Origin of the sequence: Paraburkholderia sp. UCT70, from assembly GCF_050434085.1 — a bacterium.
In the GTDB taxonomy this organism is placed as follows: Bacteria; Pseudomonadota; Gammaproteobacteria; order Burkholderiales; family Burkholderiaceae; genus Paraburkholderia; species Paraburkholderia tuberum.
In genome coordinates this window covers 1,090,364-1,148,034 of the sequence record NZ_JBNPVZ010000003.1, presented here as the reverse complement: position 1 = coordinate 1,148,034, position 57,671 = coordinate 1,090,364, and the positions used below count along the sequence as shown (strand labels likewise).

General features: G+C 62.2%; 44 protein-coding genes, 12 pseudogenes and 1 other annotated feature (2 of these 57 running past the window's edge). Of the genes and pseudogenes, 42 read left to right on the top strand and 14 right to left on the bottom strand.

Annotated features, from left to right (window positions below; genetic code table 11):
• Positions 1-582: pseudogene (locus OKW41_RS23255) on the top strand (c-type cytochrome); it begins 1,012 nt to the left of the window's first position.
• 45 nt (positions 583-627) lie between these two features.
• Here the strand turns inward: OKW41_RS23255 and OKW41_RS23250 are convergent.
• The gene (locus tag OKW41_RS23250; protein ID WP_429574085.1) at positions 628-1,263 is read right to left on the bottom strand and encodes a lytic transglycosylase domain-containing protein; all 636 of its coding nucleotides are present in this window, start codon (positions 1,261-1,263) and stop codon (positions 628-630) included.
• Between the two features lie 566 nt (positions 1,264-1,829).
• On the opposite strand from OKW41_RS23250, the gene OKW41_RS23245 reads away from it, so the two are divergent.
• Positions 1,830-2,621: a response regulator gene (locus OKW41_RS23245; RefSeq protein ID WP_429574084.1), complete on the top strand. Its 792-nt coding sequence runs from the start codon at positions 1,830-1,832 to the stop codon at positions 2,619-2,621.
• A 33-nt stretch (positions 2,622-2,654) separates the two neighbouring features.
• Here OKW41_RS23245 and OKW41_RS23240 read toward each other — a convergent pair whose 3' ends face one another.
• Positions 2,655-3,806 carry a histidine kinase gene (locus OKW41_RS23240; RefSeq protein ID WP_429574083.1) on the bottom strand — a complete coding sequence of 384 codons (1,152 nt, stop codon included), beginning with the start codon at positions 3,804-3,806 and terminating at the stop codon, positions 2,655-2,657.
• A 424-nt stretch (positions 3,807-4,230) separates the two neighbouring features.
• Between OKW41_RS23240 and OKW41_RS23235 the strand changes: the two genes are divergently transcribed.
• From OKW41_RS23235 to OKW41_RS23210, 6 genes and pseudogenes are all read left to right on the top strand, one after another.
• Complete coding sequence (locus OKW41_RS23235; protein WP_429574367.1) at positions 4,231-4,809, top strand: SCO family protein; 579 nt, start codon at positions 4,231-4,233, stop codon at positions 4,807-4,809.
• Between the two features lie 29 nt (positions 4,810-4,838).
• Positions 4,839-5,528 (top strand): response regulator, encoded by a 690-nt coding sequence (locus OKW41_RS23230; protein WP_429574082.1) that lies wholly within the window; start codon positions 4,839-4,841, stop codon positions 5,526-5,528.
• A 169-nt stretch (positions 5,529-5,697) separates the two neighbouring features.
• Complete coding sequence (gene gspG, locus OKW41_RS23225; RefSeq protein WP_429574366.1) at positions 5,698-6,147, top strand: type II secretion system major pseudopilin GspG; 450 nt, start codon at positions 5,698-5,700, stop codon at positions 6,145-6,147.
• Between the two features lie 26 nt (positions 6,148-6,173).
• Positions 6,174-7,034: pseudogene (locus OKW41_RS23220) on the top strand (type II secretion system F family protein); the annotation flags it as partial.
• A gap of 91 nt (positions 7,035-7,125) precedes the next feature.
• Positions 7,126-7,711 (top strand): annotated as a pseudogene (locus OKW41_RS23215) (GspE/PulE family protein); the annotation flags it as partial.
• Positions 7,712-8,354: 643 nt separating this feature from the next.
• On the top strand, positions 8,355-8,684 hold the full coding sequence (locus OKW41_RS23210; RefSeq protein WP_429574081.1) for a hypothetical protein: 330 nt from the start codon (positions 8,355-8,357) through the stop codon (positions 8,682-8,684).
• 838 nt (positions 8,685-9,522) lie between these two features.
• On the opposite strand, the gene OKW41_RS23205 is transcribed toward OKW41_RS23210, so the two are convergent.
• On the bottom strand, positions 9,523-9,792 hold the full coding sequence (locus OKW41_RS23205; protein ID WP_429574080.1) for a DUF1488 family protein: 270 nt from the start codon (positions 9,790-9,792) through the stop codon (positions 9,523-9,525).
• Between the two features lie 71 nt (positions 9,793-9,863).
• On the opposite strand from OKW41_RS23205, the pseudogene OKW41_RS23200 reads away from it, so the two are divergent.
• The 5 genes and pseudogenes from OKW41_RS23200 to OKW41_RS23180 all read left to right on the top strand — a co-directional run bounded on the left by OKW41_RS23200 (position 9,864) and on the right by OKW41_RS23180 (position 12,982).
• Positions 9,864-10,920: pseudogene (locus OKW41_RS23200) on the top strand (DNA-binding protein).
• Positions 10,910-11,122, top strand: coding sequence for a hypothetical protein (locus OKW41_RS23195; RefSeq protein WP_429573883.1), 213 nt, complete (start codon positions 10,910-10,912; stop codon positions 11,120-11,122). The pseudogene OKW41_RS23200 and the gene OKW41_RS23195 overlap by 11 nt, the downstream one beginning before the upstream one ends.
• A gap of 5 nt (positions 11,123-11,127) precedes the next feature.
• Positions 11,128-12,078: a hypothetical protein gene (locus OKW41_RS23190; protein ID WP_429574079.1), complete on the top strand. Its 951-nt coding sequence runs from the start codon at positions 11,128-11,130 to the stop codon at positions 12,076-12,078.
• 36 nt (positions 12,079-12,114) lie between these two features.
• Positions 12,115-12,504 carry a hypothetical protein gene (locus tag OKW41_RS23185; RefSeq protein WP_429574078.1) on the top strand — a complete coding sequence of 130 codons (390 nt, stop codon included), beginning with the start codon at positions 12,115-12,117 and terminating at the stop codon, positions 12,502-12,504.
• A 283-nt stretch (positions 12,505-12,787) separates the two neighbouring features.
• Positions 12,788-12,982 (top strand): hypothetical protein, encoded by a 195-nt coding sequence (locus OKW41_RS23180; RefSeq protein WP_429574077.1) that lies wholly within the window; start codon positions 12,788-12,790, stop codon positions 12,980-12,982.
• A 367-nt stretch (positions 12,983-13,349) separates the two neighbouring features.
• On the opposite strand, the pseudogene OKW41_RS23175 reads toward OKW41_RS23180, so the two are convergent.
• Positions 13,350-13,955, bottom strand: a pseudogene (locus OKW41_RS23175) (DUF2242 domain-containing protein); the annotation flags it as partial.
• A 906-nt stretch (positions 13,956-14,861) separates the two neighbouring features.
• Here OKW41_RS23175 and OKW41_RS23170 point away from each other — a divergent pair.
• The 3 genes and pseudogenes from OKW41_RS23170 (at position 14,862) to OKW41_RS23160 (ending at position 18,119) form a co-directional block, all read left to right on the top strand.
• Positions 14,862-15,305 carry an SET domain-containing protein-lysine N-methyltransferase gene (locus tag OKW41_RS23170; protein ID WP_429574365.1) on the top strand — a complete coding sequence of 148 codons (444 nt, stop codon included), beginning with the start codon at positions 14,862-14,864 and terminating at the stop codon, positions 15,303-15,305.
• Between the two features lie 47 nt (positions 15,306-15,352).
• Positions 15,353-16,600, top strand: a pseudogene (locus OKW41_RS23165) (IS3 family transposase).
• Positions 15,643-15,759: a sequence feature (AL1L pseudoknot), on the top strand. (Overlaps the previous pseudogene by 117 nt.)
• Positions 16,601-16,739: 139 nt before the next feature.
• Positions 16,740-18,119, top strand: coding sequence for an IS4 family transposase (locus OKW41_RS23160; RefSeq protein WP_429443705.1), 1,380 nt, complete (start codon positions 16,740-16,742; stop codon positions 18,117-18,119).
• 122 nt (positions 18,120-18,241) lie between these two features.
• Here OKW41_RS23160 and OKW41_RS23155 read toward each other — a convergent pair whose 3' ends face one another.
• Positions 18,242-18,400 (bottom strand): hypothetical protein, encoded by a 159-nt coding sequence (locus tag OKW41_RS23155; RefSeq protein WP_167368858.1) that lies wholly within the window; start codon positions 18,398-18,400, stop codon positions 18,242-18,244.
• Between the two features lie 861 nt (positions 18,401-19,261).
• Between OKW41_RS23155 and OKW41_RS23150 the strand changes: the two genes are divergently transcribed.
• Both OKW41_RS23150 and OKW41_RS23145 read left to right on the top strand, forming a co-directional pair.
• Entirely contained in the window at positions 19,262-19,540 is a 279-nt protein-coding gene (locus OKW41_RS23150) for an HU family DNA-binding protein (RefSeq protein WP_090812434.1), read from the top strand.
• Positions 19,537-19,713 (top strand): DUF1016 N-terminal domain-containing protein, encoded by a 177-nt coding sequence (locus tag OKW41_RS23145; protein ID WP_429574396.1) that lies wholly within the window; start codon positions 19,537-19,539, stop codon positions 19,711-19,713. Before OKW41_RS23150 ends, OKW41_RS23145 begins: the two co-directional genes overlap by 4 nt.
• 476 nt (positions 19,714-20,189) lie before the next feature.
• Here OKW41_RS23145 and OKW41_RS23140 read toward each other — a convergent pair whose 3' ends face one another.
• A complete protein-coding gene (locus tag OKW41_RS23140) occupies positions 20,190-20,906 on the bottom strand; it encodes a hypothetical protein (RefSeq protein WP_429574076.1) in 717 nt (238 codons plus the stop codon).
• A 1,039-nt stretch (positions 20,907-21,945) separates the two neighbouring features.
• On the opposite strand from OKW41_RS23140, the gene OKW41_RS23135 reads away from it, so the two are divergent.
• From OKW41_RS23135 to OKW41_RS23050, 18 genes are all read left to right on the top strand, one after another.
• Positions 21,946-22,422 carry a lecithin retinol acyltransferase family protein gene (locus OKW41_RS23135; RefSeq protein WP_429574364.1) on the top strand — a complete coding sequence of 159 codons (477 nt, stop codon included), beginning with the start codon at positions 21,946-21,948 and terminating at the stop codon, positions 22,420-22,422.
• A 346-nt stretch (positions 22,423-22,768) separates the two neighbouring features.
• Positions 22,769-24,484: a sigma-54-dependent Fis family transcriptional regulator gene (locus OKW41_RS23130; RefSeq protein ID WP_018424326.1), complete on the top strand. Its 1,716-nt coding sequence runs from the start codon at positions 22,769-22,771 to the stop codon at positions 24,482-24,484.
• A gap of 416 nt (positions 24,485-24,900) precedes the next feature.
• Positions 24,901-25,137: a phenol hydroxylase subunit gene (locus OKW41_RS23125; RefSeq protein WP_429574075.1), complete on the top strand. Its 237-nt coding sequence runs from the start codon at positions 24,901-24,903 to the stop codon at positions 25,135-25,137.
• A 55-nt stretch (positions 25,138-25,192) separates the two neighbouring features.
• Positions 25,193-26,206 carry an aromatic/alkene monooxygenase hydroxylase subunit beta gene (locus tag OKW41_RS23120; RefSeq protein WP_429574074.1) on the top strand — a complete coding sequence of 338 codons (1,014 nt, stop codon included), beginning with the start codon at positions 25,193-25,195 and terminating at the stop codon, positions 26,204-26,206.
• Between the two features lie 7 nt (positions 26,207-26,213).
• The gene (locus OKW41_RS23115; RefSeq protein ID WP_018424330.1) at positions 26,214-26,483 is read left to right on the top strand and encodes an MmoB/DmpM family protein; all 270 of its coding nucleotides are present in this window, start codon (positions 26,214-26,216) and stop codon (positions 26,481-26,483) included.
• 18 nt (positions 26,484-26,501) lie between these two features.
• Entirely contained in the window at positions 26,502-28,025 is a 1,524-nt protein-coding gene (locus OKW41_RS23110) for an aromatic/alkene/methane monooxygenase hydroxylase/oxygenase subunit alpha (RefSeq protein ID WP_429574363.1), read from the top strand.
• Positions 28,026-28,066: 41 nt separating this feature from the next.
• On the top strand, positions 28,067-28,426 hold the full coding sequence (locus OKW41_RS23105; RefSeq protein ID WP_429574073.1) for a phenol hydroxylase subunit P4: 360 nt from the start codon (positions 28,067-28,069) through the stop codon (positions 28,424-28,426).
• Positions 28,427-28,440: 14 nt separating this feature from the next.
• Entirely contained in the window at positions 28,441-29,514 is a 1,074-nt protein-coding gene (locus tag OKW41_RS23100) for an NADH:ubiquinone reductase (Na(+)-transporting) subunit F (RefSeq protein WP_429574072.1), read from the top strand.
• A gap of 33 nt (positions 29,515-29,547) precedes the next feature.
• A complete protein-coding gene (locus OKW41_RS23095) occupies positions 29,548-29,919 on the top strand; it encodes a 2Fe-2S iron-sulfur cluster-binding protein (RefSeq protein ID WP_184062076.1) in 372 nt (123 codons plus the stop codon).
• Between the two features lie 25 nt (positions 29,920-29,944).
• The gene (locus OKW41_RS23090) at positions 29,945-30,874 is read left to right on the top strand and encodes a catechol 2,3-dioxygenase (RefSeq protein ID WP_429574071.1); all 930 of its coding nucleotides are present in this window, start codon (positions 29,945-29,947) and stop codon (positions 30,872-30,874) included.
• 38 nt (positions 30,875-30,912) lie between these two features.
• The gene (locus OKW41_RS23085) at positions 30,913-32,367 is read left to right on the top strand and encodes a 2-hydroxymuconic semialdehyde dehydrogenase (RefSeq protein ID WP_429574070.1); all 1,455 of its coding nucleotides are present in this window, start codon (positions 30,913-30,915) and stop codon (positions 32,365-32,367) included.
• 8 nt (positions 32,368-32,375) lie between these two features.
• The gene (gene dmpE, locus OKW41_RS23080) at positions 32,376-33,200 is read left to right on the top strand and encodes a 2-oxopent-4-enoate hydratase (RefSeq protein WP_429574069.1); all 825 of its coding nucleotides are present in this window, start codon (positions 32,376-32,378) and stop codon (positions 33,198-33,200) included.
• Positions 33,197-33,985, top strand: coding sequence for a 2-oxo-3-hexenedioate decarboxylase (dmpH, locus tag OKW41_RS23075; RefSeq protein ID WP_429574068.1), 789 nt, complete (start codon positions 33,197-33,199; stop codon positions 33,983-33,985). The genes dmpE and dmpH overlap by 4 nt, the downstream gene beginning before the upstream one ends.
• Positions 33,986-34,016: 31 nt before the next feature.
• Positions 34,017-34,208 carry a 2-hydroxymuconate tautomerase gene (locus OKW41_RS23070; RefSeq protein WP_018424339.1) on the top strand — a complete coding sequence of 64 codons (192 nt, stop codon included), beginning with the start codon at positions 34,017-34,019 and terminating at the stop codon, positions 34,206-34,208.
• Positions 34,209-34,236: 28 nt separating this feature from the next.
• The gene (locus OKW41_RS23065; RefSeq protein WP_429406647.1) at positions 34,237-35,196 is read left to right on the top strand and encodes an acetaldehyde dehydrogenase (acetylating); all 960 of its coding nucleotides are present in this window, start codon (positions 34,237-34,239) and stop codon (positions 35,194-35,196) included.
• Between the two features lie 20 nt (positions 35,197-35,216).
• Positions 35,217-36,224, top strand: a complete 1,008-nt coding sequence (gene dmpG / locus OKW41_RS23060) for a 4-hydroxy-2-oxovalerate aldolase (RefSeq protein WP_184062070.1) — start codon at positions 35,217-35,219, stop codon at positions 36,222-36,224.
• A gap of 71 nt (positions 36,225-36,295) precedes the next feature.
• Positions 36,296-37,198 carry a SphA family protein gene (locus OKW41_RS23055; protein WP_184062069.1) on the top strand — a complete coding sequence of 301 codons (903 nt, stop codon included), beginning with the start codon at positions 36,296-36,298 and terminating at the stop codon, positions 37,196-37,198.
• A 48-nt stretch (positions 37,199-37,246) separates the two neighbouring features.
• A complete protein-coding gene (locus OKW41_RS23050) occupies positions 37,247-38,074 on the top strand; it encodes an alpha/beta fold hydrolase (RefSeq protein WP_429574067.1) in 828 nt (275 codons plus the stop codon).
• Between the two features lie 329 nt (positions 38,075-38,403).
• Here the strand turns inward: OKW41_RS23050 and OKW41_RS23045 are convergent, their stop codons facing one another.
• Together OKW41_RS23045 and OKW41_RS23040 are read right to left on the bottom strand one after the other, a co-directional pair.
• Positions 38,404-39,537 carry an ISAs1 family transposase gene (locus OKW41_RS23045; RefSeq protein ID WP_429574066.1) on the bottom strand — a complete coding sequence of 378 codons (1,134 nt, stop codon included), beginning with the start codon at positions 39,535-39,537 and terminating at the stop codon, positions 38,404-38,406.
• Between the two features lie 755 nt (positions 39,538-40,292).
• Entirely contained in the window at positions 40,293-41,750 is a 1,458-nt protein-coding gene (locus OKW41_RS23040) for an NCS1 family nucleobase:cation symporter-1 (protein WP_429574065.1), read from the bottom strand.
• 1,188 nt (positions 41,751-42,938) lie between these two features.
• Here OKW41_RS23040 and OKW41_RS23035 point away from each other — a divergent pair.
• Both OKW41_RS23035 and OKW41_RS23030 read left to right on the top strand, forming a co-directional pair.
• Positions 42,939-44,216, top strand: coding sequence for an IS256 family transposase (locus tag OKW41_RS23035; RefSeq protein ID WP_429574064.1), 1,278 nt, complete (start codon positions 42,939-42,941; stop codon positions 44,214-44,216).
• 200 nt (positions 44,217-44,416) lie between these two features.
• Positions 44,417-45,127 (top strand): DUF3047 domain-containing protein, encoded by a 711-nt coding sequence (locus OKW41_RS23030; protein WP_429574063.1) that lies wholly within the window; start codon positions 44,417-44,419, stop codon positions 45,125-45,127.
• A gap of 240 nt (positions 45,128-45,367) precedes the next feature.
• On the opposite strand, the gene OKW41_RS23025 is transcribed toward OKW41_RS23030, so the two are convergent.
• Positions 45,368-50,899, bottom strand: a complete 5,532-nt coding sequence (locus tag OKW41_RS23025; protein ID WP_429574062.1) for a trifunctional serine/threonine-protein kinase/ATP-binding protein/sensor histidine kinase — start codon at positions 50,897-50,899, stop codon at positions 45,368-45,370.
• Between the two features lie 632 nt (positions 50,900-51,531).
• On the bottom strand, positions 51,532-51,726 hold the full coding sequence (locus tag OKW41_RS23020) for a hypothetical protein (RefSeq protein WP_429574395.1): 195 nt from the start codon (positions 51,724-51,726) through the stop codon (positions 51,532-51,534).
• A gap of 737 nt (positions 51,727-52,463) precedes the next feature.
• Between OKW41_RS23020 and katG the strand changes: the two genes are divergently transcribed.
• The gene (katG, locus tag OKW41_RS23015) at positions 52,464-54,638 is read left to right on the top strand and encodes a catalase/peroxidase HPI (protein WP_429574061.1); all 2,175 of its coding nucleotides are present in this window, start codon (positions 52,464-52,466) and stop codon (positions 54,636-54,638) included.
• 234 nt (positions 54,639-54,872) lie between these two features.
• On the opposite strand, the pseudogene OKW41_RS23010 reads toward katG, so the two are convergent.
• A pseudogene (locus OKW41_RS23010) lies at positions 54,873-55,010 on the bottom strand (tyrosine-type recombinase/integrase); the annotation flags it as partial.
• Positions 55,011-55,041: 31 nt separating this feature from the next.
• On the opposite strand from OKW41_RS23010, the pseudogene OKW41_RS23005 reads away from it, so the two are divergent.
• Positions 55,042-55,296: pseudogene (locus OKW41_RS23005) on the top strand (IS3 family transposase); the annotation flags it as partial.
• 81 nt (positions 55,297-55,377) lie between these two features.
• On the opposite strand, the pseudogene OKW41_RS23000 reads toward OKW41_RS23005, so the two are convergent.
• Positions 55,378-56,066 (bottom strand): annotated as a pseudogene (locus OKW41_RS23000) (IS6 family transposase); the annotation flags it as partial.
• A 386-nt stretch (positions 56,067-56,452) separates the two neighbouring features.
• On the opposite strand from OKW41_RS23000, the gene OKW41_RS22995 reads away from it, so the two are divergent.
• A complete protein-coding gene (locus tag OKW41_RS22995; protein ID WP_429574060.1) occupies positions 56,453-56,776 on the top strand; it encodes a hypothetical protein in 324 nt (107 codons plus the stop codon).
• A gap of 86 nt (positions 56,777-56,862) precedes the next feature.
• Here OKW41_RS22995 and OKW41_RS22990 read toward each other — a convergent pair.
• Positions 56,863-57,153 (bottom strand): annotated as a pseudogene (locus OKW41_RS22990) (IS3 family transposase); the annotation flags it as partial.
• Positions 57,154-57,219: 66 nt separating this feature from the next.
• On the opposite strand from OKW41_RS22990, the pseudogene OKW41_RS22985 reads away from it, so the two are divergent.
• A pseudogene (locus tag OKW41_RS22985) lies at positions 57,220-57,456 on the top strand (IS30 family transposase); the annotation flags it as partial.
• A 55-nt stretch (positions 57,457-57,511) separates the two neighbouring features.
• On the opposite strand, the pseudogene OKW41_RS22980 reads toward OKW41_RS22985, so the two are convergent.
• Positions 57,512-57,671 (bottom strand): annotated as a pseudogene (locus OKW41_RS22980) (IS6 family transposase) (its annotated part continues 69 nt past the right edge of the window); the annotation flags it as partial.

The window sequence follows — 57,671 nt, the reverse complement described above, 5'->3', positions numbered from 1 at the left end:
CTGAAAGGCTATGGCGTGAGCGTGTCGAGCCGCGTGCTCGCGCCGGGCGATAGCGTCGCCGAAGCGCTTCGCAGCGCGCGTGGAACGGATGCGCTGGTGCTGTGGCTGCGGCCACCCGATATCGCGGCGGTCGCCGGCAAGCCGCCCGCCTCGACCCAGGTCTTCGTGTCGGGACTGATGGACGGTCTGGACCGCATACCGTTGCCGCCGAGGTGGCGCGACGCCGCGCGTATTGCTTATCCGGTCGATCTGCCCGAGGGACGGCGCGTGCGTGTCGACTACGCGTTCGGCTGGTTCGCCATCAGGCATATTCCGGTCGTCGACGAGCGCGTTCAGGCGGATACCTATCTCGCGTGTGGGCTGCTCGCGGAGACGCTCAGTCATATGGTCAATGCGTTCGTCAGAGACTACCTGGTAGAACGAATCGACGAGATGCTCGACCATCGGATTCTGACAGGCTACTATCCGCGCCTGACGCTCGCGCCGGGTCAGCGCTTTGCTTCGAAAGGTGGCTATCTCGTTCGCTTTGCGCAACCCGAGGACGCGCGTGTCGTTGCCGATGGCGCATGGATAGTGCCATAGCGGTTGGGCGCGGCGGCATAGCGGCGCCGCCGGAACGGGCGCCCGCTAACCAGTGGCCGTCAGCAGGCGCCGGTAGCGGGCCAGCACGCGCGGCACGTACTGACGTGTTTCGGATATCGAAGGAATTCGATATCCGGCCCGAATCACCGCGTTCTCGCCCGCGTTGTACGCGGCCAGCGCAAGTTCCATGTCGTCCTTGAAGAGATCGAGCAGGAAGCGAAGATAGCGTGCGCCTGCCAGCACGTTATCGCGCGGATTGAACATGTTGCCATCGGAAAAGCGCCGCGCGGTGTCGGGCATCAACTGCATGAGACCCTGGGCGCCTTTATCCGATACGGCGTTCGGATTATAGCGCGACTCGACGTCGATCACCGCGCGCAGCAGTTCGGGCGCCACGCGAAAAGTGCGGCTTGCTTCTTCGATTACGTCTGCGAAGCGGGCGATCTCGATCGTGGCGCTGAATGCGTTGTTCGCACGTTTCGCATTTCGCTCAGGCGGCGGGTCTCCCGCAACGATCACGGTGAGTCCCGCCTTGCCGGGTGTATTGGTCAGGACGATCGCCCCATGGCTGTCGACCGCGCCAAAGATCTCCGCATGCGCGAGCCCAGTCGATGTCATTCCGAGCGTCATCATGACCGCCCGAAACGTATTCGCCGACAGGAAAGAAGGGCGCCTGCGCATGTTCGAAATCCCTCCGCGTCGTCATTGTGAGTGGCGCAAAAGGACCTGAGCAATGGGGCACTCTCCTACTTTTGGAGGTGCGCTGTGGAGGGCTTTCACTGTGTGTGCAAAAACGTTACATCTGTAATGCATTGTCACAGTCGTCGGGTTGGTCTGCTGCTCGCAAGCTGCTTCAAAGGAAGAAAATAATTTCGGTTGGCACTGCAAGGTAGGAGTTACTGCCTCGCATTTCGCGTGCGCGGGGAGAAGCGTACCGCCTTCTATTATTACCGATGTCCGAGTCAGCACTGAAACTTATCATTTTTGGAACGTTTTTCGCCAAATTAAGTAATTCAATTTAACGTTTCGACGTGCATACCGAATCTGGATGCGGTGCTCCAATTGCCGGCGCGAATCTTGCGAAATAAGGTCGCGCGGGCGACCGGTTGGCTGGTCGAAAGACTATGTTATGTTCAAGAAAGAAATATATAAAGAATTAGAAAGACATATTTGAAAGATAAAATGGCCTGCCAAAGGCCCTTCCGGTTGATTAATCAACCGGCCATGCTCGAACGAGGAGTGGCATCGTGAATATCAAATATCGCGTGCTGGTTGTCGAAGACCATGATCTGCTGCGCAACGGATTGTGTTCGATGCTCTCGGCACAAGGCGAATACCACGTTGTCGGGGCGGCGACGGACGGCAAGGAGGCCTGCCAGCTCGCCATGACGCTCAACCCTGATCTCATCCTGATGGACTTGTCGATGCGCGGCATGAACGGCATCGACGCGAGCGCGGCGATCAAGCGCCGTTCGCCGCTCGTGCGTATCGTGGCGCTCACCGTGCATCAAAACGAAGAGTACGTGCGCGAAGCGCTTCGCGCAGGCGTCGACGGCTATGTGCTGAAAGATGTTTCGTTCGACGAACTGATGGTCGCGATGCGCACGGTGATGCAGGGAAAAAAGCATCTGAGCGCCGACGTGTACGGCTACATGGTTGACTCGTTCATTACCGGCCGCGAAGCAATGGCGCCGAAGAGGGCATGGGACATTCTCACGGCACGCGAGCGCAGTGTGCTGAAGCTGATTGCTGAAGGGCGCACCAACCGGCAGGTAGGACAGTATCTGAACCTCAGCCCGAAGACGATCGAGAAGTATCGCGCCAGCGTGATGCACAAGCTCGCCATCGAGAATCTGACGGAACTCGTGCTGGTCGCCATCAGCATGGGGCTGTTGACGTCGCTTGCGACCAAATGCGCGGAGCGCGGTCCCGACGACACGCGAGCCCGTCTGCCGGTGGCGAATCCGGAGCCGCCAGCGGAACCCGGCGATATCGTTGAGCTGTCGGTGTCGAGGCTCAGTGGTTCGGCTGCCGAATGAGGGCAGCGCTCGCAGGTGAGCCGGCGGTGTCCTTCAAAGCGTCCAACTCGCCGATACGAGTGTGCCGCTGGTGTCGGAAGAGTGAACCGCGAGAAAACCGCCTTGCGATTCGACACGGTGTTGCATGCCGGCGAGGCCGAGGCCCGTCGAACCGATGTCTTCCGACGAGAGGGGCCGCGTGTCGTAGCCGGTGCCGTTGTCCTGAATCGTGAGCAACACGCCGGTGTCGATCCGTCGCAGGGCGAGCCTGATCTCGGTTGCCGCCGCGTGCTTGACGATGTTGTTGAGCGCTTCCTGGGCGACGCGGAAAATGTCCGCCTTCAGATAATCGGGCACATCGCGGTCGTCGACTTCGCAGCGGAAGTTCACCGCGAGGCCTTCGGCACTGCGCTCGACGCGCCGGCACAGCGTGCTCAATGCGGCGGCGAGACCCAGCCGCTCGAGTGCTAGCGGACGCAGTTCGCCGCATATCTGCCGCATCTCGCCGATCGTCTCGCGGATTTGCAGGACAGTGGCGTCGAGCTTTTGCGCGCCGTCTTCGGCTTGTCCGCGGCGCAGGCGCATGCGGGCGTCCTCGACCATCAGCTTAATCAGCGTGAGCGCCTGGCCGAGACCGTCGTGCAGATCAGCGGCGAGGCGCTGACGCTCGCGTTGCTGACCGATCATCAGATACTTCAGCCGATCGCGGGCCACCGCTTCGGATAGATGGGCGCCATCCGCAGGCGGGGCATCGGCTGCAAGAGGTTCCTCGAAGAGGGCCAGTTGCGCGGCTTGCCCATCGTGCTGTTCCTGCTGCGCCTGGTTGGCCGCGATTGGTTGGCGGTGCAGTACAAGCAAGGTTGGACGGCCGTTGTGCGCGGTCAGCATCGTGGTGATCGGAGCAAACTCGCGAGCGGGATCGGCCGATAGTTGAGCCGCGAGCGACGCGCGTTCGCGCTCGGCCGCCATGTCCAGCAGCCGAAGGCCGACGAGTTCGGCGCTCGTGTAACCGAGCAACTCCGCGGCGCTGCGGTTCGACGACAGGAACACTCCATCCGGCGACAGGATCGCGAGCGCGGCGCCGCGCGCGTCACTGACGTTGCCCGGGTGCGCTTCGCCGAGTCGGGCCGCGATCCCAAGCTTGCGCATCGCATCAACAAGGTCGCGCAACTTCAGTTGTCGTGCCGAGGGCTGACGTGCTTGCATGGGATTCCCCAGCGAGTTGGCTTAAGGAAACCTTAAGCATTGTTTCGATTGTACGCCTGCGCACGTCACTCTGCCAACGGGGCAACTACGAACGTCACGCGGGGGACACCCCGCTGCGGACGGGGTGAATGTTTACTCTGGTAGACATACCCTACCGCGCTTTGGGGGGCTTTATCCAATGACGTGCGCGGGCGGATTCATGAGACTGAAGTGATGGGCTGGGCGCGCGCGGCTGCGCTTCTTGCAGCGCGCCTCTGCCATTCTCATGTCTCTGGAGATCGCGATGAAGATGAACCGCACATGGATGATCGGCGCGCTCGTGCTGAGCGGCGCGGGGGTGACGGGCCTCGGCGCCGTGGCCGCGACTGCCGAAGACGTCGCCAATGGCGCCGCCAACGAGGCGCACCATCACGAGATGATGGACATGCAGCCGGCGCCTGCGGGGAAGATGGCCGATGAGATGGCTCACGGCGCCGCGATGCACATGCATCACCATGAAATGACCACGGGCACGATGCGCTCGACCGTGGAATACACGCTGCCCGCGGTGACGCTGGTTCGCGACGACGGCAAGGCTGTTTCGCTCTCCGACGAGCTGAACGACGGCCGCCCGGTCATCCTCACGTTCATCTACACGACCTGCACGACGATATGCCCGATGGTCAGTCAGACCTTCGAGGAATTGCAAGCCAGGCTCGGCGCTGACCGTGACAAGGTTCATCTCGTGTCGATTTCGATCGATCCCGAAGAGGACACGGCAGCCCGCCTGAAGGCCTACGCCGCCCGCTTCGACGCCGGCCCCGAGTGGCAGCACTACACCGGCACCGTCGAGGCGAGCGTCGCGGCTCAACGCGCCTTCAACGTCTATCGCGGCGACAAGATGAATCACACCGCGGTAGTCTTTTTCCGCGCGGCGCCCGGCAACTCGTGGCTGCGTCTCGACGGTCTCGCGACGCCGGCTGAACTGTTGAGCGCCTACCACGAAGTCGTCGCCTCGAACTAGTAGCGGGGATTCCGCCGGGAGCGAGCAAAGTGGCGACGACTTATCGCGTACTGATCGCAGAGGACCAGCATCTTCTGCGCGGCGGGCTCTGCACGATGGTATCTTCCCTGCCTGATTACATCATCGCCGGCGAGGCGACCGACGGACTCGAGGTGTGCAGTCTCGCCTGTGTCATCAGGCCCGATCTGATCCTGATGGATCTCTCGATGCCGTGCATGAGCGGCATCGAGGCCATCGCCGTGATCAAGTACCGGACACCGCAGGTGCGGATCATCGCACTGACGATCCACAGCAGCGAAGAGCACGTGCACGAGGCCATCGCGGCGGGTGCCGACGGCTACGTGATCAAGGACGCTTCGTTCGAAGAACTCGTCTGTGAAATGCGCCTTGTGATGCAAGGCAAACGCAACCCCGCGTTCGAACAGCACGCCGATCACGGCGTGTCGTCCGATCCGCTGCCCGGCGTTTCGCGCCACGCGCAGTTATGGCACGCCTTGACCGCTCGCGAACGCGCGGTGCTGAGGCTTGTCGCGGAAGGCCGCACTAATCGCCAGGTCGGCGAATATCTGCAACTCAGCCCGAAAACCATCGAAAAGCACCGCGCGAGCCTGATGCGCAAGCTCGACGTGAAGAACGTCACCGGCCTCGTGCTGATCGCGCTCGACATGGGCGTGCTGCCACTGTCGAGCCCGGCGCGCGCGCTCGATCGCTTTCTGTGAACGACCCGGGAACTGGAGGGTCTTTACCCATCCCTTTGGTCGGGTCTCCCTACTTCTTGCCGATGCCCACCTGAACAAGAATGCATAAAACGGCTTCGGTGGTATCGGGCCGGTGGGTCGACAGAAGGGGAGCGACGTGCGCAACGAATTGTTCTCGATCGGGGCCGCCATGCGCAGCAGCGCGACGTGCCGTATACGCGTTGACCACGCGCGTCGGCGCAACGGCGGTTTCACGCTGCTCGAACTGCTCGTGGTCATGGTCATCATCGGCTTGCTCGCGGGGCTGGTGGCACCACGCTATTTCGAGCAGGTCGGCAAGTCGAACACCAAGATCGCGCGGGCCCAGATCGACTCGTTGAGCAAGGCGCTCGATCAATACCGGCTCGACATGGGCGCCTATCCGACGACCGAGGAAGGCCTTCAGGCGCTGATGACCAAACCTCAGGACGCGACGCACTGGAGCGGCCCGTATCTGCAGAAAGCGGTGCCGCCGGATCCGTGGGATCGCCAGTACCAGTACCGCTCGCCTGGCGAGCACGGCGACTACGACCTGTTCTCGCTCGGTAAGGACAACCAGGTTGGCGGCACGGGTGAGAACTCGGACATCACGTCCTGGTAGTGCGGCTGTCAGCGAGGAGAATCGACGTGAAGTTCCTGCTGCGCGTCTTCGATACCAGCGGTTCAGTGCAGACGCTTCGCCTCGACTGCGATTCGTCCGCGGCTGGTACGGCGCTCGCGCGCGCAAGGGGTTTGCGCGTGGTGTCGGTACGTGCGGATGCGCGAGGTCAGCACCGGCTTCGCTGGTCGGCGATGCCGGGCGCGAGATTCAACGTCGAGCTGTTCGCGCGCGAACTCGCGGCATTGCTCGATGCCGGCGTCGGCGTGGTCGACGCATTGCGCACGCTCAGTGGCAATGAGCGCCGCGAGGCGTCGGCCGAGGTATATCGCGATCTGCTGCGGCAGCTCGAAGAAGGACAGTCGCTGTCCGCCGCGCTCGAGCACGCAAGCCGCGTGTTTCCCCCGGTCCTCGTGGCGTGCGTGAAAGCGAGTGAACAGACAGGCGGTCTTGCCGACAGCCTGACACGTTACTCACGCAACAGTGCGCTGCTTCACGAACTGCGCGGCCGCGTGGTGTCGGTCGCGATCTATCCATCCGTGCTGCTGCTAGTGGGTGCGGCCGTCGTGCTGTTTCTGCTGGGTTTCGTCGTGCCACGCTTTGCCACCCTGCTCGAGCATAGCGGACGCGAGCTGCCGCTGCTCTCGCAATTGTTGATGGCCTGGGGCGGCATGGTGCATGCCCACGGAATGGCGCTCACCGTTGGCCTCGCCGTGCTGACGGTGACGGTCGGCGTCGTGCTGCGCCGGGCGGCGGTGCGCAACTGGATCGCGGACCGCCTGCTCGCGTTGCCGGGTATTGGTCTGCACTTCCGCGTGTTTCGCCAGTCGCAGTTCTTTCGCACTACTGCGATGCTGGTCGACGGCGGCATTCCCGCGGTGCGTGCCTTTACGTGGTGATCGGCGGGATCGTCGTGTTGATGTACATGCCGATCTTCGAAATTGCGTCGAGCATCCAGTAGGGCGGCCTTGGAGAAAACCCATGGATACGATCAGCGCGGCACCGCAGACTCCGGGCTTTGAATCGCGCGACTCGCTGCGCGCGCTTGGCGAGTGGCATGGCTCGGGCATTCGCGCGCTGGAAGAGTTGATGACGCAGGCGTCGCTAAGCGCCGACGAGATGGTGGTGCGGCTCGCCGGGCAGTTCCGCATGAAATCGATCGGCATACAGGAGTTGAACCGGGCTCGAAGCGGATTTCGACGTGCTGCCGTTCGTCGAAGCCACCACCCGCTTGTACGTGTGCTTTCGCCAGCCGGATCAAAACGGCGCGCTGCTCTTCGTGATCGCCGATCCGCTCGACGCCCGCACGCGCGGCATAGTGGAGCACCGGATGCGTTCGCGGCCCACTTTGCCGTATAGCTGGGCGCTCGCGAGCGTTGGCGACCTCACCGCGTGGCTCGCCGTGCGCGAAAAAGACGTGCGCGCGATGGATTCGCTCGCCTTCGACGATCAGGTGCAGCGCACCGCCGATAGCTCTTCTCTCGCGCTGACATTGCAGGGCATCAGCAGCGACGACAGCACCGTGGTGCGCCTGCTCAACTCCACCATCTACGACGCGCTGAAGATCAACTGGTTGCGCGTTTTCGAGGGCCGTGGAGTTTGTCTGCAAGCCACGCCAGGACTGGAACTTCCATAACGGATGCGGGAACCGGGTAAAGTCCGGATTTCGGAATGGTCCGGATGGCTGGAAGTCAATGCTGGCAAGCGATACCTGCGAGATTGAGCGAGCAGCAGTTTGAGGAATTCGTCTTGCCGCACCTGACGGTGGGTAAGTGGGGACCGGCGCCGAAACTGGGGCTGTACAAGCTGTTTGGCTATGTACTGCAACTGCTGTATAGGGGCTGCCAATGGAAGATACTGTTCATCGAGCGGGACGCCAGTGGACGCCCTGAAATTCATCACACGCGCATCTATCGCACGCTGCGGCGCTGGCAGGCCGATGGTTGCATCGATGCGATCTTTGCCGGCTCGGTGAGCCGGCTTCATGAGGATGAACTTCTTGAGCTCGATGTGATTCATGGTGACGGCACAACGACGGCCGCGAAAAAAGGCGGGGACAACCTCGGCTACAGCGGGCACAAGCATATGAAGGGCGACAAGGTGGTGGCCTTTTGCGATCGGCGCTGTAACGTGATCGCGCCAATTATATCCGTGCCGGGTAACCGAAACGAATCACCGCTGTTGGCAACGCTTTGTCCGGACTTACCCAGATGGCCCATGCCATCGGGATGGACCTGCAAGGCGCAACCGTCAGCCTGGACGGCGTCTACGACTGCCGGGCCAGCCGCAAGGCGATCTTCAACTGGGGCATGAACCCCAATATCCCCGAGAATGTTCGCGGCCGAAAGACGTCGAAGCGCGGTCGCAAGCGCCGCTTCGATCCGGCGATCTTTGAAGAGCGCTTTCGCACCATTGAGCGCATGTTCGCCTGGGAGGATAAATTTTGCCGTCTGCTGCTGCGCTTCGACCGCATCAGTGATGTGCACTACGCCTTCAAGACGCTCGCCTATACGATGATCAACCTGCGCCACTACTGCTGAGCGTCAGGCCAGGGCATGCAGTTCATTGATGGCGCGCCGCGCCACGAACAGGCACGTCATCTCAATTTGTATTCCTGAAGATATTACTCTGCTCACCAACCCGATAGTCGCCATTTCCCGCAACTATCCATCCTGCTTCGCAGGCCCCTGAATGTTATCGCCATTCGGGAAGCCGAACAGTCACGAAACTAGCAACCAGTTGTACCTGTATGGGGCGGCCACCGATCCGTTCAATTTGACATAAAAGAGATGACCAATCTCCGGTTTTATATGTAGATATCCTAAGTTAATCCGTGTGCAAACTGGAGCGTCGTATCCAATAGAAGGCCTGGATGTCCGCGGATCTTTGTCGCGCAACCCGAAAATGTATAGGCGCTGCCCGCGATTAGCCTCATGCCCACGTATGCCTGGCCGTAGAGCGTTAACTGGCGGTAGCGCGTCGCCCCATGCAACGCTCAGCGGCACGCGTGATGCGTCGAAGACTCCTTATCTGATTTCCTCCCGAGGCGCCTTGGCGTTTGTTATTTCCGCCCGTACCCAACCAGGCCGTCTGGTTTGTGCGCAAACTAACAGTCCGGCGCGGAAACGTTCCTGCCCAGCTTCGCCATGACGCCGCCAACAGGAAGATGGGTCACGGGCGCCGTGCACCATGAGAGCGGAAGCATGCAGCGACGCTTTCCATAGGTCACTCGCGCGACTTCACTGTGCGGCCGGCAACATGGGGGCGTCCTTATCGCAGTGAGGGTCCGCCGTGCGTCCTTCTACCGCCCGCACACGGAGCGCGAATCTGGGCGTCACCTGAGCACCGCGTCGCGTGCATTCGCCTGCCGTCCGTTGATCAGCGACGCTCAAAGTCGGTCGGTGTCAGTTCAAGCGTTGCCATCGGATGGGCGAGCAGCTTCCGTTCGGCGATGGCCCGGATGCGGCTGTAACCGTCACGAAACGCCTTCAGGATCCGCGCGTCGCTGGCCTGGGATTCAAGCCAGAAATACATTTCCAGCGCCCGGATCGTGATCACGCATTCAACCTTGCTGTTGCGATGGGCGAGGCTGAACGCCACGCCGCTGCGATTTGCAAGCACCTGCGGATCAAGGTCGAGGATTTCCATGGGCTGTGACGCTTTATATTGCTTTGGATGGATTTTTGCACAGGCGAAGCAGTTTGAATATGGGGCGTTCCATGGCCGACGCCCTCCCTGACGAAACCCGTCTCGCCGCTGAAATCGACCGCCTGAAGGCCGAAATCCCGAAGACCCGCGAGCTGTACCGCGAGGTCTGCGCGCTACTGTTCTTCCGCTTCGGGATCACGCCGACCGCGAACCGGCTTTACCAGCTGGTGAGGCTGGGCAGCATGAGCACGCCGACCCAGGTGCTCGGTGAATTCTGGGCCGAACTGCGAAAAGAGCCGGGTGCGCATCGACCACCCCGACCTGCCCGCCGACCTGGGGCCGGCTGCCGGCGAACTGGTCGCGGCGCTCTGGACCCGCGCAACCGCCGCTGCCGAAGCCGCGCTCGACGCGCTGCGCGACGAAGTCGAGGCGCAACGCGTTGAGGCGCAACGGTCGGTCGTTGCTGCCCGCGACGAACTGGGTCGCACCGAGACCGCGCTCGAACAGCGCACGGCGGCGCTCCTTGCCGCGCAGGTCGAGGGGCGCGAACTGGAAAAGGCGCAGGCCGAGGGCCACGCGGCGCGGCAGGCGTGCGAGGCCGAGGTCGTCCGGCTCAAGGCCGAGGCGCGCGTGCGCGACCGTGAACTGGACAAGGTGCGCGAAGGTTTCTCGCGGGATCTCGAGAAGCTGCGCGAGAGCGCGGAACGCGCCGAAGAGCGCCTGCGAGCGTCGGAAAAGCGCGCGCTGCTGGAGATCGACCGCGAGCGGGGTGCGGCCGCGAAGCTGCAGAAGGAGCTCGATGCCGCCGTCAAGCGGGCCGACAGTCGCGGGGCGGACCATTACCGGGCGGTCGAGGCGCTGCAGGCGCAGCTCGGGGACGTGCGTCACCAGGCGGGCGTGCTGCAGGGACGGCTCGATGCCGTGCTGGCCACGAATGTCACGCTGCAGCAACAGCTGGCGGCACTGCGGCAGGCGGATACACGCGACGCCCGCCCAGCCCGCGCGAAGTCCGCCTCCACTGCGGCGCGGCCGGTGGCGACACGCCCTTCACGCGCGCCGCGTGTCGCGCCCGCGCCAGCCAGCCAGACCGTAGTGCACCGCAAGCGGGGAAAGAGGGATGGAAAATAGAACCCGCCCGCGCAGGAGACGGAAGGCCCCGGTCTGTCCGCCGATCGGCGCGCTGATGCGCTATGGCGAGCGGACCGTGCGCGTGATCGCCGAAGCGAGCGGCCAGCGCGTGATCATCGAGTCGGTGCACGAAGACGGCAGCACCTTCCGCAGCACCGTGAAGTGGGCTAATCTGGCCGCTCTTCACGATCAGCTCTTCTGAGCGGGATGAACATGCAGCAGCCCACCATTCAGCAGCTCGACATCTTCGCCGACAGCCGTGACGTGATGTTGCGCAACGACGTGCTGGAGCCGTTGCAGCGGCGGGATGTGGCGGCCGCGCGAACGGCACTGGCGCAGCTCGCCGGCGAATACCCGGACGATGGCGCGCTGCCCGCGATGACCGTGCTGGTTCGTGAGCTGGAACGCGGATCCCCCACGCCCTTTTCTGATCACGAGTCGCTGGCCAGCGCACGCCGGCATCTCGAGGACGAGGTCGTACTTGCCGCCCGGCGGGTGCTGCCCGCGCAGAATGTCCAGTCGTGGCTCACGCCGTGCTGGCGAGCGCTCGCCCAGCGGGCTGAATCGCTACCGTTTCGTACCGCCGACGCAGACAGTCACGCCGTGCCGCTGTGGCTTCTGGCGGGCGACGGGGCGGCTGCGATTGAAGCAGTCGAAGCCATGGAGTCCTGGTCGCGCATCCCGGCACCCTTCGCGTGGATGACGGAGGCGCGCTACCGGGCTGATGGTCTGGATGCCGCGTGGCCACTGCTCGCTGGACTGGCGTGGCTCGCGCCCGCACGGTGCGCGGCGTTGCTGCCCGGACTGGGCGACGCGTCGCTCGACGCGCTACGCCGGCGCTTCGATGCGGAGTTCCCCGGCACCGGCGAGTTCGACGACTATTCCTGGTTCCCGGCCTGGCTGCTGGTGGTCAAGCCGGCGCTCGCAGGCCGGCTGGGTGACGCCCGGACGCACGTGAGGTTGCGGCATCGCGGGCCACGGTCCTGCTGGGCGAGATCCTGCGCCGGGAGCATGACGGCGACCAGCACGAACTCGTCAGTCTGCGTCAGGCGCTCAGTCGCCTGCATGCCGGCCTGTTCGACCTGTACATGGCCACACGGAAAGTGCAGCACCGGTGAGTATGACGATCGGCGGCCGCGATTACCGCTGATGCCGTAGTCGCATCGGCCAGTCGCGCGGAGGCACGGAGGCGACATGACATTGAAAGCGCAGTGGTACCGGGACAGGCTCACGAAAAAAAGCCGCAAGGGCTTCTGCGGCTATCCGGTCGCAACGGTGGCCTTTTATGGGCCCGATGACAGGCGGGCGACGAAGGTTGCCGTCGGCATCGTCGCGTACGAAGGCGCGGATGCTGATCCTGTTGAGCGGTGGTTCTGTGAAACGTCCGATGCGAGAACCGATCCGGAAATCACCGAAGCAGTCGTCCGGTTCATTGAACAGCATGGTGCGCGTTCGGTCGCAGCGGTCGATCGCATCATCGGGTGCCCGCATGAGGAAGGCATCGACTATCCGGACGGCGAAACCTGTCCGCGGTGTCCGTTCTGGAGCGACCGTGACCGGTGGAGCGGCGGGTTGATCAGGTGAGGCCGGTTGGGTGCTCTCGCGACTGTGCACGGGGCAGTCGGCGTTGAAGCTGGGTGACGCTATTTCATGTGCGGAAGACCTTCAATATGTCCAATATGCGGGACGACCCGGATTGCTCCGCTCCCGAGCCTGCTTCTATCATCAACTCCCCGCTGCCAATCGCAGCCAAACGCGCCATCGGTAATGCGTCGCCGACAGCGACCTTAGCCGGGCAGGCACGGCCCGCAGGCCAGTAGCCGGCGCAATCCCCTACGGCACCTACTCGAACGACCAGGAGACAGGAATGCTCAGCGCCCATGAATTTGCGACATTGATGCTCGTCAGGGACTCGGCCGACCATATTGCCGAGCGGCAGGAACTTGACACGTTGCTCGAACGCCAGCTCGTCGCCATGGGGCAGCTTGCCGGCGGTACGGTGCGGCCTCGAATTACACAGGACGGAGATTCCCTTCTTCGGGCCTTCGCACGCCGTCACTGAGATGTCGCACCCTATGAGCCCGCAAGCCAATATGATGCAGGCTTGAGCGTTGTTCCGGATACTTGCCGCGGCCCAACTTCGAGGGCCGCCCGATCTGCACTGAGACAGCGCGAGCATGACGCCGTTTATGCGCCGAAGTTTACGACCGGGCTGACGACCGCGGCGGCTCGCGTCTGCTGCCAGGCGGGTCCGTACACGGCAACATGGCACGTCAGGCTGTTCGCCTCTTCGTCGCTGCATGCTAGCCGGGAAAGTGGGCGGACCAAACGCGGCTCGAGCACACGTCCGGGCGCGCCATACCGTCGACGCCTTACCTGGCGCTCGTCGCTTTCTCCGAACCATTACCTGTCTGGGCTGTCCCGATCGGCGGCACGGCGTCGTTCATTGACGGCAGCGTCTCCTTCGGCGCTGCCGCGGCGGCGACGGCGTCCGGCTGGGCGGAGTCGGCCTTCAGGTAGTGGTCGACTAGCGCAAAGAAACGCTGATAGAAAACGCCGGCAGGAATCGTCTCGCTCGCAACTTTCACCATCGAGTCATCGCTTGAGCCGATCGGCAGCGACAGCGATCCGAACACGCTCAGTCCGACGCTCGCCGACGTGTTGCTCTTCTTCAGCGCATAGCGATCCTGCACTGCGTTCACGTACGCGATACTGCTGTTGCTTTTGGGGTCGTCGGTTGTACAGACCACATGGATTTCAATCACCGCGTGCGTATCGCCGGTAGGCTGGAAATTTTTCGAGCCGTCGACCGAATCGGGCCTCGTCGAACTGGCGATATATCCCTGGCTGAGCAACGCACGGCGGGCGGCTTCGCAGGCGAGCTCTGCCTTCCCGGCGAAATTGTGCATATAAGGGCTATCGCCTGCGTCGAACTGTTCTTGCTGGTAAAGCGGCTTCGGTGTCGAGCACGCAGACAGTGCGCTCGCAAGCGCAAGCACAAAAGCCGCGGAGGAAAAGCGGAACGGGGTATGCATGGCTGAATAGGTTGGACCGGCTCGAGCGGAGAAGGGGGCCGGCGCCAGATGGTCACGACACCCAATGCTCTTGCGCTGCATGAGAGGGACACATCATGCGGCCGATCCGGAAGTGAATGGGCCGGGCCATTATAGTTTTCTTTCCCTACAACAACCTTCGACGTTCTCGTGAGCGCAGATCCGTTACGTCGTACGGCGGATGTGGCAAGCTGATATGAGAGGACGGCCTTCTCAAGTTGGTCGAGGAAAGGTGAAATTTTTGACAAAGAGTAGGATTGCAAATCAAAAAATGCGGACGCTAGATTTTGCCATTGTCCATTGACGCCGGGCCGCCAGGCGATCCTTCAATTCTGCCCGGTGTCGACCTGCATTCATCAGACGTCGAGGCAGCGCGAAGTGCTGCCGGATCAGGCCGAAGCATGAGAGGAACCCCCGTGTGCGATGTTGCGCAGCGTAGTCAACTCGGGCAGCCTTTCGGAACTTGCGGACGGGATGTTTCAGGAGGCTGGGTGAACGTGGGGGCCTGCTGCTATTTCAACGCACGGCATGGCAGATGACATCCGCCGTCACGCACCAAGCCTACATTGCGTTCGCCCGAGAGCTGTGCGATGCGGTAGGGGCGGGATAAATAGTCAAGCTGGCTCTGCGACCGCGGCTGACCTCAGTGGCTAATCCGCTGAGAATGCGGCAACCACACGGGAAGCAGGAGAATGGAGCGAGGAAAAATAAAGAAGAATGAGGCTCTAGATAAACCGGGCCCCGAAGAAAATGAACCAAGAAAAGTTGGTTCCACGCAGTGAGTTTCACACTGTCAGTTTTTGACGACTTTCAGATCGCCGATGACAGCGATCGCCGGTGCATGGGAAAGGAGTGTTCGCGCTGCGGACGCTGAAAGCGGGGGAGCGCGTGTTGGAATACAGGGGTGAGGTGATTTCCTGGCGACGGGCCGCCCGCGCAGCACCGGCGAGACGGCATCGAGGGACACACGTTCTTTTTCGGGCTGGAGGACGGCCGGGTGATCGACGGCAGCCGCGGGGGCAACAGCGCGCGCTGGCTGATCACTGCTGCTCGGCGAACTGCGAGGCAGTTGAGGAGGCGGGGCGCGTGTTCAACCACGCGATCCGGGACATTACGGCTGGCGGCGAACTCTTTATCGATTACCGACTGGAGACGGACGAGCCACTTGATGGTGACCTGTGTCGGTACTACGCGTGCCTGTGCGGTGGTGCCGCCGCACCATGCTCGGGCCCGGGAAGCGAGCGTTACCCGGGACGGGCCGGGTCATGCCGACGCTGGCAAAGTCCCGGAGCACAGCTCGTCCGGAGTGGAGCGCAAACGGCTGGCCCCTGAACCGGCCCGGGATTTCCGGAGGCTCCACTTCTTGAGAAAATGGAGCTATGGAAAACACCAAGAAGAAGTCCCCAAGGTACTCGCCGGAAGTTCGTGAGCGGGCTGTGCGAATGGTGCTGGAACACCAGGGCGACCGCGAATCGCAATGGAAAGTGATCGCGTCGATCGCAGCGAAATTTGGCTGCTCGGGTGAAACGCTGCGTAGCTGGGTGCGCAAGGAAGAGCGGGATCGGGGTTTGCGCCCGGGCACAAGCACGCAGGAGCAGGATCGGCTCAAGGAACTGGAGCGGGAGAACCGTGAGCTGCGCCAGGTTAATGAAATCCTGCGCAAGGCGTCAGCATATTTCGCACAGGCGGAGCTCGACCGCCGACCGAAGTGATGATCACGTTCATCGATGATCACCGGCACGTCTACGGGGTCGAGCCGATCTGCAGGGTGCTGCCAATTGCCCCGTCGACACGTACTACACGCATGTGGCCCGCCGCGTCAATCCAGGCCTGGTGCCGCCGCGGGCCCAGCGCGACAGGATGCTCAAGGATGAGATCCGGCGCGTGTGGGAAGAAAATTTCCAGGTGTATGGCGCAGACAAGGTCTGGACGCAATTGAAGCGGGAAGGCATTGTCGCGGCGCGCTGCACGGTCGAGCGGCTGATGAAGCAGATGGGCCTGCGCGGTGTGGTGCGGGGCAAGACGGTACGCACGACAGTGAGCGATGGTTCGACGCCGTGCCCGAAGGATCTCGTGAACCGGCAATTCACCGCCGAACGGCCCAATGCGCTGTGGGTGTCAGATTTTACCTATGTATCGAGCTGGCAGGGCTTCGTCTATGTCGCGTTCATCATTGACGTGTTCGCCCGACGCATTGTCGGCTGGCGTGTGTCGAGCTCGGCGCGCACGGACTTCGTTCTGGACGCACTGGAGCAGGCCTTGTACGAGCGACAGCCGGCGCAGCAGGACGGGTTGATACATCACAGCGACCGCGGCGTGCAATACGTATCGATCCGCTATACGGATCGGCTGGTCGAGGCTGGCATTGAGCCGTCAGTGGGCAGCGTGGGCGACTCCTACGATAACGCACTGGCGGAAACGATCAACGGCTTGTACAAGGCAGAGGTGATCCATCGCCTCGGACCATGGCGCAATCCGCAGGCCGTTGAAATTGCGACGCTCGAATGGGTCGACTGGTTCAACAATCGTCGGCTCTTCGGCTCTTCGGCCCCATCGGCAACATTCCACCTGCTGAGGCAGAAGCCGCTTATTATTCAAAACTCGCTGGGTCCGCCATCGCGGCGTGACTCAAGCAAAACAGCCTCCGGGAAACCCCTCAGGATTACCCATAAGTCGCTCGCGACTGTGCGATTGAAGGGCGATGGCTTGTAAACGGTGACGACCGATGTTAACTTTGATCCGGTTCGTGATCTGTGATGTCGGGCATTGTCGGACACATCTGACCTTGATGATTGGGCAAATGAAGAGTTTGGCGCCGCCGAGCTCGGCGACGCTCGCCTGACCAGACGGCTCGTGACGCTGGCACGCAAGCTTTCGTTGGGCCCACATTGCTCTTTTCCGCAGTCGTTCAATGGTTCGGAGCTGAAGGCGGCATATCGTTTTTTCGACAACCCGCACGTGGATGTCGATGGCGTGCTGGGTGGGCACATCGGTCAAACGCTGTGTCGGATGCAACAGGTGCCAGTCGTCCTTGCTGTTCAGGACACCACCGAGTTCAATTTGTCTCATCTGCGGGCAACCGAAGGTCTGGGATATGGCTCCGATCCACATGTGCGTGGTTTCCTGATACACAGTCTGCTTGCGCTCACGCCAGAGGGGCTGCCACTCGGGGTGATCGGGATGAAGACCTGGATACGCAGGCACGAGGAGTTGGGCAAGAAACATCTGCGTGGGCAACGAACCGTACAACAGAAAGAGAGCGCGAAATGGCTCGAAGGCATCGAGCAACTGGGCGTACTCAAGACGCACTGTCCGTGCACGCATGTCATCGGCGTGAGCGACCGTGAAGGCGATGTCTATGACGTGTTCCTGGCGCAGCGGCCTGCCGGTGTCGACTGGTTGGTGCGCGCGTCGTGGAACCGACGCGTTGCTCACCCCGATCGATATTTGTGGGAAACCGTGCTGGCCTCGCCAGTGCTTGGAGAGGCGCAACTGCAGGTGCCTGCACGCGAAAACCGCCAGGCACGCACCGCACGGCTGGTTGTGCGCTGCATGCCCGTACGCCTTCGTCCGCCGCAAAATCGTCGTCGCGAGAAGCTTCCCGAAATTGAAGTGTTTGCAATTCATGCACAGGAAACGAACTTGGACGAAGGAGCAGAGCCATTGGAATGGCTTCTACTGACTTCGGTGCCTACGCAAACACACGCAGAGGCCCTCGAGCGTCTTGCATGGTATGCGCGCCGATGGACGATTGAATCGTGGCATCGTGTGCTTAAAAGTGGCTGTCGCATTGAAGCCCGCCAATTTGGCAATCTCGATCGATTCGTCCGCGCCACCGCATTGTTCGCCGTCGTAAGCTGGAGGATCCTGTACTCCATGTTGCTTGCCAGGCTTGATGGCAACCTGCCATGCGAAGTATTGCTGCAGCCAATCGAGTGGCGAGCCCTCTACTGTCGTACGCATGGCAGTACCGAAATACCTGATAAACCGCCGTCACTCGCGCAGGTCATCTTGTGGATCGCCAGACTCGGCGGATATCTCGCTCGAAAGCATGATCGTCCACCTGGTCCTACCGTCATCTGGCGTGGATTTCTTGTCCTGCACGAAATCACGATGATGTACCGAATATTCAGGCAAAACGAATAGCACCATCACATTACTTGTGGGTAATCCTGAGGGGAAACCCGGGGCGGTTCACCCTGTCGCTTGCGCTGCCGGAATTGCCCGCAATGGGTGGACAGTCAACAAGGCAGGTGTCTGGCTGTGCTTCAAGGCCTGCGGTGCAACCAGTCCCGCATCGGATGGGTGTCCAGCCAGCGGAGTTGCCGGCTCCTGTGATGTTCACGTCGGTAGTGCTCCGTCACGAGGATGGCAGCCATGATCAGAACGATCACTCCCAGCATGATTCCCGAAATTGATTCGGCCATGGCGGCCTCCTGTCGAGTCGCAAACATGCTTCCAGTTTAGGTGATGCGCCGGCGCGTCGGGTACTCAACCTGTTCCTTCTTGCTGCCGCCTCCTGCCGCCTTGCGCAGCCCAAACCGGGAAGGATGCGAAGAGGCTGCCACGAGCATGGGCGCGTTGATGACCCGGGTTTAGCGCTGCTTGTCCTACTCGGCAAACGGGGGCGCTACCAGGGGCAGCCTGGTCTGCCGAACGGTGATCTTGTCATCATCGCCGATCGGTTCCACATGGCATCCTCCTCGACCGACCACATTCGGCTTCGCTCGTTACGCAGACTGAAATCTGGATGTTCGAGTATCGATTCGACCCTGACATGTGCGTTCGACGCTCTCATAAGGGCGAATTCCTGCCGTCCCGATGGCAGATCCACGTGTGACCTCATAGGACCTCCGGCGCAAAGCCGCAAACGATTTGCCCGGCGCCATTACGTGCCGCCGCATCGCCAAGACGCCCGATGCGGTTAGCGATGTCACGACGGACTGCAGGAGGAAAGCCTCAACGTTCCAGGTCCGCGCTCCTGCAAAAGCTCGCCTTACCGGTTCATTTAATACCGGATGACGCAACTAACCGTCATGTTCGCCTGGTCCGCCCCTCCAACGTCGAGACCGTTTCGCAATGACGGAGCCGCACACACCGACTTTTACCGCAGTGCCGCGACAGCGCTGCTGGCCGCCGGACGATTTTCCGTCTGTCACGCTCCGGCAGCCCGCGCTGGCCGGGAAAACGGAGGGGGCGGGCGCTACCTTGGGCACGTGCGTGCGCGTTTGCGTTCGGACCGCCCGTTGCCGTACGTTGCGGGTCTGGCCAACAACAACCGATCGAACATGAATAAACAGGAACTGATTGACGCGGTCGCAGCCCGCACCGGCGACACCAGGGCCGCCACCGGCGAAGTCATCGATGCAGTGCCAGGCGCCATCACGCGCGCGGTGACCGCTGGCGACACCGTGCAACTGGTCGGTTTCGGCTCGTTCCCGACGGGACAGCGTGCGGCACGCACCGGCCGCAATCTGTCGACGGGCGCTGAAATCCAGGTTGCCGCGGCAAAGACGGTGAAGTTCACTGCCGGCAAGGCGTTCAAAGACGCGGTGAACGCACGGTGACGAAGACCGGCATCGCACCGGCCATCTACGCGGGCCTGCAGCGTGAAATCGCCGACGTAGTGGAGTCCCCGCGCGCGGCCGCCGCCCGCAGCGTCAACGCGTTGATGACGGCGACCTACCGGGAGATAGGCCGGCGCATCGTGGAGTTCGAGCAAGGCGGCGAACTCGGCTAGGCCAGCGGGTCGGTGGCACCCGGTCAACTGTCTCAGCTCGACCCGTTGCCGTCATTCGGGTAGTCGCGCCGGCAACGGCCGTTCTCAAAGTCCAACGGCCATTCGTTCTCTCGCGGTCGCCTGCCGCTTGTCGGCCGATGCCGCCGGTTATGCGCAACCCGATACCTCGAAGCGGTCGTTGAGTCTTCCGCGCACGACCGCTCGTGTCCAACAGATGCATCGGCGCGCCAGCCTCCTTTATGACCAGAAGGCCGATCATGCTGCCCCGGCCGTCGAAGCCCGTTATCAATCCGTTGGTTGGCCATGGATTATAGAGTGTGAGGCGCCGCGCGAGCATCCACGACGTCGCCGATCGACGAGACGCCTTGGAGCGTTGCAAGTACCACATGCCCGGCGACGAACGCCGCAACCAGCGCTGGCACGCGCGGACTTCGGTCACGCCGGCACGGCCATCGACACATCGAACAATTTCCTGATTACTTGCCCTTGGCTGCTGCGGCACCTTTCTTGGCGCCCGCAGCCCCCGCTCTGACCGTGGAGGTCGCCGTGGTGGCTGCGGCTCCTTGCGCCTTCGCTATCATGTGCTCAGCAATCAGTTCTGTCTGAAACCGATTGATAGTGTCGGGATCCGTAAATATGGTCTGCGTGTTGTTTTGGGCCTTGTAACCTGGGCCGCCCGGCTTGCCCTTGACAACGAACGTCCCCTCGCCGGACGCCGACCAATTCGTTGATCCCTCCCCGCCGACCTTGCCATCGGCCACGAATCCCTTCGTGTGACTGATCTGATGGGTAGCCGATTGTCCGATCACAAAGTACGTGTTGAACTTGGCAGGGTTCTGTGCGATATCGGAATCGAGAAGCTTCTTTTCATGAACACCGCCAGCTTGGCTCTTGTCAAGGGTGATCATCATGGTGATGCTCGGGTCACGGGCTTGCTGCATGAGAATATCGTTGAGTTCGTCGTCGTCAAATCCAAACATGTTCATGTACAGGGAGCCACTTGCACGGGAAAGGACGTACTTCAGGATGTCGTGAACGTCGTCACGTCCTACGTAGAATAGGTGAAAGTCCTTGCTTGCCGTGTTCGAGTAGCTCTGCTCGCGCGTGTATTGCTGCAGTTCAAGCAGATCGAACTTCTGCAGGGTCTGCGTGACATCGGATATGACGTTGCTCTTGCTGATTTTTCCTGCCATTTCGGAGCCTCCTCGCGTAGCACTGAGAAATCTCAGCAGTCGCGGCGGGCTGACAGACAGAAAACCGAGCGACCGATGAGCGATAGAAAAACTTCGATGGGACTGCAGGACTTCGATAAAGCCGCCGTTCGAAACGTCGGCACTACCGCCGAACGATGAAAGGCGCACCGTCAGTGTGCCTGGGGAACGGCCGATAGGCTTTCCTGGATGCCCATGGGGCAACGTACCGGGCACGTGTCACGCAGCGAGGATCGTGCCATGGTTCATTCTTGTCAAGATGAAGCGTGGCCGAGCTCGCGCCGCCGACGTGATCCGGCGATTGGGTGTGCCCTCGATATCGCGTGGTAACCATACTCGAAGCCACATCGTCCGGCGACGAGGACTCGGCGGTCCTCGACAAGCCTGATAGCGGTCGCTACCGTTCGGCCGCTTGTGGCCGGCTGTACGCGTTTAGCCGCTTCAGAGTAAGCCGCCGGTCGAAAACATTCGTCCTGCGCCAGCGGCAGCTTTGTGGCGGCATAGCTCAGCGGGTGCAATCGGCCAATTTCTGCCGCTCGCCCCCGACACAAGTGCGGTCACTCGAACGGCTGGTTCGCCTCCGCAACCTGCCGGATGCTCAAGGCTAACATCTCTTGAGGTTTGTTCGATGCCTGCCCACGTCTGCGGGCGTGGAAACGCGGGATAGCGCGTGCGGGCAGGCGTTGAATAAACCTGAAGATGACTCGACGTCTGGCAGCACATCGACAGAGGCCGGATTTACCCTGATGCAGGATTGATCAAATGGTCAAGCGGGCGGTTTGCGGTATCGGATTTGGTGAAGTGCTGTTTGCGTCACCAGCGGCGGTTTGCGACATTTCATTTAAAGGCTGCGCGTGCGCCGTTATCAATTGGTGAAGCGCGGCCGCAGCATTCGCAGGCTGACCCAGTTTGCATTTATCGTCGGCACGTCCGCCGGGCGCGGTGCGGCACCGCTCGCCTGGAGTATCGGCACGTCCTATGCCTAGGTCACCGCAGGACCCAGCAGAACGCGGTGATCGACATGTCGGAATCAGCAAACGAAATAGGCCAGCATGGAAATGCCTCCTTGGTCATAGGGGGGCATCTTGTCACGCACCGCGTCTGCTACACGCATCACGGCATCTACGTCGGCGATGGCAAGGTGTTGCATTACGCCGGATGGTCCTGTTCGCTGCGTCGCGCCCCGGTGCAGGAGACTTCCTTGAGTGAGTTTGCCGACGGCCACGAGATCCGCGTCGAGCGGACGCCCGGCAGAAGGTACTCGCGTGAGGAAGTGGTCCGGCGTGCGTACTCGCGTCTCGGCGAAGACTGCTACCGGGTGACCACGAACAACTGCGAGCATTTCTGCGCGTGGTGTCTGTGCGGCGAAAGCCGAAGCGATCAGATCGATGCCCTGGTCGCCTTGCCGCAGCGCTGCCTGCACGCGCTGGTCAACATGCTCACGCAATTCGTGCGCGCAAAACCAATTCATGTCTCCACAGATAGGCTCGCGTGCTGACGAAGCCATCCGCTGTGCGTTTACACCAAATGAACAAGCACGCGCATGCGTGGCGATTTCGCTGGCGCAGTTGCGAGCGCTGGCAGGCATAAGACGCTTCACCAAATGGACAGTCCATTCCGAATCGTTTTGATGATTTGATCAATCGGTCGCTGGGGTAAGTACTGACCTCGTCATGACGATTCGCCCGCGCAAGCGGTGGCGCCCAAACAGCCAACCCCCAAAGCCGACGGCAGATCAGCCCCTCATAATCGCGGCCCTGGGCCGTGACGATGAGCCGACCTCCCGGCATGGACTTTGCCTAGAATAGAGACGGAGACACCTCATACACATAAAAGGAGGCGCTGTGACAGACAGCACCGCGCGGTTTTCGGCGAGCATGCGGGAGGGGATCGAGAACCTTTCGCGCCGCCTGAAATTTGTCAGACAGGAGGGACACATCTGGCTCGGCGAGAATCGCATGATTCTCCTTCACACAGCCACGCTGGGCGCGCTGCGCAAGGAACTCGTCGACACGCTCGGCCTGGAGCGCACGCGGGGCCTGTTCACGCGAATGGGCTTTCAATCCGGCACGCGCGACGCAGAACTCGCCCGCACTTTACGCCCCACCGCGAGCGATTTCGGCCTTCTCGAACTCGGGCCGTGCCTGCACGTGCTCGAAGGCAACGTGCGAGTGACGCCGATCGAAGTGGACATCGATATCGCCAACGGCAAGTACTACGGCGACCACCTGTGGGAAGACTCGTTCGAAGCCGAAGTGCATCAGAAAATTTTCGGGCTGAGCAATGACCCGGTCTGCTGGATGCAGGTCGGTTACGCGAGTGGTTATACGTCGGCGTTGATGGGCCGCACCATCCTCTACAAGGAGACGCTGTGTTCGGGCTGTGGCGATCCGCATTGCCGCATCGTCGGCAAGCCGGTCGAAGAGTGGCTCGACGGCGACGAGATGCTGAAGCTGTACACGCCCGATCCGGTCATCGAAACGCTGTTGCAATTGCAGAGCGAAGTGGAAAACCTGCGCTCGCTGCAGCAGGAAGTGGCGCAGCCGGAAGAACTGGTCGGCGCGTCCACGGGTTTTCTCGCGGCGTGGGGGCTCGCGCAGCGCGCGGCGTCGAGCGACGTGACCGTGCTGTTGCTCGGCGAAACGGGTGTCGGCAAGGAGCGCTTCGCGCGCGCGTTGCACGGCGTGAGCCGGAGGCGCGACAAGCCCTTTGTCGCCATCAACTGTGCCGCCATGCCGGAGGAGTTGCTCGAGGCCGAGCTTTTCGGCGTTGAGCGAGGCGCGTTTACCGGCGCGCATCAGACGCGGATCGGCCGTTTCGAGCGGGCGGATACCGGCACACTCTTCCTCGACGAAGTGGGCGAGCTCTCGGCGTCGGCGCAGGCCAAGCTGCTGCGCGTGCTCCAGGAAGGCGAGTTCGAGCGCGTCGGCGACGACCGCGTGCGCAAGGTCGACGTGCGGGTTGTCGCCGCGACCAACGTCGAGTTGACGGAAGCGGTGCGGCGCGGCGCGTTTCGCAAGGATCTGCTGTACCGTCTCAATGTCTATCCGGTCACGATCCCGCCGCTGCGCGAGCGGGCCGACGATATCCCGCGTCTTGTCGAGCGATTCATCGCGAAGTACAGCGTGCGGCACAGCAAGCGCGTGCTGGGGCTCACCGATCGCGCGATAGCGACACTGCGCGCCCACGCGTGGCCCGGCAACGTGCGTGAACTCGAAAACGCGGTGGAGCGCGGCGTGATCCTCGCGCGACCAGGCGGTCAGATCACGGAGCGCGATCTGTTCACGGCCCTGCCGGAGTCCGGGGACGACAGCGCCGCATCGCTCGACGAGCGTGGCCATCCGCTGCGCGAAAACGCGGACGTCGCCGACGCGTTGTTCGATCACATGATGCGCGAAGGCGTGCCGCTCGACCGCGTCGAGAACATGCTCATCGAAGCCGCGGTCGAACGTGCGGGCGGCAATCTGAGCCAGGCGGCGAGAATGCTCGGCATCACGCGGCCGCAGCTTGCTTATCGCTGGCGCAATCGCGAGAAGACCGCTCCGCCCGCGGACAAATAATCACGCTGCTCCGCTTGACGATTCGGGCCGCCCTTTGGGCGGTTTTTTTTTCTGCTGTGCGATGCGTGGCTCGCGAGACGTTTGATCAATTGATCAAACGTCTTGGCAGAGCATCGGCGCGGCTGCTGCCACGCGTGACCCATGTACCGCATTGCCACGCCTGTTTCGCCACTCCAGACGACGCACAGGCGCGCTGCCGCAGTCTCATCGCATGCAGGAAATCGCCGTCGACACGGCGTGTCGGCGTGCTCTTCATCAAATGATCAAACGGGCCGCCATCGCTTGATGATTTGATCATCGCCTCGCACCGCCATTTCGCGAGATTTGCGGTCTTTCTTCGGGCAAACCCTCGTTTTTTTGTACAAACGGCACATGGCACAGGTCGTGCAATAGACAAGAAAAACGAGGAGGCAACGATGCAAGATCCGAGACCGCTGTTCGACAGGACTCGACGATTCATTCGGATAACTGCGCAACGCGAAGATGGTTATGTCGAATTCAATTTCTCGGTCGGTGACCCCGATCTAGCTGTCGAACTGATCATGAACCAGACGATGTTCGATCGCTTCTGCCAGGTGAACTCGGTTCGCACGATTACGCAAACCGACGAACAGATCGGCCTTACGCGCGAACGCTGGCGATACGAGGGCTAGCGCCAGGCGAAACAGCTCATTCAGAAGAGTAGTGGACAAACACGGAGACAGTCTCATGCAAGTAGAAATCAAGACGCTCAAGGCCCAGCCGCTGCGTCAAACCTATGGGCACGTCGAGCGCCGTTTCGGCGACAAGCCGGCCTCGCGATATCAGGAGGCGACCTACGACATTCAGCCCACCACCAACTTTCACTATCGGCCGACATGGGCGCCGGAGTTTGAGTTGTTCGACGCGAGCCGCACGCAAATCCGCATGAAGGACTGGTACGCGCTGAAGGATCCGCGCCAGTACTACTACGGCGCTTATGTGACGACACGCGCGCGGCAACAGGAGGCGGCCGAAGGCGCGTTCGATCTGGTGGAGCGTCGCGGACTGCTGGCGAGGCTGTCGTACGAATGGCAGGAGCGCTTGATCGCCGGGCTGTTGCCGCTGCGTCACATCGAATGGGGCGCCAATATGAACAACACGCTGTGCGCCGATTACGGCTACGGCACCGCGATTACGCAGGCCTGCACGTTCTGCGCGATGGACCGGCTCGGCATTGCCCAGTATCTGTCGCGTATCGGTCTCGCGCTCGACGGCAACACGGGCGTCGCGCTGGAACGCGCGAAGACCGCGTGGCTGGAAGCCGAGGCCTGGCAGCCGATGCGCCGCCTTGTCGAGGACCTCTTCGTGATCGAAGACTGGTTCGAGACCTTCGTCGCGCAGAACCTTGTGCTCGACGGCTTGCTGTATCCGCTCGTCTATCAGCACTTCGACGCGTTCGCTGCGCAGCACCTCGGTGCAAGTCTCGCGATGCTCACCGAGTTCACGCAGCAATGGCAGTCCGATCACACCAAGTGGGTCGACGCGCTGATCCGCACGGCGAGCGCTGAATCGCCCGAGAACCAGCAACGAATTGCCGGCTGGGTCGAGTACTACCGCGCCCGCACGCTCGACGCGCTTCTCCCCGTTGCAGGCACGCTGCTCGACGGCGCGGGCGCTGCCGCACTCGATGAAACCGGCGCGCAGTTCGCCGCTCGTCTTACGAAGCTCGGCGCATTGCCGGTGGCAGTAGTCCAACCCTGAGGCCGTCATGCAAAACGTCTACATCGCATTGCAGAACACCGACGAAACGCGCGCGATCGTTGCCGCGATTACCGCCGTGAATCCGGAGGCTACGGTCAACGAGTATCCGGCGATGGTGAAGATCGACGCGCCCGGCAAGCTCGTGATTTCGCGCCCCCACGTATCGGAAGAGTTGGGCCGCGACTGGAACATCCAGGAGCTGCAACTGAATCTGGTGTCGCTGTCGGGAAACATCGATGAAACCGACGATGCCTTCACGCTGCAATGGCACGCCTGATATAAACGGAGACGAATGATGGACGCACGCAAGAAGCTGAACCTGAAAGACAAGTACGCGCTGATGACGCGCGATCTCGGCTGGGAAACCAGTTATCAGCCGATGGACAAGGTGTTCCCGTTCGATCAGTACGAGGGCATCAAGATTCACGACTGGGACAAGTGGGAAGACCCGTTCCGGATGACGATGGACGCGTACTGGAAGTATCAGGCGGAGAAGGAACGCAAACTCTACGCGATCATCGATTCGTTCGCGCAGAACAACGGGCACATGAATGTCTCCGACGCACGCTATATCAACACGCTCAAGCTGTTCCTGACCGGCGTGACGCCGCTCGAATACGCGGCGCATCGCGGTTATGCGCATCTGGGTCGCCATTTTCGCGGGGTTGGTGCGCGCGTCGCTTGCCAGATGCAGTCGATCGATGAATTGCGTCACTGTCAGACTCAGGTCCACACGCTGTCGCTCTACAACAAGTATTTCAACGGCTTCGCGGAATGGCCGCATATGTACGACCGCGTCTGGTATCTGTCGGTGCCGAAGTCGTACTTCGAAGATGCGATGAGCGCCGGTCCGTTCGAATTCATCACGGCGATTTCGTTTTCGTTCGAATACGTGCTGACGAACCTGCTGTTCATGCCGTTCATGTCAGGCGCGGCGTACAACGGCGATATGGCGACGGTCACCTTCGGCTTCTCCGCGCAGTCCGATGAGTCGCGTCACATGACGCTCGGTCTCGAAGTCGTGAAGTTTCTCTGCGAGCAGGACCCCGACAATGTGCCGATCGTGCAGAAGTGGCTCGACAAATGGTTCTGGCGCGGTTTCCGGCTGCTGACGCTGGTCGGCATGATGATGGACTACATGCTGCCCAAGCGCGTGATGTCGTGGTCCGAGGCGTGGAAGATCTATTTCGAAGACGCGGGCGGCGCGCTCTTCAAAGACCTCGAACGCTATGGCCTGCGCATGCCGAGGTATCACGAGATCGCGACGCAGACCAAAGACCGCGTCACGCATGAGGCTTGGGCAACGTTCTACAACTATGGCGCCGCTGCTGACTTCCACACCTGGGTGCCCTCCGACGAAGAACTCGACTGGCTTTCCGCCAAGTACCCGGAGACCTTCGACAGCGTCTACCGGCCGCGTTTCGAATACTGGCGCGAACAGCAGCAGGCGGGCAAGCGTTTCTACAACGCCAGTCTGCCGATGCTCTGCCAGACCTGCCAGGTACCGATGTTCTTCAGCGAGCCGGACGACCCGACCAAAATCGCCTACCGCGAATCGACGTATCACGGCATGAAGTTCCACTTTTGCTCGGACGGCTGCAAGGACATCTTCGAAGGCGAGCCCGAGAAATATGTGCAGGCGTGGCTGCCGGTGCACCAGATCTATCAGGGCAACTGTGGTGGCGCGTCGCTCGACGATGTTCTCAAGTACTACAACCTCAACCACGGTCACGACAACCTCGACTTCGCGGGCTCGCCCGACGAACGCAACTGGAATGCGTGGAAAGACGCATCCGGCGCCCACGTTTCAGGCGAATGAGCGCGACGCGACACGAGAACAGACAGACGAAGGAGACAAGCATGAGCATCACCGCGATCAAACCCTACGCGTTCGAACCGGCCGACCGCGAGTCGCAATTTCATGGCAACCGGCTGCTCTATATCGGCTGGGAGGACCACTTGATGTTCTGCGCGCCGCTGTGCGTGCCGGTGCCGGCTGACATGACGTTCGGCGCGTTGGTGTCGGACGTGCTACCGGGTCTGTATCACGCGCATCCTGATTTTGCCGCGATCGACTGGCACACGGCGCAGTGGTTCAGATCCGGCGAGCCGTGGCGGCCGGACAGCGAGCGCTCGCTCGCCGACAACGGTCTCGTTCACAAGGACGTGATCCGTCTGCGGACGCCGGGCCTGACTGGCATCGGCGGTTCGTGCAGCTAACGCGGGAGACAGTGATGGACTACACCGTACGTATTGAACCGCTCGGCCAGACCATCGGCATCGAAGCGGGGCAGACGCTGCTCGATGCCTGTTTGCGTCAGGGCGTGTGGCTTCCGCATGCTTGCTGTCACGGGCTGTGTGCGACCTGCAAGGTGCAGGTCGTCGACGGCGAGATCGATCAGGGCGACGCGTCGGACTTCGCGCTGATGGACTTCGAGCGCGAAGAGGGCAAGTGCCTGGCGTGCTGCGCGACGCCGATGTCCGATCTCGTGATCGAAGCCGACATCGACGAAGACCCCGACGCGCAAAATCTGCCGCTGCAGGATTACACGGGCACGGTCGTCGCGATCGAAGACGCCACGCCGACTATCCGCGTGATCCGGCTCGCGGTGGAGGGCGCCGGGCGTGTCGCGTTTCAGGCAGGCCAGTACCTGAATCTGCATGTGCCGGGCTGCGGGCAGCCGCGCGCATTCTCGCTTGCCAATGCGCCACATGACGGCGAGATCGAGATGCACATTCGCCGTGTGCCGGACGGGGTCGCGACCGGCTGGCTGCACGACGAACTGCGACCGGGCGCGCAACTGGTGTTCGCCGCGCCGTTCGGCCGCTTCTTCGTGCGCAAACAGGCGCAGATGCCGACGATCTTCCTCGCCGGCGGCTCGGGCCTGTCGAGCCCGAAGTCGATGATCCTCGATCTGCTGAACGAAGGCTCGACGTTGCCGATCACGCTGATCCACGGCGCCCGCACACGCGACGAACTCTATTTCGAAGCCTTTTTCAACGACCTGGCCGAACGCCACCCGAATTTCCGCTACCTGCCCGCGCTGTCGAGCGAGCCGGACGACAGCGGCTGGCCGGGCCCGCGCGGTTTCGTGCACGAGGTCCTGAAAGCGCAGTACTCCGACGCCGCGGGCATCACCGATTTTCGCGGCCACAAGGCGTATCTGTGCGGGCCGCCGCCGATGGTCGAGGCGTGCATCAAAACCTTGATGCAGGGCCGGCTGTTCGAGCGCGACATCTACACGGAGCAGTTCCTGTCGGCGGCGGATGCGAGCGAGGCGGCCAAAAGCCCGCTGTTCCGCATCTGACGCGCTCCGTCGGCTCACTCTAGGAGAGCGGTGATGACCTGGCGGATCGAAGTTGAAAACACCGGCGACACGTTCGGCTGCGCGGAGAACGCCACCGTGCTTCATGCGATGGCGGCGACAGGCGGGCGAGGCATTCCGCTCGGCTGTCGCGGCGGCGGCTGCGGTGTGTGCAAGGTGCAGGTGCTGAGCGGCCGCTATCACGCCTGCAAGATGAGCCGCGCTTGCGTGAGCGCCGACGAGGAAGCGCGCGGCACGGTGCTCGCATGCCGCATCAGTCCGCTCACGGATCTGTCGGTGCGCGTGATCGGCAGGATGGCGCGCTGCATCGACAAGGCGCGCGCCGGAATGGTGGCGGAAGAACACCACGAATCCATCCAGCAGCAACAGGCGCCGGGCGGCGTCTGAACCAGAACCATCAAGGAGACACATCATGGCATTGCAAGGCGTACTGCGACCCGGCCATATTGCGCTGCGGGTCCTCGAAATCGGTCCGGCGTTGAAGCACTACATCGACGTGCTCGGCCTGCATGAAACCGGCCGCGACGCGCAAGGGCGCGTGTATCTGAAGGCATGGGACGAACATGACCATCACAGCGTCGTGCTGCGCGAAGCGGACGAGCCGGGCATGGATTACCTCGGCTTTCGCGTCGACAGCGAAGCGACGCTCGACCGGCTCGCGAACGCGGTGAAGGAATCGGGCTACGCGAAAGACTTCCTCTGGATGGAAGCCGGCGAGCATCTGCATACAGGGCGGCGTTTCCGCTTCACCGTACCGACCGGCCACTCGATCGAACTCTTCGCGACGAAGGACAAGGTCGGCAGCGCGACCGGCGACGTGAACCCCGACCCCTGGCCCGACGACCTGCGCGGCATGTCGCCGAGCCGCTTCGATCATTGCCTGCTGTACGGCGACGAACTCGACGATACCGTGAAGCTCTTTCGCGACGTGCTCGGCTTTTCGCTGGCCGAGCAGGTCGTTACACCGGAAGGCATGCAGATCGCCGCGTTCCTGACGTGCTCGAACAAGGCACATGACGTCGCGTTTATCCGCCACGCGGCGAAGAACAAATTTCACCACGTGTCGTTCCAGCTCGACAGTTGGGGCGACGTGCTCAAGGCTGCTGATCTGATTTCCAAGCACGACGTTGCGCTCGACATCGGGCCGACGCGTCACGGCATCACGCGCGGCGCGACGATCTACTTCTTCGATCCGTCCGGCAACCGCAACGAGGTCTTCGCGGGCGGCTACATCCACTACCCTGACAAGCCGACTATCACGTGGCACGACAAGGACCTGGGGCGCGCGATTTTCTATCACGACCGCAAGCTCAACGAGGCCTTCCTGAGCGTGTTGACCTGAGCCGCGCGACTGGCGCAACGAAACGATCGAGACTATCCATGACTGAATTCAAGAATTTCATTGGCGGCGAGTGGGTCGGCACGGATCGCACGTTCGAAGACCGCAACCCGGTCGACGACAGTGTGATCGGGCTCGTGCACGAGGCCGGCCGCGCCGAGGTCAACGCAGCGGTGCAGGCCGCGCGCGTGGCCTTGCACGGACCTTGGGCGCGCATGACGCTGCCGCAGCGCGTCGAACTGCTGTACGCGGTGGCCGACGGCATCAACCGGCGCTTCGACGACTTTCTCGCCGCCGAAATTGCCGACACCGGCAAGCCGCATGCGCTGGCGAGTCACATCGACATTCCGCGCGGCGCGGCGAACTTCAAGGTGTTCGCCGACATGATTCGCAACGTCCCCACCGAAAGCTTCGCCATGGCGATGCCGGACGGCGGCGAAGCCCTCAACTACGGCGTGCGTACGCCGCGCGGTGTGATCGCGGTCGTGTGTCCGTGGAACCTGCCGCTGTTGCTGATGACATGGAAGGTCGCGCCGGCGCTCGCATGCGGCAACACGGTGGTGGTGAAGCCGTCCGAGGAAACGCCGGCTACCGCAACGCTGCTTGGCGAAGTGATGAACGAAGTGGGCGTGCCAAAGGGCGTCTACAACGTCGTGCACGGTTTCGGTCCCGACTCTGCGGGTGCGTTCCTGACTGAGCATCCCGGCGTGAACGCGATCACTTTTACCGGCGAAACGCGCACCGGCGAAGCCATCATGAAGGCTGCGGCGAACGGCGTGCGGCCGGTGTCGTTCGAACTCGGCGGCAAGAACGCGGGCATCGTCTTTGCCGACTGCGATTTCGATGCGGCCGTGGTAGGTATCGCGCGTTCCGCTTTTGAAAACACAGGGCAGGTGTGTCTCGGTACGGAGCGCGTCTACGTGCAACGGCCGATTTACGAGCGCTTTGTCGATGCGCTTGCGGCACGAGCGAAGGCGTTGCGTCCGGGGCGCCCCGGCGCCGAAGGCACCACCTTCGGTCCGTTGATCTCGCAGACGCATCGCAGCAAGGTGCTCTCGTACTACGAGCAGGCGCGCGCCGACGGCGCGGTGATCGTAACCGGCGGCGGCGTACCCGATATGGCGGCCGGGTTGAAGGACGGCGCGTGGATCGAGCCGACGATCTGGACTGGCCTGCCGGACGGCTCGCGCGTGATCCGCGAGGAAATCTTCGGCCCGTGCTGTCACGTCGCGCCGTTCGATGACGAAGCTGAAGTGATCGCGAAAGCCAACGACACGCCCTACGGTCTCGCCGCCACCGTGTGGACGCGCGACACCGGCACCGCGCATCGCATGGCGCGCGCGCTCGACGTGGGCATCTGCTGGATCAATTCGTGGTTTCTGCGCGATCTGCGCACCGCGTTCGGTGGCGCGAAACAGTCGGGGATCGGCCGAGAAGGCGGTATCCATTCGCTCGAGTTCTATACCGAGCTGCGCAACGTATGCGTCAAGCTGTGAGGGCTGAGATGAATCCGTTAAAAACAGAAGGGCTCGCGCCCGAAGCGATCGAGCGCTACGGCGACGAACTCTATCGCGCGTTGCGTCATGCCGAGCCGGTTGCGCCGCTGACCGCACGCGAACCCGGCATCACGATCGACGACGCCTACCGTATCCAGTTGCGGATGATTGAACGCCGCATCGCGCTCGGCGGCGAACGAGTGATCGGCAAGAAGATCGGCGTGACGAGCGAAGCGGTGATGAACATGCTCGACGTGCGCCAGCCGGACTTCGGGCATCTCACGTCGGCGATGGTGTTCGCGGACGGCGCCGCGATTGACGTGTCGCAACTGATCGCGCCGAAGGCCGAGGGCGAAATCGCGTTCGTGCTGAAACACGACCTTGCGGGGCCGGGCGTGACGTATGCGGACGTATTGCGTGCCACCGAGGCCGTACTGCCGTGCTTCGAGATCGTCGACTCGCGTATTCGCGACTGGAAGATCCGCATTCAGGACACCGTGGCCGACAACGCGTCGTCGGGCGTATTCGTGCTCGGCGATCAGGCGATCGACCCGCGCGAACTCGATCTCGCACTGGTCGGCATGACGCTCGAAAAGAACGGCGAGATAGCGGCAACCGGCGCGGGCGCAGCGGCGCTCGGGCATCCGGCCAACGCGGTGGCGTGGCTCGCGAACACCCTCGGCCGGCTCGGCATGACGCTCAAAGCGGGCGAGGTGATTCTGTCCGGCTCGCTCGCGGCAATGGTGCCGGTGACGGCGGGCGACTCGCTGCGGATCAGTCTCGGCGGCATCGGCAGCGCGTCGGTGCGTTTCATTCAGGGAGAAAAACCATGACGCTCGATCAAACGACGATCGACGCCCTCGCGCATCGGCTCGACGAAGCTGAACTGCAACGGGAGGCGATCACCAAGATCACCGACGCGTATCCGCAGATCGACTGGGCCGACGCGTATGCGATCCAGGATGCGCTGCGTGCCCGCAAGGAAGCGCGCGGCATGAAAGTCGCGGGCTTGAAGATGGGCCTCACGTCGCACGCGAAGATGCGCCAGATGGGTGTGACAGACCCGGTCTACGGCTTTCTCACCGACTACGGTTCGTGCATGGACGGCGCGGCAATCGACACGTCGTCGCTGATCCACCCGAAAGTGGAAGCGGAAATCGCGTTTGTGACAAAGCATCCGCTTGCAGGTCCCGGCTGCCACATCGGCACCGTGCTGGCCGCAACAGACTTTGTGCTGCCCGCGGTGGAAGTGATCGACTCGCGCTACGAAAACTTCCGCTTCGACCTGAAGAGCGTAATTGCCGACAACACATCGTCGGCGCGCTTCGTGACGGGGGGCCGGCATCGCAGCGCCGCCGGTCTCGACCTGAAGAATCTTGGCGTGGTGCTGGAGAAAAACGGTGAAATCGTCGCGACGGCGTCGGGCGCGGCGGTGCTCGGCCATCCGGCCGCCAGCGTCGCGATGCTCGCCAACATGCTCGGCGCGCGCGGCAAGGCCATTCCCGCGGGCACGTTGATCCTGACCGGCGGCGTGACCGAGGCGATTGCAGTTGCCGCCGGCGATTCGGTCACCGCGCGCTTCCAGCATCTTGGCAGCGTTTCAATGCGCTTCGTCTGAGCGAAGCGTGCCTGCATAAACGGAGACATTCATGCCCATCATCAACGTTCATCTCATGGAAGGCCGGACCGACGAACAGAAGGCGCGTTTGATCGGCGCACTGACCGACGCCGCCATCGAATCCATCGGCGCGCCGCGCGAATCGGTGCGCGTGCTGCTGATCGAAATCCCGAAGACGCACTTCGGGATTGGCGGCAAAACCGCATTCGAACTCGGGCGCTAGTGCGCCACGCATCAAAGGAAATCTGACCATGTCAAACGTGCACGGCGCATCGGCGCCGCAAAAAGTCGCCATCATCGGCTCCGGCAACATCGGCACCGACCTGATGATCAAGATTCTGCGTCACGGCAAGCATGTCGCGATGGCCGCGCTCGTCGGTATCGATCCGCAGTCGGACGGCCTCGCGCGCGCGCAACGGCTCGGTGTGCCGACGACCGCAGGCGGCATCGACGGATTGCTCGCCATGCCGGACTTCGGTGACATCCGCATCGCGTTCGACGCCACCTCGGCAGGCGCGCACAAGCATCACAACGCGCTGCTGCAGGCGCACGGCATCAAGGTCATCGACCTGACGCCCGCCGCGATCGGACCGTATGTGATTCCGTCGATCAATCTCGACGACGAACTCGACGCGCCCAACATCAACATGGTGACGTGTGGCGGGCAGGCGACGATTCCGATGGTCAACGCGGTGTCGCGTGTGGCGAAGGTCCACTACGCGGAGATCGTTGCGTCGATTTCCAGCCGCTCTGCCGGTCCAGGCACGCGCGCCAACATCGACGAATTCACCGAAACCACGTCGAAGGCGATCGAGGTGCTCGGCGGTGCGACGCGCGGCAAGGCGATCATCGTTCTGAACCCGGCCGAACCGCCGCTCATCATGCGCGACACCGTCTTCACGCTGTCCGATCCCGCGGATCGCGACGCCATTGAAGCGAGCGTCGCCGCGATGGCCGAGCGTGTGCAGCGTTACGTGCCGGGTTATCGGCTCAAGCAGCGCGTGCAGTTCGATCTGTTCGACGCAAGCCAGCCGCTGAACGTGCCGGGCTTCGGCCCGATCACGGGACTGAAGACCTCGGTCTTTCTCGAAGTGGAGGGCGCCGCGCACTATCTGCCGGCCTATGCGGGCAACCTCGACATCATGACCTCGGCCGCGCTCGCGTGCGCCGAACGTATCGCCGAAACGCGGCTCGCGCCGCTCGCGGCCTGATCGCGCAACGGAGCGACACCATGCATAACCGCAAACTCTATATTTCCGACGTGACACTGCGCGACGGCAGCCACGCGATCCGTCATCAATACAGCATCGCGAACATGAAGGCGATCGCGCGCGCACTCGACGATGCGCGCGTCGATTCAATCGAGGTCGCACACGGCGACGGACTCTGCGGATCGAGCTTCAACTACGGCTTCGGCGCGCACAGCGACGTCGAATGGATTGCGGCCGTCGCTGAAACGGTCAGCCACGCGAAGGTCGCGACGCTGCTGCTGCCGGGCGTCGGCACCGTCCACGATCTGCGGAACGCCTACGATGCGGGCGCTCGCATTGTGCGCGTCGCGACGCATTGCACCGAGGCGGATGTGTCGAAGCAGCATATCGAGCACGCGCGCGAACTCGGCATGGACACCGTCGGCTTTCTGATGATGAGCCACATGACGACGCCCGCCGCATTGGCGCAGCAGGCAAAGCTGATGGAAAGCTATGGCGCGACCTGCGTCTATGTCGTGGACTCGGGCGGCGCACTGTCGATGGACGGCGTGCGCGAGCGCTTCCGCGCCTTCAAGGACGTGTTGAAGCCCGGCACCCAGACCGGCATGCACGCGCACCACAACCTGTCGCTCGGCGTGGCGAATTCGATTGTCGCGGTCGAGGAGGGCTGCGACCGGATCGACGCATCGCTGGCGGGCATGGGTGCGGGGGCGGGCAACGCGCCGCTCGAAGTGTTTATCGCGGCGGCGGACCGGCTTGGGTGGAATCACGGCTGCGATGTGTACGGCCTGCTCGACGCAGCCGATGACATCGTGCGTCCGTTGCAGGATCGGCCGGTGCGTGTCGACCGCGAAACGCTGGCGCTTGGCTATGCGGGCGTCTATTCGAGCTTCCTGCGGCACGCCGAGGCGGCCGCCGGGAAATACGGTCTGAAGACGATCGATATTCTTGTGGAGCTGGGCCGGCGGCGCATGGTCGGCGGGCAGGAAGACATGATCGTCGATGTCGCGCTCGATCTGAAGAAGTAACCCCGTTGCGGGCGGCCGCCAGGCCGTCCACCCGCAAAGGCTCACGAAAACAATATCAAGGAGACAGCAAGATGGAAGTTCGAATCGCGTTCAGGCGAGGGATGCTGCTGGCCGGCATTTGCGCCGCACTCAGCACCAACGTGCACGCCACCGAAGGCGGCAGCGACACGATAGGCGAGGGCGCCGAGGCCTTTTTCGCCGGAGCGTTTCCGCCCGCGGGTCTGTATGGACTGCTGTACTACACGCATTACTTCGCGTCGCGCTTCAACGACTCGCACGGCAACAGTTCTGTGCCAGGGTTCAAGCTGAATGCCGACGTGCTGATTCCGAGGCTCCTGTACATGTCGAATCTGTCGCTGCTCGGCGGGCGCTTCGGCGCGTATGTGGTGCTGCCGATGGAGCATCTGTCGCTGGACGCGGGAGGCGCGTCGTTCGATCGCACCAATCTCGGCGATCTGATCGTGAGCCCAGCGTTAATCGCGTGGGGCGATGGTTCCCTGCGAACGGTGGGCGCGCTCGAATTCGTGCTGCCGACCGGACAGTATGACAAGAACGCAGCGCTAAACACCGGCAAGCACTATTACACGGTGAGACCGATATTCGGCGTCAGCTGGTTTCCGGCCCCCGGACTGGAGATGTCGGCGAAGATCACTTACAGCTTTAACTCGATGAACACCGCGACCGACTACCACTCGGGCCAACTGTTCCACGTCGACTATGGCGCGAGCTACGCGGTGACGACAAAGGCGCGGGTCGGCATTGCGGGCTATTTCGTCAAGCAGACCACGGACGACACGCAATATGGCGCGTCGGTGAACGGCGACGGTTTTCGCGGTCAGGTCTTCGCAATCGGCCCGGGGTTTCGCTACGAGTTTGCGAAGGGGAGCGTGGACGTGCGTGTGGTGAAGGAGCTTTTCGTGAGAAACAGACCGGCGGGCGAGGCGGTGTGGGCGCGCGCTGTCATCCCGTTCTGACAATCAATCAATGCCGCCGCCAGGAAGGCGACGGCCAAGGAGTTCACCATGACACAGCAACACGATCCTGAAATCGGCCTGCGGATTCGCGCGGCGGGCCTCGACACGAATTATCACGACGTCGGCGCCGGCGAACCGGCGTTGCTGATTCACGGCTCGGGGCCCGGGGTCACCGCGTGGGCAAACTGGCGTCTTACGATCCCAGCGCTCGCCCGTACGCGCCGCGTGATCGCACCCGACATGGCGGGTTTCGGCTACACGGAGCGCCGCGCGGGCACACATTGCGACATGGATCTGTGGGTGAACCACTTGGTCGGTCTGCTGGACGCGCTTGACATCGAGCGCACCGACCTGGTCGGCAACTCGTTCGGCGGTGCCCTCGCGCTGGCAATGGCCGTGCGTCATCCGGAGCGCGTGCGCAAGCTAGTGCTGATGGGTGCAGCGGGTGTGCGCTTCGATCTGACGCCGGGGCTCGATGCAGTGTGGGGCTATGAGCCAACGGTCGCGAACATGCAAAGCATCATGAACGTGTTCGCGTTCGATCGTTCACGCCTCACGCCCGAGTTGGCGGAGTCGCGCTATCGGGCCAGCATCCGGCCCGGCTATCAGGAGTCGTTTTCCGCGATGTTTCCGGCGCCGCGGCAACGCTGGGTCGATGCGCTCGCGTGTCACGAACATGAACTGGGCGAGGTCCGACAATCGACGTTGATCGTGCATGGCCGCGACGATCAGGTGATTCCGCTCGCCAACTCGCTGCGGCTGCTCGAACTCATCGGCCCGTCGCAATTGCACGTCTTCGGTCAATGCGGGCACTGGACGCAGATCGAACATGCCGATGCGTTCAATCAGTTGGTCGACGATTTTCTGGTGGGTTAGAAAAGCTGGCGAGGCGGTCGATCCTCAGTGCGGCAAGACGGGCGCCGCCAGAAGGCTTCGGCGTAGTCGCGTATGTGGTGTGTCACGCCGTTCAGCCTATGGGGTTTGCCCTGCCGACAGGCTAGCGTTTGGTCTCGACGGCACGTTCATGTTTATGTCGATTGGGGGATCGCCCATGCGGGAACACTCGCGTCGGCGCTGCCACGGCAGTGATTCCCGTCGATGCTTCGAAGAACTGCCGCGTGCGGTTCACATGATCAGTGTCGACGCTGAGCTCGCAGGAGCACTGCTTGTCCAGACGAGGCGCCATCCTTTTCAGGGCAATTGCATCAAAAGACCGGCATTCCAAGCACTCGAGCCCGATAGTGTTCATCGAATCCGGCCTTGAGCCGCTTGTTCTTTATGCCGACCTTGGTGGCTTTGTCAGCGCGCAGTAGATTCGACACGATGCGGCGCAAGATCGCGAAGTTTTGCGCCGCATTGTCCACCCGGGCACGACATTGATCCTCGCCAAAGGCAACATCGAGCACCCAATGCATGCTGTTTTCGATGGCCCAGTGAGCGCGCACCGCCTCGTTGATCCGTTTCGGGTCAGCAGGCAGGCTGTTCACGTAGTACCGCCGCTCCAGCGAAGCACGGCCGTCGATCTCGCGGGTGGCCTCAACCATCGCCACCGAGCGCAGGCCGGCCCATTTGCCGTCCTCATCCAGCCAGTCAATCATGTCGGTCGCAACGCACTGGCGCGTCTCGATTCTTCCGTGCACTTTCTTGCCTGTCTGACAGTGCTCAGCGAAGCGCACGCTGCGCAGGGACTGTGTGCGCTGTGCATCGAACAGCTGCACGATCGCTTCATGCAAGGCAGGCTGGTTGCCTTTGACCGCAAGCACATACTCTGCACCTCCAGCCACGATCTTCGCCGCGATCTCCCGCTGGCAACCCATCGCGTCGATCGTCACGATCGCACCCTTGAGCAGCAAGGCATCCAGCAATGCCGGGATCGCGGTTATTTCGTTGCTTTTATCTGCAGTCCTGACCTGGCCCAAGGTCGCCCCCAATGCGCCACAATAAGCCGATACCAGATGGATCGCGCTACGACCCATGCCGTGCGAGCGCCGTACTGTCTTGCCGTCAATTGCCACCACCTGGCCCGCGACTGCAGGACAAATACCGCTTACCCATCGCACAAAGCACGCTTCGAACTGCCGCGCATCAAGCGCCGCGAATACGCGTCCGAACGTGTCATGCGAGACAATCCCGTTGCGCAGAGGCAAGTACCGGCGCAGCCACTCCAGTTGTCCCTGCGCCCACAAAGCGATCCCCACCCAGGTGTCGGCACCCGACAGGATCGCCGCCAGGGCAACCACCAGCATTTCCGTCAGATCATGCTCCGGGGTGCGTACACGCGGGTCCTTCAGGTCCCCAAACGCGTCTTGCAAACTCAACGGCTCGTATTCGTCGTCCACTCTCGGCCCTTGGCAAAACCAAGAGTTAACGCTTCTTCGCAGCAGTTTACAACCCCCATTCGTAACCCATTGGGTGTAAACAATTTTTCATGCGATTGCCCTGCCATCCTTTTCCATCGCGTCAAGTAAACGGGCAGATAGAGAAACTGACCCGATCGTGACGCCACGGAGCCGACTTTTCAAGCGTGACAAACGATTGTCTGCGGTCGCTCGGCATCGCGCGTTTGCTTTTCTCGTAAGCGGCCATTCGCTATAAGCAAGTTCCAAAGGAAGATGAATGTCCGCAACATGGCCGATGAGCGGGCAGTGGCGATCTTCGCGTCAATGGCAGTTCCACCTTCGGAAGCTGTCATTCGACTGATGAGCATCTGTAGGTCCGCAGTGGGTCGCAAGTACGCGTTCGCCGATGTGAGCGTCGCCGCTCCGGATCCGGCTCGGCCGAACGGCCGGTTAGCACCGTGCAGCCACCCGATGAGGGACGGTAGCCGAACGTCAGCAATGGCCGAATTGTGCGGGTAGCTCGTCCGTCAGGTTCCGGAGTAATGCGGCCGCTCCAACGGCAGATTTCCCGGCTCGCTGAACGGCAAGTTGTGGCCGAAAGTGCCATTCTTTGAACGATGCCATCAGGCGGATCGTCGGCCAAATCTGCGATTCGCGAGTCGCACGCGGCTATCGTGACCAACCGCCCGCTTCCGGGAGGCACCCGGCGGTGCCGTGCCAGTGCTTGACCCTACCTGATCGGGATGGAAAGAGCCTTAAACGCGGGTAGGGGCGATCGCGGTACGCGGCCGCAGCGTCGCCATGACCAGGTACATGCCGCCGCCGATCGCTACGCCGAAGAACCAGCCATATGTATTCCACCAGGCCGGCAGCAGGTTAGTGAAGTTGGGCAGGAAGGTCGAAAACACGCTGCCGACCGCCGCCGCGGCCAGCGCGTTGACGTTCCAGCCGCCTTCGTAGCGATACTCGCCGTGCTCCTGGTAGAGCGCCGCGACGTTGACGTTGCCCTTGGCCACCAGATAGTAGTCCACCAGGATGATCCCCAGCAGCGGGCCCATCGTGGCGCCGATGGCGTTGACGAAGTGCGCGGCGTTGCCTTCCCACGGCGCAAACGGGTAGAGCACCAGCGCGATGGCTGCGGCGATGAAACCGCCCTTCCTGAAGCTGATCTGCCTGGGGAACGTGTTGGAGATGTCGAACGCCGCCGAGACGAAATTGGCCACCACGTTGATGCCTAGCGTGGCGACTGCGAAGGTCACCGCCGCGATGAGTGCCAGTATCCAGCTATCGAACTTGGCTGAGATCTGCTCGGGGTGCAGCAGCACTTCGCCGTACACCTTGAAGGCGGCGATGGTGGTGACGCCGGCGACCAGCGAGAACGCAATCAGGTTGACCGGCAGGCCCCACAGATTTCCTTTCTTGACTGCGTCGCGGTTTTTCGCGTAGCGCGAGAAGTCGCAAAAGTTCAGGTACAGCGCCGCGAAGTAGGTGATCCAGGTCGCGCCTACGGCCATCAGCGCCCAGAACGAGCCGGGCTCGCCGCTGACGCCGGCGTCCTTGGTCTTCTCGAGCAGCGCGTCCATCGGAATGCCATGCTCGAACGAGAAGCCGCCCGCCTTGACGCACAGGCCGATCGCCAGGATCAGCATCGCGATCCACACCGCCGGACCGGCCAGGTCCTGGAATTTGCGCACCGTTTCCATGCCCTTCTGAATGATGAGCAGCTGCAGCGCCCAGACGATGAAGTAGCAGATCACTTCCAGCCCCGAGTGGCCGAGAAAGTGCGTGCCCTTGTGGAACTCCATCAGGCTGGTGCTGCGGATCAACAGCGCGACTATCGCGCTCGAAGCCGCTGCTGTCTGCGCGCCGTACCAGAAGCAGGCCACCACGGCGCGCACCAGCGCTGCGAGGTTGGCGCCCCACACGCCGAAAGAGGCGCGCGCAAGCACCGGGTATGGCACGCCGGTCTTCTCGCCGGCGTAGCCGATCAGATTCATCAGCGCGAAGATCACGAGTGAGCCGAGCCCGATCGCCAGCACAAAGTTGGTAAAGCTGCCGCACAACAAGAACAGGCTGGCGGCGAGGTAGTAGCCCCAGAGGCTGTGCACGTCCGAGGTCCAGACGTTGAAAATGCTAAAGGCACCCCAGTTGCGCACCCTGGCGGGTGCGAGATCTTCGTTGTAGAGGCCGGGGGAAGGGTTGCGGATTTCCATCTGTCGTCTCCTTTGAGTTCGTGGAAATGAGGAGCCACCGCCAGACGACCCTGGGCGGCGATGCCCCCGCGTCTGAAGCAGGCTCGTATGCAAGAACTGTATGTACTTTGCGGCACAGCTCTGAATGGGTTAACCCTAATCGAGAGGCATGTCGGCGCAAGCCAACAATCCGATCCCACGCACAATGAGCGCAATCGCAAATTCGTCGTTGTTGTCCATGTGACCGCGCAAATCAATTAAATTGCGCGACGCTTACCGTTGCTGCGTCCCGCTCGCAATCTGTGGGGCGGTTGATGTGGAGATGGTCGGAGGCCCCCCTCGTCGAAGGGTTCGATGTGAGGGCAGCCCGATTCAAATGCCGTGTTTGATTGACCTCCGATGGTCCCGCATCGGGCGGACAGCTGGCGTTCGTCAGTTCAGATGCGATCTCAAATGGCAGAAGTGGATCGGGTGCCGCCGAACGCAACCGGCGGTGCTCAGCCCCCTCACCGAAGTTTGCTGTCGGACCGGGTTCGGCCAGTAAGAGTCATTCGTCACTGCCGCCCCTTGGACGTTCGTGCGACCGCCACGCTCCGCGAACGGCCGATCGGCAAATGATGTGACGTCGCGTCATCTTGAGATTTTTCCGACAGCTGGACCATGTCGACACGCGCCGGAAGTGTGCGAATGGAAGAGCGGGCAGGCGTTGATTAAATCTAGAGGGTGAGGCTGCCGCGGCCGACAGGCGAGGCGGCCACAAATAAAGGCCGGCCCAGGGTATTCAGCCGGCAGGAAATCGTTCGCAATAATGTCGCCTCACGCTCCGGATGTACAGATATGGGCAACTGATAACGGACAGTCAATGCGATCGCACTTCATGTTTCCAATCCCGTTCTGGTGCAAAAAAATTCCCAGAAAGCCACGTGCATCGCGCGTTCGCCAAGCTCCCACTTTTGCCACAGGCGTATGTTTACATGCAGCAGGGCTGCGGCTTCGATCTGGTTCAGACCCCGCGCGCTCGCGTTTTTCGCGGATCGCCGGAGGTGTCGGAACATATCCGGGCAGAGTATCGACCTGACGGGTCTTCATTCGCGTCTCCCTGCTGGCATCCTGGGAACCTGAGCGGAGTGGAAATCGAGTTACCGGAGGGTGTAAAAATTTTTGTGTAAACGGTCATTTGGCAGGAAACTGTCAGCAACTGGAGCACAGATGACCGTAGCGAAACGCAACAAAAGAGAAAACCCCGATCCTGAACTCGTCAAGCTGGCAGACAGCCTGCTGGCGAACTACCAGAAGCCGGAAGATCTGATAGGCGAGAACGGGTTGCTCAAGCAGCTCACGAAGATGCTGGTGGAGCGAGCGCTTGAGACGGAGATGTCCGAGCACCTGGGCCATGGCAAGAGCGAAGCGGTGACTAATGCCACTGGCAACACCCGGAATGGGCATAGCGCCAAGACGCTGCAGGGGGAATTTGGCGAGTTGCCGCTCAACATCCCGCGCGACCGTCAGGGGGCGTTCGAGCCGAAGCTGGTGGAGCGCCATCAGACGCGCTGGACGGGCTTCGACGACAAGATCATTTCGCTGTATGCGCGTGGCCTGAGCGTGCGCGAGATCCAGGGGCACCTGGAAGAAATGTACGGCACGGAGGTCTCGCCCACGCTCATCTCGGCGGTCACCGACGCCGTCAGCGAGGAGGTGAAGGTCTGGCAAGGCCGTGCGCTCGATGCGCTTTACCCGATCGTCTATCTCGACTGCATCCACGTCAAGGTGCGCGACAGCGGCGCGGTGCGCACCAAGGCAGTGTACCTGGCCATCGGCGTGAACATGACCGGTCACAAGGAGGTTCTGGGACTGTGGATTGCCCAGACCGAGGGTGCCAAGTTCTGGTTGCAGGTGGTCACTGAGCTGAAGACGCGCGGCGTGCAGGACATTTTTATCGCCTGCGTCGACGGGCTCAAAGGTTTCCCTGAAGCCATTGAAGCGGTCTATCCGAAGGCGGCCGTGCAACTGTGCATCGTGCATATGGTGCGCAACAGCCTGAACTTCGTGCCGTGGAAAATACAGCAGGAAGTCGCCGCCGATCTGAAGACGATCTACACTTCATCGACCGTAGAGCTGGCCGAGCAGATGCTCGGCGTCTTCGAGGCCAGGTGGGACAAGGACTACCCTTCCATCGGGCAGAGCTGGCGGCGCAACTGGGCACGCGTGATTCCGTTCTTCGATTACCCGCCGGAAATCAGGAAGGTGATTTACGCCCCGGAGGAAGTCCCCTTGGGGGACACCACGAATGCCATAGAATCGATCAACATGAGTCTGCGCAAAGTAATCAAGACCCGCAGCTCGTTTCCGACCGATGAGGCCGTGACCAAGCTGTTTTACCTGGCGCTGAACAACATCAGCAAGAAGTGGACGATGCCTATCCGCGACTGGAAAGCGGCCCTGAACCGCTTCACAATCCAGTTCGAAGAGCGGCTAGTGCCGGGTTAAACCTCAACCCGTTTACACAAAATTCCGGACACCCCCGTCTGCCCGTCTGCCCGTCTGCCAGCAGCGGAAAAGGCCCCGCCGGACGGTCGTCAACTGAGCCCGCTACAATGGATGATAGCTAAAAGACGAATGCGACCAGCCATGCATCTTTCCTCGACCCCTCGAGCGCGGAAACGAACAGCCGGCCAGTCTGGATCGCTGTGTGCACCGCGCTCCTTCTGTCGACGCCAGCCATCCGTGCACAGGATGAAAAGCCGGGTATTGCCTTTTCCACGATCAAGCCCGGCGCACCACTGCCCGCGGGCTGGAAGAACCTGCCGGTCGCGCACGGCAAGCCCATGACGGAATACACGCTTGTTCACGACGGCCACACCACTGTCCTGCAGGCGGACGCGAACCGCTCTGCTTCTGCGCTGATACACGAGGGTAATATCGACCTCGTCCGCACACCCATCGTGGCATGGCGCTGGAAAGCAGAGGGGCCGATTGAGGGCGCCGACAACGGCGTCGGATCGAAGGAGGACGCGCCAGCGCGACTAGTGTTCTTCTTTGACGGCGACAAAAGCAAGCTGTCGCTTTTCGACCGGGCCAAGATGGACCTGGCAAAGCGCCTCGGTGGCGAAGAGCTGCCCTATGCCACGCTGATGTATATCTGGTCGACCACCGCCGCGCCAGGCATCGTCATTGCCAACCCTCACACGGATCGCGTACAGATGATCGTCGTCTCAGGTCTGCCCGGCGACGCGGGTCAGTGGCAAAGCCTGCGCCGCAATATCGTGCAAGACTATGAGCGGGTCTTTCACGAACCGCCGGGACGAATCACCGGCTACGGGCTGCTGACCGATACCGACAATACCGGTACCACGACACGCGCCTGGTACGGAGACATCCAGTTCCTACCCGGGCCTTGATAACACAATGCCACCGGCTTCTGCCAAAAGCGCATTTCGCGGCTGTCGAGTGGCGTTCGGCCGACCTTATCAGGCGGCGATCGGCCATCTTGAGACACTCATAGGCGCGCCGCGGTGGACATTGCAACGTCGGCTTCGAGCCAGACAGCGGACGCTGGCCGATCGACCCTAGCTGCCGCATCGCCGGCTCAGCCGACTCGCGGACCGCAACCGCCAGAAAATTGCTCGCGCTGCGTGCAATCACAATGAAAGTTCTGGGTAAACCGGCACCGTGAACTGAAAGACAGCGCCGCGCGGCACGTTGGCGCTCGCCCACAATCGGCCGCCGTGTGCTTCGATGATCGAGCGGCAGATCGACAGTCCCATCCCCAAACCGGTCGGCTTCGTTGTATAGAACGGGGCGAAAACGCGCTCGGCGCTGTCCACGGCAACGCCCGGCCCCGAATCGCGTACCGCCACGAGCACGCAGCCGGTGCCGGCTTCGGAAGTGCTGACGAGCACTTCCCGCACGCCATCGCTGACGCCACCCATGGCCTCGATCGCGTTGATGACCAGGTTAAGCAGGACTTGTTGCAGTTCGACGCGGTCTCCCTCGATCAACGGCAAGCCGTCCGCGAGTTGCGTCTGAACCGAGACGCCGTGCTTCATGGCTTCACCACGCGTGAACTCGATCACCTCGTGGATCGCCACGTTGAGGTCCACCCGTTCCTTCCGGGGTGGCGCCTTCTTGATCAGTTCACGGATCCGGCCGAGCACGTCCCCCGCCCGACTGCCGTCGTCGACGATCCGGCGGAGCCCCTGCCGGACCCTCTCCACGTCAGGCGGCTGGGCGCTCAGCCACCGCAGGCCAGCCTGCGCGTTGGTGACCGTCGCGGCGATCGGCTGGCTGATCTCATGGGCGATCGAGGCCGCGAGCTGGCCGACAGTATCGACGCGGTTTGAGTGCGCCAGCTCCACCTGCATCTCGCGATAACGCCGCTCGCTTTCGCGGACTTTTTCCTCGGCCCGCTTACGCTCGGTCAGATCAAGCACGAAAGCGACACCCTCGTTTCCGCCCTCGTCGAACGTGGCGACGCCGATCAGCACGGGCACGCGGCTGCCGTCTTTCCGGAAGTACTCCTTTTCGAACGGTTCCAGGCGCCCAGTCACTTTATGTTGTGGTATCCATTGACTCAGGTCACGGGCGAGCCATTCCGGTGGCGTGAGGTCCATCCAGCGTAGCCGGCCCGCTATGAGGTCCTCGCGGTCGTAACCCACGATGCGCAGAAACGCGTCGTTGGCATCGAGAACGTGACCTTCGAGATCCCATATGAAAATACCGATGATATTGGCATCGACGAGCCGCCGGATCTTCGCTTCGCGTTCCGCGAGGTTGCGGTACAGGTGGGCATTCTCCAGCGCGATCGCGGCCTGCGAGGCCACCAGCCTCAGCACGGCAATCCGGGCCGGCGCGAAGACGCGCGTGGTCAGATTGTTTTCGAGGTAGAGCGCGCCGATGAGCCTGGCCTGATTCATCAGGGGCAGGCAGAGAACGGAACGAGCCCTCCGCTGACCGATGTAGGGGTCCCCGGCAAACGATGACTCGAGCGCGGCATCGTCAAGAACGAGGCTCTCCCGGGTGCGCAGGACGTGATAGAGGACCGACTCCGGCAACACTGCGGTGCTCACTGGCACGTCGCACAGTTCCACATGAGTCGAGTCGACGCGGGTCGTGGCTTCTGCGGCAATGTGCTGCTCACCGCAGCGTGGCAGAATCAACAGGCCGCGCTCGGCGCCGGCCTGTTCAATCGCCGTGCGCATGAGCGTATCGATCAGCTTTTCAAGAACGATCTCACCCGAGACGGCCTGCGACACCTTGATCACGGTCGCGAGGTCGAGGCGGTCGACCGGTGTCCCGATCGTGCCCGTCCCGCTGGGCGCGGACGCTTCCGTCCCAAGGTGCGGATACTTCTCCTCGAGTTGCCGCACCTTCCCTTCGGCGCCCCATCGCAGGTAGCCGTAGCGGGCGTCCTGCCGATACAGGCGGGCAATCTTCTCAAGACCCCGCGCCGCATAAAAGCGGGACGCGAGTTCATTGGCGAGCGCCTCATTGTGAACAAAGCCGTTTGCCTCGGCCGAGCGGATGGCCTTCTCGTAGAGCAGCTCGGCATCGAGGCCGCGGCCCTCCAGGCGAGCGATTTCAGCACCGACCAGCGCGGCACGGTTCTCAAAGTTCTCCGGGCAATTCTCCGCCCAGACCTGCAGTTGCCTGTGATGCGCACCTAAAGCGTCGAGGTGCTGCTGCCGCTCGCCGGCCGGTTTGCTATCGCACCAGGCGGCTCGCGCCAGCGCGCCGTAAAAGTGATATTCGGCTTCCTCGTAGAACGAGACTGAGGTCCAGAGCAGCGGTTGCGCCTTCGATGCGGCGTCCACGGCCGCCGCATAGTCGCCGGCCATATAGCGCGCCTGCAATTTCCGGATCCAGTACCGACCCGCAGGCAGCGCCAGGGCCGGATTACTGGACAGATGGTATTCGATGCGAAGCTCATTGAACTGCCCGTCATCAAAGCAGCCGAATTTCAGCGTCAAGCCGCGGAGCATCCGGATCAGCGCGAGTTGCGTGTTGATAATGTCAATGACGAGGCCGAACCGCGCCTTCTCGGCAAACGCGAGGCCGTGCTCCGCTTCGCCTTGCACCTTGAACAGCGGCTCGCCGGCGAAGAGCAGGTCCGAGTTGAGATTGCTGCACGTGTAGGCCGCATGCGTGAGGTCGCCGATCCGGTTCGCCGCTTCAAATGCGCGGCGCATCAGATCACGGCAAGCCCGCACGTGTTTCGTCCAGCGCACGACAAAAAGCGAGAAGCAAAGATAGGTGCTCGCCTCGAAGCGTTTGAGCCCGCGTCGTTCGACGAGTTCGTAGCCGAGCTGGCCGAATCGAAATCCGGCCCGGTAGTCGCCAAAACGCGGTCCGGCAATCTTGCTGAGCTGGACATAGGCGAAGCACGAAGCATCGCAGTTGCCATGCTCAAGGCAGAAACTGATCGCCTTGCAGATCGTCAGGGAAGCCAGGTTCGCATCCGTAAACAAGGCCGGCGGCAAGACCTTGGTCAGAACAGCGAGCGTCGCGAGGGATGCCGGGTCCTCCATGCGCGGCAAATCGATGAGCTCCTCGATCGTCCGGGCCCCCAGCAGTGACCAGATGCGCGCGTATTCGCGTCGCACGTCCTCGTCTTTCGGATGGGCTGACCATTCGATACCGACATGCCGGAGGTAGTCGAGACACACAGTGACTGCGCGACCGCTCTGATCACGGGTCGTGCAGACATCCATGTGCAGGCACGCGACGATGGCTTGTTCGACCGGTGTCGTGGCGCGATTTGACAGCGCCGCCAGTCGCTCCTCTGCGACCGGCAACTGGCCGGTCAAGAATTCGCACTCGGCCCGGTTCAGCTCCAGCGCAAGGATCAGTTCGCGCCGGCGCTCCCAGCACTCCTCCGACGAAAGCGCCGCACCGGCATTGAGATAAGTGAGCGCCGAGGCGTAGGCGGTGGCGCCCTTGGCGCGCTTGCCCGCGATCAGATTCAGCTCGGCGAGCTGATCCCGCTCCTCTTGTTCGGTCATCAACGCGGCGCCACGGTTGAGCTGATTGACGATCTCGAAGATCGCCTCCTCCCGTTTCTCCGGGAGCGTCTGCTTCACCAGCAGCCTCCCGATCTGGAGATGGACCTTGGCGCGCAATGCCTCGGGGATGAGTGTATAGGCGGCTTCCTGCACCCGGTCGTGGATGAACCTGTAAGAGCCTTCCAGACGCTCGACCAGCTCCTGACGGACCGCGGGCCAGAGCGACGCGTGGGCCTGCTTTCTCGAGGTCCCGAGAACGATCGAAAGCATGGCGATGGCGGCAACATTGCCGAGGCAGGCGAGCTGCTGCAACGCCAGCTGCGTGTCGGCCGGCAGGCGGGCGAGCTTGCCGACCATCAGGTCCACTACGTTGTCGGTGTAACCCTTGGCATGGATGCGATCGAGATGCCAGCACCAGCATGCGGCGGCATGATCGAAGGTAAGCAAATCCTCGTCAGCGAGTGCATGCAGAAACTGTCTCACAAAGAACGGGTTGCCGGCGGTCTTCTCATGCACGAGCTGCGCCAGCGGCACGACGCGTCCTGGTTCGTCACGGAGGGCATCCGCAATCAACTGCTCGATGTGCTGGCGGGCGAGCGGCGCAAGCCTGATTTCATCAATCTTGGCACCTGCGATCCTGATGGCCTGAAGTTTGACCATCAGCGGATGCGTGACATCGACTTCATTGTCCCGGTAAGCGCCGATCAGCATCAGGTATCGCAGTTCCGAGCGGGTCAGCAGATCCTCGAGCAGGTCGAGCGTCGCTGCATCGAGCCACTGCAGATCGTCGAGAAACAGCGCAAGCGGATGGTCCGGTCGGGCAAACACGCCGATGAAGCGCCGGAACACGAGCTGGAAACGGCGTTGCGCCTGCTGCGGGTCGAGCTCCGGGACCGGCGGCGGGTCACCGACGATGAGCTTCAGTTCGGGGATGAGGTCGGTCATGAGCCGCGCATTCGGCTCCAGCGCCTTCAGCAACGCGTCACGCCAGCTCGCCAGTTCAGTGTCGCTCTTGCCGAGAAGCGGCCTTACGAGATTTTGAAAAGCCTGCACCAGCGTCGAATAGGGGATGTCGCGCCTGTACTGGTCGAACTTGCCGGAGGCGAAGAGGCCGCGCGGCGGCACCAGCACCTTGTGCAGTTCATTGACGACCGCCGATTTGCCGATCCCGGAATAGCCGGAGACCAGCACCAGTTCTGGCGTGCCGCTCCTGACGATCCGATCGAACGCGGCGACCAGGATGTCGACCTCGCGCGCCCGCCCGTACAGTTTCTCGGGGATTTGCGGCCGGTCGGGCGTGTCATGCTCGCCCAGCGGGAAGTCATCGATGCGGTGCTGACGCTGCCAATCGGCCAGGCAGTGCTGCAGATCATGCTCAACACCCGCGGCAGTCTGGTAGCGCTCCTCGGCGGTCTTGGCCAGCAGCTTCATGACGATCCGGGAGAGCGGAGCGGGGACCGTCTCCAACCGCTCGCCAGGCGGCACCGGCTTTCTGGCGATATGGCAGTGCACCCATTCCATGGGGTCGGCGGCCGCAAATGGCAGCGCGCCAGTGAGCATCTGATAGAGCGTGACGCCGAACGAATAGAGGTCGCTGCGGGAGTCAATTGAGCGGTTCATCCGTCCGGTCTGCTCGGGTGCCATGTAGGCGAGGGTGCCGGCGATGGTTTCGGGCGGCGCGAGCGCCTGTCGCTCGCGCGGCAGCCGCGAGGCAATGCCGAATCCCGTGAGCCGCACCTGTCCGTCCGCGCAGTTCACGAGGATATTGGCGGGCTTGAGGTCCTTGTGGACAAGGCCGCGCTGGTGGAGCTTCCCCAGCGCCGCGGCGATGCCGACGGCCAGACGCAAAAAACTTCCCACCTCCATGGGCGCGCCGAGCAGCCGCTCAAGCGGCTCACCGCCCGGATCCTCGAGCACCATTAGCGTCCGGCCCTCTTCGCGCACCAGTTCCAGCGGCCGCACTGCCCACGCGCCATCCAGATCGTCCTTCAGTGCGAATTCGTGAGCGAGGCGATCGAGGCTGGCCGGTGGCGGATGGTCGGCCGCAGGCCGCGCAATCAGTACGTTGTGTACGTTGTCGCCGTCATTGTCCGGGCGCCGCCCTCGACAGAAGACGCGCTCGCCATCGTCCCACAAGATCTGGAGGCTGTTACCCATCGGCGCAGGAAGCATAGGTAGGGGCGTTCATCTGCCGCCCGCTTCGGTCAGACTGCTGCTTGTCATTGGGTTAAGGGGCGGGGATACCAACATGCGTCCGTCTCAACTGGCAGGGCGTACTGGAAAAGCAAATTACAACACGGCATCGCCATGGTCAGCAGTGCGCGGAGGAGAAGTCAACGGATCAGCGTACACCTTGAACACCACGGCGCCAAAAAGATATGTCGAAGGCCGCTGTAAGACCTGCACACGCAATGCTGACTGTGCCGTCAAAATGGGATGCGCCACGGACGGCGGCTTAGGCGAAAAAGTTAGAGTTTCACGGCTTGCTCCTGTTGACGGTATGCGGGCCGGACAATTGTCGAAAGGTGTGCTCCGCTGAAGGCCGCCGCGCGAAGTCTGACGAAAGCAAGGACAGTCACGAACCAGAGCGCCACGCTTCCATCCACCGCAGTGATCAGATCAGGTGTCGCGCGTGGCGCGCTCGTTCCGGCCCACGCGCGGATCACATGCAGTAGGCCAGCCCTGGGGTATATAACGGCCTTAACCAAGGCAAACCACCCTCGACTTGATTGAGCCAACTCGAATGCGACATAAACACTCGCGCAGCGGCGTGGCCTTCGCAACCTCCACGCGTGACCGGAAGCTCAGGTCGCGCAGCGCGCGATGTCGAAGCGCATTTCCTCCTCCGGCGGGTCGTCCGGCGCATTGGCCGGATGCATCACCTTGATCACCGAGCCCGCGTTGAGCGGCGTCAGCGTGACGAAGTACGAGTTATTCGAATCCGAGCCGACGGCGAGTTCCATCGCCGCTTTGATCTTCGGATGCTTGTGGGCGCACACTCCTGTGCGTCGAGCCCCGCGGTGTTTCATGCATACTTGCTGAGCAACTCCGCAACCGCCTCATGGTCGTGCGTGCGCGGTCGACCAGATTTGCTTGATCGTACAGTCCCGGCAGCCCATGCGCAACGAACCATCTTCCGATGCGTCACCGCCGGCGGCGCCGAGGGAGATGGCTCCGATCGCGACCAGACAACATCGTGATCGACCGAAGACCCAGTCGCTGCGTTTCATGGCGGCGAGGATCGGTTACGCATTCCGACTTCTCAGAAGCGAGCAAGTCGACCATTAGCACTCAGGCGCGAACGTCCGGAATGGCCGACGAGCCGGCAGTGGCGATCTTCGCGTCAATGGCAGTCCAACCTCGGCGGAAGCTGTCATTCGAATCATGAGCAGGCGTAGGTCCGCAGTGGGTCCATCAGTGACATTCGACCCGCACATCGCGCGGACGCTCTTATAGCACGCGCAGGTTGCGGATCTTGCCGATCCGCGGCGAGCGCTGCCGGATCAGGTCGGTGATGAACTCGGGCAGCAGCGCGCGCGGCACGGTGGCCGGCACACCGCTGATCACCTGGCCCGGCACGTGGACGATGAACGCGTCCCTCGCCGGATTTCCACCGACAAGAGTATTCGGGGGAAGGTCCTTGGTGGCTATCGATCCCGCCGCGATAAACGTAGCTGTCGGCGATATTGACGCGTTACGGTTATATTAGGGTTTTCCCCACGCGCCTGGAATACACATGAGCACGCCAATCGACACACCTACGCCCGAAGAAGCAAAATGCCCGTTCCACGCCGCCACCACGCCGATAGCGGGCGGCGGCACCGCCAACCTCGACTGGTGGCCCAATCAGTTGCGCGTCGACCTGCTGAATCAGCATTCCAGCCGCTCCAATCCGCTCGGCGAAAGCTTCGACTACCGCGAGGAGTTCAAGAAACTCGACTACAGCGCGCTCAAGGCCGATCTCAAAACCGTTCTGACCGATTCGCAGGAGTGGTGGCCGGCAGACTGGGGCAGCTATGCTGGCCTTTTCATCCGCATGGCCTGGCATAGCGCCGGTACCTACCGCATGGTCGATGGTCGCGGCGGCGCCGCTCGCGGCCAGCAGCGCTTCGCGCCGCTCAACTCATGGCCCGACAACGTCAGCCTCGACAAGGCGCGCCGCCTGCTGTGGCCGCTCAAACAGAAGTATGGCCAGAAGATCTCATGGGCCGATCTCATCGTGCTGGCCGGCAACGTGGCGTTGGAGAACGCGGGCTTCCGCACCTTTGGCTTCGCCGCCGGCCGCGAGGACGTGTGGGAACCCGATCAGGACGTGAACTGGGGCGATGAAAAGCAGTGGCTCACCCACCGCAACCCGGAGACGTTGGCGACGAACCCGCTGTCCGCCACCGAGATGGGCCTGATCTATGTGAACCCGGAAGGGCCGAATGCCAGCGGTGACCCGATGTCGGCCGCACCGGCCATCCGCGCGACGTTCGGCAACATGGCGATGGACGACGAGGAAATCGTCGCGCTGATCGCCGGTGGCCACACGCTTGGCAAGACCCACGGCGCCGGCTCGGCCGAGCATGTGGGGAAGGACCCGGAAACGGCAGCGCTCGAGACGCAGGGCCTTGGCTGGGCCAGCACCCACGGCAGCGGGGCGGGCGCCGATGCGATCACGTCGGGCCTGGAAGTGATCTGGACTCAGACGCCGACGCAGTGGAGCAACCACTTTTTCGAAAATCTGTTCAAGTACGAGTGGGTGCAGACGCGCAGCCCGGCTGGCGCCATCCAGTTCGAAGCCAAGGACGCGCCGGAGCTCATCCCCGACCCGTTCGACCCGTCGAAAAAGCGCAAGCCGACGATGCTGGTCACCGACCTCACGCTGCGCTTCGATCCGGAATTCGAGAAGATTTCGCGCCGCTTCCTCAATGATCCGCAGGCCTTCAATGAAGCGTTCGCGCGAGCCTGGTTCAAGCTCACTCACCGCGATATGGGACCGAAGGCGCGCTACCTCGGCCCGGAAGTGCCAGCGGTCGATCTGCTCTGGCAGGACCCTCTGCCAGCGCCTGTTCACAACCCGAGCGCCGCCGACATCGCTCACCTTAAGGCGGAGATTGCTGAGTCCGGACTTTCGGTCAGCGAGCTGGTTTCGGTGGCGTGGGCATCGGCGTCGACATTCCGCGGCGGCGACAAGCGCGGCGGAGCCAACGGCGCGCGGCTGGCGCTGGCACCCCAGAAGGACTGGGAAGTCAACAAGCGTGCTGCGGGCGTGCTGCCAAAGCTGCAGGCCATCCAGCAAGCGTCAGGGAAGGCCTCGCTGGCCGACGTGATTGTGCTGGCCGGGGTGGTGGGCATCGAGCAAGCAGCCGCAGCTGCCGGGGTCAAGGTCGATGTGTCGTTCGCAGCGGGCCGCGTCGATGCCCGTGAGGACCAGACCGATGTCGAATCGGTCGCCGTCCTCGAACCCGTTGCCGATGGCTTCCGTAACTACCGCCGCGTTCAGGACGGACCGACGACCGAGACCCTGCTGGTCGACAAGGCCCAGCAGCTCACGCTGACTGCGCCGGAACTGACCGTGCTGATCGGCGGTCTGCGCGTGCTGGGCGCCAATTTTGACGGCAGCCGCCACGGCGTGCTCACGGAGCGCGTCGGCGTGCTCAGCAACGACTTCTTTGTCAACCTGCTGGATATGCGTAACGTATGGAGGGCCGCCGACGCGACGGCCGAACTGTACGAGGGGCGTGACCGCAAGAGCGGCGCAGTGAAATACACTGGCACCCGCGCCGACCTGGTGTTCGGTTCCAACGCGGTGCTGCGCGCGCTGGCCGAGGTCTATGCCAGCAGCGATGCCCGGCAGAGGTTCGTCGAGGACTTCGTCGCGGCGTGGACCAGGGTGATGAACCTGGACCGCTTCGACCTGACCTGAGTCCTGCCCCGGCAAGCAGCTTGCACTGCTCGCCGGGGGCTTCCCTCTGTGGCGACGTAGTCGCACGATTCGAGCGTTATCGCCGGCTATCAGGCAAGAGGCGACATCTGACCGGCCTTACTCTGTGCCGGAGCAACATCGCCTCCTGGCCGACTTCTGCCCGACGTTTGGAGTCGATAGTCGACCCATCTTCGACCATTGCCGACTCAAAGCAAACGTCCGGTGGCGTCAGCAGTCAAACAGGTGGCGGATCGCCGCAAGGCGCTGCTTGACGGTCGGCGCCGACCGCGTCTGCGTCTGCAGCTCGATCCAGGCGGCCATATGCAGCGGCTGCACGCACCACGCGAGAAAGTCGCCCGCCGCACGCGCATAACACGAGATGCCCTGTCACCACACGCTCGAGGGGTACCCGACAAAGAATGCTCTCAAAAACTGGCATCGGGAATACGAACAATGTCATGATTTACCGGCATGCTATGTGCGTTCGAGGCCGAAGTACTCGCCTGAACAAAAGAAGGTGGCCTTCGAGCATTACCTGAGCCACGGCCACTGTCTTGCGTGGACCCTGAAGGCATTGGGATATCCAGGGCGCGGGACGCTCGCAGCTTGGATTGATGAGTTGCACTGCGAAACCAGGAAACGCGTCGTCGGAAAAGCTCGGGGAGGACAGCGGTCCCGGGGGCGCTGTCAAGTTAAAAGACTGACGACAAGGTAGCAGCCGAGAGGAATCGCTCGCGTTCGCCTCAAAGCGCGCGGGGAGCTGCTTTCGATAAAGCGACGCCCGAAGCAGATGTCGTTTGATCGCGAAGTGTTGCCGGATCAGGCCGAAGCTCGACAGGAAAGCCTGAGTGCGGTCAGGATCACGGAAGCCTCGCATGCGCCGCTCGCGTTCACGCGTGGGCTGATGACTATTTTCGGCCCGGTTGTTCACCCAGGCACTAGCCTTGACGAAGACATGTTTGACGGTGGCGAGCTCAGGTATTTCGGCCTTCGCTGCCGGATAGCTGCGCAACTGGTCGGTCACGATCTTGCGTGGCACCTCGGAACAAGAGACCAGCACGCGCTTGAAAAACCGCTTGGCTGCGGCCTTGTCGCGACGCTTCTGCGGCAGGACATCGAGTTCGGCGCCGTGTTGATCAACTGCCTGCCACAGCAGGTACGGTTCGCCGCGCAGCGTTACGAACACCTCATCCAGATGCCAAGTCCTGCCGGGGTTGCGCCGACATCTTTGACACGATGTGCAAAACCAGCGCCGAACTTCTCGCACCAGCGTCGAATCGTCTCATAGCTGACGGTCACTCCGCGCTCGAACAGTAACTTTCCGATGTCGCGCAGGCTTAACTGGAACCTGAAATACCAGCGCACTGCGCAACTGATGACGACGCCCGGAAAGCGATGGCGGTGATAGAGAGGCTTCGAGTTCTTCATCGTCTGACTCTACCTGCATATCTGGTTACCGTGACAACGCCCTCGGATCTTCTCCAGAACGCCTTTCTGTTCGCGTGGTACATCTCGACTGCTTCTATACATCGCTCTTTCACCATTTGCCGCGCGGAGGCAGGCAGGTATTTGATCCATGCATTACGCGCGGCACCCCCTTGCAACATCACTACGCGCACGCTTGGCAGAAGCGTTAGGCGTGGTAAACAAGCGTTTCTACGCCTGCTCAAAGTTGCGAAGCTGACGGGTTAGCGTCAATGTACCAAGGGTAAGCATTTCGATTGAACAAAGCAGCGCGCCCGACGTCATACGTTTTGAGCGGTCCGCTGCGCGGGGTCGCGCTCGGGTAATTCAACGATGTGATGGAGTGGGCTATGAAGATCGGAACGGGCAGTATCGGGGTGTCGATGTCGGCGCTCGTGGCGGCGCTGATGATCGGTGCGGCGGGCGTTGCTTATGCTCAGCAGCCAGGCAACGCCGGCGGCGGCATGAGCGGCGCGGGCGCCGCGGCGGGAACGAGCGTGGGTGCCGAGGCCGGCCCCAGTCCAATGCCGGGCGTGGGAACGTCGGCCGGTGCCACAAGCGGCATCGGCTCGGGGCCGGCGCTCAACAACATGAGGGCAAACGGCACGAGCCTGTATATGAACCCCGATCCACGCGCGCCGAATGTGACCGGCAGAGCCGCGCCGCCTCGATAGACCCGGCCGGCCTGGCTTGGCGATGCAGTTAGTAGAACTTCCGGAACGAATATTGAGGTCGGTCGGAACGCGTGGACGCCAACGGGTTAAGCAGCGACCTGATTCAGATAGTATCGCTGCGTGAATGCTACAGGTGACAGGTAATCGAGACGAGCCTGCGTGCGCTGCCGGTTATAAAACATCTCAATGTATTCGCTGATGGCTTGCCTGGCCTCTTCGCGTGTGGCGAAGCGTCGATGATAGACCAGCTCGCTTTTTAGCGTGCCCCAAAACGATTCGATCGGCGCGTTGTCAAAGCAGTTTCCTCGTCGACTCATTGACGCCTGCATGCGGAACTGGCCGACGAGCTCCTGATATGCGTGAGCGCAGTATTGGGCGGATTCAACCGGTCGTCGCAACACCTTTAATCGCGGAGGTGTTGCATGAGTCGAAGTGCAAAACGGGTGTATCAGTTGACGGGTCGAGCAGCGATGCATTCGCCGGGCGCGCCGTCGCTTAGACTAGAGATTGAGCGTCTATTCTGGAAACGGATCGCCACAGGCATCACGAGCGAAAGAGCGGCAGAGGCGGTTGGCGTATCCCAAGCGGTAGGCGCGCGCTGGTTCCGCTATCGTGGCGGCATGCCACTATTCATGTCGAAACCTATCGCTGGTCGATACTTGTCGTTCGCTGAGCGAGAAGGGCTCTGTCACGTTGCTGACTCCATGACGAGATATCGGCAAGGACAGTCGTGTCTCAGAACACGGTGGATGGAGCTTGGGCAATGCCGGTGAAGAGACGCCACGCTTCAAATCGCGCGGGCGAGCTGTTTGCGATAGAGCGAGGCGCTCAGCAGATGACGCTTGAGCGCGAAGTGCTGGCGGATCGGACCGAAGCACGACAGGAATGACTGCGT

Coding starts and splice junctions, on each gene's coding strand:
- OKW41_RS23250 (WP_429574085.1), bottom strand. CDS start 1,263: ATGCGCAGGCGCCCTTCTTTCCTGTCGGCGAATACGTTTCGGGCGGTC.
- OKW41_RS23240 (WP_429574083.1), bottom strand. CDS start 3,806: ATGCAAGCACGTCAGCCCTCGGCACGACAACTGAAGTTGCGCGACCTT.
- OKW41_RS23235 (WP_429574367.1), top strand. CDS start 4,231: ATGCAGCCGGCGCCTGCGGGGAAGATGGCCGATGAGATGGCTCACGGC.
- gspG (WP_429574366.1), top strand. CDS start 5,698: ATGCGCAGCAGCGCGACGTGCCGTATACGCGTTGACCACGCGCGTCGG.
- OKW41_RS23210 (WP_429574081.1), top strand. CDS start 8,355: ATGGCCCATGCCATCGGGATGGACCTGCAAGGCGCAACCGTCAGCCTG.
- OKW41_RS23205 (WP_429574080.1), bottom strand. CDS start 9,792: ATGGAAATCCTCGACCTTGATCCGCAGGTGCTTGCAAATCGCAGCGGC.
- OKW41_RS23195 (WP_429573883.1), top strand. CDS start 10,910: ATGGAAAATAGAACCCGCCCGCGCAGGAGACGGAAGGCCCCGGTCTGT.
- OKW41_RS23190 (WP_429574079.1), top strand. CDS start 11,128: ATGAACATGCAGCAGCCCACCATTCAGCAGCTCGACATCTTCGCCGAC.
- OKW41_RS23185 (WP_429574078.1), top strand. CDS start 12,115: ATGACATTGAAAGCGCAGTGGTACCGGGACAGGCTCACGAAAAAAAGC.
- OKW41_RS23180 (WP_429574077.1), top strand. CDS start 12,788: ATGCTCAGCGCCCATGAATTTGCGACATTGATGCTCGTCAGGGACTCG.
- OKW41_RS23155 (WP_167368858.1), bottom strand. CDS start 18,400: ATGGCCGAATCAATTTCGGGAATCATGCTGGGAGTGATCGTTCTGATC.
- OKW41_RS23150 (WP_090812434.1), top strand. CDS start 19,262: ATGAATAAACAGGAACTGATTGACGCGGTCGCAGCCCGCACCGGCGAC.
- OKW41_RS23140 (WP_429574076.1), bottom strand. CDS start 20,906: ATGGCAGGAAAAATCAGCAAGAGCAACGTCATATCCGATGTCACGCAG.
- OKW41_RS23135 (WP_429574364.1), top strand. CDS start 21,946: ATGTCGGAATCAGCAAACGAAATAGGCCAGCATGGAAATGCCTCCTTG.
- OKW41_RS23125 (WP_429574075.1), top strand. CDS start 24,901: ATGCAAGATCCGAGACCGCTGTTCGACAGGACTCGACGATTCATTCGG.
- OKW41_RS23120 (WP_429574074.1), top strand. CDS start 25,193: ATGCAAGTAGAAATCAAGACGCTCAAGGCCCAGCCGCTGCGTCAAACC.
- OKW41_RS23115 (WP_018424330.1), top strand. CDS start 26,214: ATGCAAAACGTCTACATCGCATTGCAGAACACCGACGAAACGCGCGCG.
- OKW41_RS23110 (WP_429574363.1), top strand. CDS start 26,502: ATGGACGCACGCAAGAAGCTGAACCTGAAAGACAAGTACGCGCTGATG.
- OKW41_RS23105 (WP_429574073.1), top strand. CDS start 28,067: ATGAGCATCACCGCGATCAAACCCTACGCGTTCGAACCGGCCGACCGC.
- OKW41_RS23100 (WP_429574072.1), top strand. CDS start 28,441: ATGGACTACACCGTACGTATTGAACCGCTCGGCCAGACCATCGGCATC.
- OKW41_RS23095 (WP_184062076.1), top strand. CDS start 29,548: ATGACCTGGCGGATCGAAGTTGAAAACACCGGCGACACGTTCGGCTGC.
- OKW41_RS23090 (WP_429574071.1), top strand. CDS start 29,945: ATGGCATTGCAAGGCGTACTGCGACCCGGCCATATTGCGCTGCGGGTC.
- OKW41_RS23085 (WP_429574070.1), top strand. CDS start 30,913: ATGACTGAATTCAAGAATTTCATTGGCGGCGAGTGGGTCGGCACGGAT.
- dmpE (WP_429574069.1), top strand. CDS start 32,376: ATGAATCCGTTAAAAACAGAAGGGCTCGCGCCCGAAGCGATCGAGCGC.
- dmpH (WP_429574068.1), top strand. CDS start 33,197: ATGACGCTCGATCAAACGACGATCGACGCCCTCGCGCATCGGCTCGAC.
- OKW41_RS23070 (WP_018424339.1), top strand. CDS start 34,017: ATGCCCATCATCAACGTTCATCTCATGGAAGGCCGGACCGACGAACAG.
- OKW41_RS23065 (WP_429406647.1), top strand. CDS start 34,237: ATGTCAAACGTGCACGGCGCATCGGCGCCGCAAAAAGTCGCCATCATC.
- dmpG (WP_184062070.1), top strand. CDS start 35,217: ATGCATAACCGCAAACTCTATATTTCCGACGTGACACTGCGCGACGGC.
- OKW41_RS23055 (WP_184062069.1), top strand. CDS start 36,296: ATGGAAGTTCGAATCGCGTTCAGGCGAGGGATGCTGCTGGCCGGCATT.
- OKW41_RS23050 (WP_429574067.1), top strand. CDS start 37,247: ATGACACAGCAACACGATCCTGAAATCGGCCTGCGGATTCGCGCGGCG.
- OKW41_RS23040 (WP_429574065.1), bottom strand. CDS start 41,750: ATGGAAATCCGCAACCCTTCCCCCGGCCTCTACAACGAAGATCTCGCA.
- OKW41_RS23035 (WP_429574064.1), top strand. CDS start 42,939: ATGACCGTAGCGAAACGCAACAAAAGAGAAAACCCCGATCCTGAACTC.
- OKW41_RS23025 (WP_429574062.1), bottom strand. CDS start 50,899: ATGCTTCCTGCGCCGATGGGTAACAGCCTCCAGATCTTGTGGGACGAT.
- katG (WP_429574061.1), top strand. CDS start 52,464: ATGAGCACGCCAATCGACACACCTACGCCCGAAGAAGCAAAATGCCCG.
- OKW41_RS22995 (WP_429574060.1), top strand. CDS start 56,453: ATGAAGATCGGAACGGGCAGTATCGGGGTGTCGATGTCGGCGCTCGTG.